49 protein-coding genes and 1 pseudogene (1 of these 50 running past the window's edge) are annotated in these 57,671 nt (G+C 67.3%); 31 read left to right on the top strand and 19 right to left on the bottom strand.

Annotated features, from left to right (window positions below; translation table 11 throughout):
* From ABIB25_RS21255 to ABIB25_RS21230, 6 genes are all read left to right on the top strand, one after another.
* On the top strand, positions 1-291 hold the 3' portion of the coding sequence (locus ABIB25_RS21255) for a nucleoside deaminase (RefSeq protein ID WP_354530517.1). Its footprint begins 306 nt before the window's first position; the window shows 291 of its 597 coding nt (coding positions 307-597); its start codon lies off the left edge, out of view; its stop codon occupies positions 289-291.
* A 5-nt stretch (positions 292-296) separates the two neighbouring features.
* Entirely contained in the window at positions 297-1,142 is an 846-nt protein-coding gene (locus ABIB25_RS21250) for an alpha/beta fold hydrolase (protein WP_354530516.1), read from the top strand.
* A gap of 326 nt (positions 1,143-1,468) precedes the next feature.
* Entirely contained in the window at positions 1,469-3,265 is a 1,797-nt protein-coding gene (gene leuA, locus ABIB25_RS21245) for a 2-isopropylmalate synthase (RefSeq protein WP_354530515.1), read from the top strand.
* 146 nt (positions 3,266-3,411) lie between these two features.
* A complete protein-coding gene (locus tag ABIB25_RS21240; RefSeq protein ID WP_354530514.1) occupies positions 3,412-4,047 on the top strand; it encodes an RNA polymerase sigma factor in 636 nt (211 codons plus the stop codon).
* Positions 4,044-5,261 (top strand): hypothetical protein, encoded by a 1,218-nt coding sequence (locus ABIB25_RS21235; RefSeq protein ID WP_354530513.1) that lies wholly within the window; start codon positions 4,044-4,046, stop codon positions 5,259-5,261. The genes ABIB25_RS21240 and ABIB25_RS21235 overlap by 4 nt, the downstream gene beginning before the upstream one ends.
* 98 nt (positions 5,262-5,359) lie before the next feature.
* Entirely contained in the window at positions 5,360-6,535 is a 1,176-nt protein-coding gene (locus ABIB25_RS21230; RefSeq protein ID WP_354530512.1) for a winged helix DNA-binding domain-containing protein, read from the top strand.
* A 44-nt stretch (positions 6,536-6,579) separates the two neighbouring features.
* Here the strand turns inward: ABIB25_RS21230 and ABIB25_RS21225 are convergent, their stop codons facing one another.
* Positions 6,580-7,395, bottom strand: coding sequence for an oxygenase MpaB family protein (locus tag ABIB25_RS21225; protein ID WP_354530511.1), 816 nt, complete (start codon positions 7,393-7,395; stop codon positions 6,580-6,582).
* Positions 7,396-7,480: 85 nt separating this feature from the next.
* On the opposite strand from ABIB25_RS21225, the gene ABIB25_RS21220 reads away from it, so the two are divergent.
* Complete coding sequence (locus ABIB25_RS21220; protein ID WP_354530510.1) at positions 7,481-8,518, top strand: PHP domain-containing protein; 1,038 nt, start codon at positions 7,481-7,483, stop codon at positions 8,516-8,518.
* Between the two features lie 5 nt (positions 8,519-8,523).
* Here the strand turns inward: ABIB25_RS21220 and ABIB25_RS21215 are convergent, their stop codons facing one another.
* Positions 8,524-9,813, bottom strand: coding sequence for an MFS transporter (locus tag ABIB25_RS21215; protein WP_354530509.1), 1,290 nt, complete (start codon positions 9,811-9,813; stop codon positions 8,524-8,526).
* A 93-nt stretch (positions 9,814-9,906) separates the two neighbouring features.
* On the opposite strand from ABIB25_RS21215, the gene ABIB25_RS21210 reads away from it, so the two are divergent.
* Both ABIB25_RS21210 and ABIB25_RS21205 read left to right on the top strand, forming a co-directional pair.
* Positions 9,907-10,446, top strand: a complete 540-nt coding sequence (locus ABIB25_RS21210; protein ID WP_354530508.1) for a TetR/AcrR family transcriptional regulator — start codon at positions 9,907-9,909, stop codon at positions 10,444-10,446.
* Positions 10,447-10,722: 276 nt separating this feature from the next.
* Positions 10,723-11,208, top strand: a complete 486-nt coding sequence (locus tag ABIB25_RS21205) for a DUF4262 domain-containing protein (protein ID WP_354530507.1) — start codon at positions 10,723-10,725, stop codon at positions 11,206-11,208.
* Between the two features lie 25 nt (positions 11,209-11,233).
* Here ABIB25_RS21205 and ABIB25_RS21200 read toward each other — a convergent pair whose 3' ends face one another.
* Positions 11,234-11,662, bottom strand: a complete 429-nt coding sequence (locus ABIB25_RS21200) for a hypothetical protein (RefSeq protein WP_354530506.1) — start codon at positions 11,660-11,662, stop codon at positions 11,234-11,236.
* 142 nt (positions 11,663-11,804) lie between these two features.
* On the opposite strand from ABIB25_RS21200, the gene ABIB25_RS21195 reads away from it, so the two are divergent.
* From ABIB25_RS21195 to ABIB25_RS21185, 3 genes are all read left to right on the top strand, one after another.
* A complete protein-coding gene (locus ABIB25_RS21195) occupies positions 11,805-12,218 on the top strand; it encodes a DUF6855 family protein (RefSeq protein ID WP_354530505.1) in 414 nt (137 codons plus the stop codon).
* 182 nt (positions 12,219-12,400) lie between these two features.
* Positions 12,401-14,056: an AMP-binding protein gene (locus ABIB25_RS21190; RefSeq protein WP_354530504.1), complete on the top strand. Its 1,656-nt coding sequence runs from the start codon at positions 12,401-12,403 to the stop codon at positions 14,054-14,056.
* A gap of 222 nt (positions 14,057-14,278) precedes the next feature.
* Positions 14,279-14,485, top strand: coding sequence for an RNA-binding S4 domain-containing protein (locus ABIB25_RS21185; protein WP_354530503.1), 207 nt, complete (start codon positions 14,279-14,281; stop codon positions 14,483-14,485).
* A 20-nt stretch (positions 14,486-14,505) separates the two neighbouring features.
* Here the strand turns inward: ABIB25_RS21185 and ABIB25_RS21180 are convergent, their stop codons facing one another.
* From ABIB25_RS21180 to ABIB25_RS21160, 5 genes are all read right to left on the bottom strand, one after another.
* Positions 14,506-15,573 (bottom strand): ABC transporter ATP-binding protein, encoded by a 1,068-nt coding sequence (locus ABIB25_RS21180; protein WP_354530571.1) that lies wholly within the window; start codon positions 15,571-15,573, stop codon positions 14,506-14,508.
* Positions 15,574-15,623: 50 nt separating this feature from the next.
* Positions 15,624-16,616: an ABC transporter ATP-binding protein gene (locus tag ABIB25_RS21175; RefSeq protein WP_354530570.1), complete on the bottom strand. Its 993-nt coding sequence runs from the start codon at positions 16,614-16,616 to the stop codon at positions 15,624-15,626.
* Positions 16,617-16,618: 2 nt separating this feature from the next.
* Complete coding sequence (locus tag ABIB25_RS21170) at positions 16,619-17,524, bottom strand: ABC transporter permease (RefSeq protein ID WP_354530569.1); 906 nt, start codon at positions 17,522-17,524, stop codon at positions 16,619-16,621.
* A gap of 88 nt (positions 17,525-17,612) precedes the next feature.
* Positions 17,613-18,623: an ABC transporter permease gene (locus ABIB25_RS21165; RefSeq protein ID WP_354530502.1), complete on the bottom strand. Its 1,011-nt coding sequence runs from the start codon at positions 18,621-18,623 to the stop codon at positions 17,613-17,615.
* A gap of 202 nt (positions 18,624-18,825) precedes the next feature.
* Positions 18,826-20,352 (bottom strand): ABC transporter substrate-binding protein, encoded by a 1,527-nt coding sequence (locus tag ABIB25_RS21160; RefSeq protein ID WP_354530501.1) that lies wholly within the window; start codon positions 20,350-20,352, stop codon positions 18,826-18,828.
* Between ABIB25_RS21160 and ABIB25_RS21155 the strand changes: the two genes are divergently transcribed.
* Complete coding sequence (locus ABIB25_RS21155; RefSeq protein WP_354530500.1) at positions 20,351-20,821, top strand: hypothetical protein; 471 nt, start codon at positions 20,351-20,353, stop codon at positions 20,819-20,821. The two genes, ABIB25_RS21160 and ABIB25_RS21155, sit on opposite strands and share 2 nt — an antisense overlap.
* A 190-nt stretch (positions 20,822-21,011) precedes the next feature.
* Here the strand turns inward: ABIB25_RS21155 and recR are convergent, their stop codons facing one another.
* Positions 21,012-21,614 carry a recombination mediator RecR gene (recR, locus tag ABIB25_RS21150; protein WP_354530499.1) on the bottom strand — a complete coding sequence of 201 codons (603 nt, stop codon included), beginning with the start codon at positions 21,612-21,614 and terminating at the stop codon, positions 21,012-21,014.
* Between the two features lie 147 nt (positions 21,615-21,761).
* Positions 21,762-22,112: pseudogene (locus tag ABIB25_RS21145) on the bottom strand (YbaB/EbfC family nucleoid-associated protein); the annotation flags it as partial.
* Positions 22,113-22,420: 308 nt separating this feature from the next.
* On the opposite strand from ABIB25_RS21145, the gene ABIB25_RS21140 reads away from it, so the two are divergent.
* The 3 genes from ABIB25_RS21140 (at position 22,421) to ABIB25_RS21130 (ending at position 25,229) form a co-directional block, all read left to right on the top strand.
* The gene (locus tag ABIB25_RS21140) at positions 22,421-22,762 is read left to right on the top strand and encodes a bifunctional 3-phenylpropionate/cinnamic acid dioxygenase ferredoxin subunit (RefSeq protein ID WP_354530498.1); all 342 of its coding nucleotides are present in this window, start codon (positions 22,421-22,423) and stop codon (positions 22,760-22,762) included.
* 8 nt (positions 22,763-22,770) lie between these two features.
* Positions 22,771-23,952 (top strand): NAD(P)/FAD-dependent oxidoreductase, encoded by a 1,182-nt coding sequence (locus tag ABIB25_RS21135; RefSeq protein WP_354530568.1) that lies wholly within the window; start codon positions 22,771-22,773, stop codon positions 23,950-23,952.
* Between the two features lie 155 nt (positions 23,953-24,107).
* Positions 24,108-25,229 carry an aromatic ring-hydroxylating oxygenase subunit alpha gene (locus ABIB25_RS21130; protein WP_354530497.1) on the top strand — a complete coding sequence of 374 codons (1,122 nt, stop codon included), beginning with the start codon at positions 24,108-24,110 and terminating at the stop codon, positions 25,227-25,229.
* 51 nt (positions 25,230-25,280) lie between these two features.
* Here ABIB25_RS21130 and ABIB25_RS21125 read toward each other — a convergent pair whose 3' ends face one another.
* Entirely contained in the window at positions 25,281-26,078 is a 798-nt protein-coding gene (locus tag ABIB25_RS21125; protein WP_354530496.1) for an IclR family transcriptional regulator, read from the bottom strand.
* 109 nt (positions 26,079-26,187) lie between these two features.
* Here ABIB25_RS21125 and betA point away from each other — a divergent pair, with 109 nt between their 5' ends.
* The 3 genes from betA to ABIB25_RS21110 all read left to right on the top strand — a co-directional run bounded on the left by betA (position 26,188) and on the right by ABIB25_RS21110 (position 30,234).
* Positions 26,188-27,864: a choline dehydrogenase gene (gene betA / locus ABIB25_RS21120; RefSeq protein ID WP_354530495.1), complete on the top strand. Its 1,677-nt coding sequence runs from the start codon at positions 26,188-26,190 to the stop codon at positions 27,862-27,864.
* A 213-nt stretch (positions 27,865-28,077) separates the two neighbouring features.
* A complete protein-coding gene (locus ABIB25_RS21115; RefSeq protein WP_354530494.1) occupies positions 28,078-28,815 on the top strand; it encodes a class I SAM-dependent methyltransferase in 738 nt (245 codons plus the stop codon).
* A gap of 33 nt (positions 28,816-28,848) precedes the next feature.
* Entirely contained in the window at positions 28,849-30,234 is a 1,386-nt protein-coding gene (locus ABIB25_RS21110; RefSeq protein WP_354530493.1) for an MFS transporter, read from the top strand.
* 37 nt (positions 30,235-30,271) lie between these two features.
* On the opposite strand, the gene ABIB25_RS21105 is transcribed toward ABIB25_RS21110, so the two are convergent.
* The 7 genes from ABIB25_RS21105 to ABIB25_RS21075 form a co-directional block, all read right to left on the bottom strand.
* Positions 30,272-30,829, bottom strand: coding sequence for a hypothetical protein (locus tag ABIB25_RS21105; RefSeq protein WP_354530492.1), 558 nt, complete (start codon positions 30,827-30,829; stop codon positions 30,272-30,274).
* 269 nt (positions 30,830-31,098) lie between these two features.
* The gene (groL, locus tag ABIB25_RS21100; protein WP_354530491.1) at positions 31,099-32,748 is read right to left on the bottom strand and encodes a chaperonin GroEL; all 1,650 of its coding nucleotides are present in this window, start codon (positions 32,746-32,748) and stop codon (positions 31,099-31,101) included.
* A 106-nt stretch (positions 32,749-32,854) separates the two neighbouring features.
* Entirely contained in the window at positions 32,855-33,178 is a 324-nt protein-coding gene (locus ABIB25_RS21095) for a hypothetical protein (RefSeq protein ID WP_354530490.1), read from the bottom strand.
* Positions 33,179-33,336: 158 nt separating this feature from the next.
* The gene (mimD, locus tag ABIB25_RS21090; RefSeq protein ID WP_187093467.1) at positions 33,337-33,699 is read right to left on the bottom strand and encodes a propane 2-monooxygenase effector subunit MimD; all 363 of its coding nucleotides are present in this window, start codon (positions 33,697-33,699) and stop codon (positions 33,337-33,339) included.
* Positions 33,696-34,802, bottom strand: coding sequence for an aromatic/alkene monooxygenase hydroxylase subunit beta (locus ABIB25_RS21085; RefSeq protein ID WP_354530489.1), 1,107 nt, complete (start codon positions 34,800-34,802; stop codon positions 33,696-33,698). Before ABIB25_RS21085 ends, mimD begins: the two co-directional genes overlap by 4 nt.
* Before the next feature lie 78 nt (positions 34,803-34,880).
* The gene (locus ABIB25_RS21080; RefSeq protein WP_354530488.1) at positions 34,881-35,924 is read right to left on the bottom strand and encodes an FAD-binding oxidoreductase; all 1,044 of its coding nucleotides are present in this window, start codon (positions 35,922-35,924) and stop codon (positions 34,881-34,883) included.
* A gap of 97 nt (positions 35,925-36,021) precedes the next feature.
* The gene (locus ABIB25_RS21075) at positions 36,022-37,689 is read right to left on the bottom strand and encodes a ferritin family protein (RefSeq protein WP_354530487.1); all 1,668 of its coding nucleotides are present in this window, start codon (positions 37,687-37,689) and stop codon (positions 36,022-36,024) included.
* A gap of 354 nt (positions 37,690-38,043) precedes the next feature.
* On the opposite strand from ABIB25_RS21075, the gene ABIB25_RS21070 reads away from it, so the two are divergent.
* Positions 38,044-39,894: a sigma-54-dependent Fis family transcriptional regulator gene (locus ABIB25_RS21070; RefSeq protein ID WP_354530486.1), complete on the top strand. Its 1,851-nt coding sequence runs from the start codon at positions 38,044-38,046 to the stop codon at positions 39,892-39,894.
* A gap of 102 nt (positions 39,895-39,996) precedes the next feature.
* On the opposite strand, the gene purU is transcribed toward ABIB25_RS21070, so the two are convergent.
* Entirely contained in the window at positions 39,997-40,878 is an 882-nt protein-coding gene (gene purU / locus ABIB25_RS21065; protein WP_354530567.1) for a formyltetrahydrofolate deformylase, read from the bottom strand.
* A 165-nt stretch (positions 40,879-41,043) separates the two neighbouring features.
* Here purU and ABIB25_RS21060 point away from each other — a divergent pair, with 165 nt between their 5' ends.
* From ABIB25_RS21060 to ABIB25_RS21010, 11 genes are all read left to right on the top strand, one after another.
* Positions 41,044-41,907 carry an IclR family transcriptional regulator gene (locus tag ABIB25_RS21060; protein ID WP_354530485.1) on the top strand — a complete coding sequence of 288 codons (864 nt, stop codon included), beginning with the start codon at positions 41,044-41,046 and terminating at the stop codon, positions 41,905-41,907.
* A 256-nt stretch (positions 41,908-42,163) separates the two neighbouring features.
* The gene (locus ABIB25_RS21055) at positions 42,164-43,699 is read left to right on the top strand and encodes an aldehyde dehydrogenase family protein (RefSeq protein ID WP_354530484.1); all 1,536 of its coding nucleotides are present in this window, start codon (positions 42,164-42,166) and stop codon (positions 43,697-43,699) included.
* Between the two features lie 121 nt (positions 43,700-43,820).
* Positions 43,821-44,921: a quaternary amine ABC transporter ATP-binding protein gene (locus ABIB25_RS21050; RefSeq protein ID WP_354530483.1), complete on the top strand. Its 1,101-nt coding sequence runs from the start codon at positions 43,821-43,823 to the stop codon at positions 44,919-44,921.
* On the top strand, positions 44,921-46,981 hold the full coding sequence (locus tag ABIB25_RS21045; protein ID WP_502919874.1) for an ABC transporter permease: 2,061 nt from the start codon (positions 44,921-44,923) through the stop codon (positions 46,979-46,981). Before ABIB25_RS21050 ends, ABIB25_RS21045 begins: the two co-directional genes overlap by 1 nt.
* A gap of 103 nt (positions 46,982-47,084) precedes the next feature.
* Entirely contained in the window at positions 47,085-48,158 is a 1,074-nt protein-coding gene (locus ABIB25_RS21040) for an ABC transporter substrate-binding protein (protein ID WP_354530482.1), read from the top strand.
* Between the two features lie 149 nt (positions 48,159-48,307).
* Entirely contained in the window at positions 48,308-50,878 is a 2,571-nt protein-coding gene (locus ABIB25_RS21035; protein WP_354530481.1) for a GcvT family protein, read from the top strand.
* A complete protein-coding gene (locus ABIB25_RS21030) occupies positions 50,872-51,027 on the top strand; it encodes a hypothetical protein (RefSeq protein ID WP_354530480.1) in 156 nt (51 codons plus the stop codon). The genes ABIB25_RS21035 and ABIB25_RS21030 overlap by 7 nt, the downstream gene beginning before the upstream one ends.
* Positions 51,024-52,394, top strand: a complete 1,371-nt coding sequence (glyA, locus tag ABIB25_RS21025; RefSeq protein WP_354530479.1) for a serine hydroxymethyltransferase — start codon at positions 51,024-51,026, stop codon at positions 52,392-52,394. Before ABIB25_RS21030 ends, glyA begins: the two co-directional genes overlap by 4 nt.
* Positions 52,395-52,418: 24 nt before the next feature.
* Positions 52,419-53,654 carry a sarcosine oxidase subunit beta family protein gene (locus ABIB25_RS21020; protein WP_354530478.1) on the top strand — a complete coding sequence of 412 codons (1,236 nt, stop codon included), beginning with the start codon at positions 52,419-52,421 and terminating at the stop codon, positions 53,652-53,654.
* A gap of 43 nt (positions 53,655-53,697) precedes the next feature.
* Complete coding sequence (locus ABIB25_RS21015; RefSeq protein WP_354530565.1) at positions 53,698-53,976, top strand: sarcosine oxidase subunit delta; 279 nt, start codon at positions 53,698-53,700, stop codon at positions 53,974-53,976.
* Positions 53,977-54,062: 86 nt separating this feature from the next.
* On the top strand, positions 54,063-57,530 hold the full coding sequence (locus ABIB25_RS21010; RefSeq protein ID WP_354530477.1) for a 2Fe-2S iron-sulfur cluster-binding protein: 3,468 nt from the start codon (positions 54,063-54,065) through the stop codon (positions 57,528-57,530).
* The last annotated feature ends 141 nt before the right edge of the window (positions 57,531-57,671 follow it).

Raw genomic sequence — 57,671 nt, 5'->3', positions numbered from 1 at the left:
CTGGCCGCCACCCGACCCGGTCTGGAACTGGTCGTCAACTGGCGGCCGTGCGCGATGTGTTTCGGGGCGGTCCTGTGGTCGGGGGTGCAGCGCCTGGTGGTGGCGGGTGACGGTCCGGACCTGGAGCGACTGACGGGCTTCGACGAGGGTCCGGTGGTTTCCGACTGGGCCGAGCAGTTGCATCGCCGCGGCATCGAGGTCGAGCAGGATGTATTGCGGGACGGCGCCATTGCGACGTATACGGCTTACGGCCAGAGTCGGGCCCTGGTCTACAACGCCCGCCGGTCGTGACGCCGATGGCGACGGACATCGTCGAGCACACCGTCGATTCCGGCGGCGTCCGGATCAACGTGGCGACAGCGGGCCAGGGCCGACCGGTGCTGCTGCTGCACGGGTTTCCCGATTCCTGGCACTTGTGGGAGTCCCAGATCCAGGCGCTGGCGCAGAGCGGTCACCGGGTGGTCGCGCCGGATCTTCGTGGTCATGGCGAGTCGGACCGACCGGAAGATGTTGCGGCGTATCGTATGCCACGGCTGATCGCCGACATCCTCGCGGTGCTCGCTGATCTCGGCATCGAGAAGACGGCGGTGGTCGGGCACGACTGGGGTGCCGCCCTGGCGTGGAGTTTCACGTTCCGTCATCCGGAGCGGGTCGAACGGCTGACCGTGTTGTCGGTCGGGCACCCAGGGGCGAGCATCTCCGCCGGCCTGGTGCAGCGGCAGCTGTCCTGGTACATGCTCTGGTTCCTGCACGTCGGGGTGGCTGAGTCCGTGCTGCCTGCCGGCGACTGGCAGGCCTTCCGCGAATGGGCGTGGCAAGGCGTCGACACCGACCCGCTGATGGACGGCCAGATCGCCGGCCTGTCGCGGCCCGGCGCGCTGGTGGCTGCGCTCAACCTCTACCGTGCGAACATCCGTCCCGAGACCTACTTCCTTTCGGATGTCCCGCAACTGCCCCGGGTGTCGTGTCCGGTGCTCGGGGTGTGGTCCAGTGGCGACCTGTTCCTCACCCGCGAGCAGATGGAGCGCTCGGGCGAGTGGATCGACGGACCCTGGCAGTTCGCGGAAGTGCCCGGCCCGCACTGGATCCCGGCACAGGCCCCCGCCGAGCTCAACGCTCTCCTGCTGGACTTCCTCGCCTGACTGTCCCATCCCGCGCTTATCAACATCGACGGCGCTCATCATCGTGCGCGTTTTGGGACGGGTGGGACGCAAATCGACGACTTCATGAGCGCGGACTTCGCCACCGACTCGGGTGGGTTACGCCCCGCCGTCGACCCGGGGGTATCGTGCTACCCGTGGTGCGCATCGCAGCGGCCGGCGTTCGCGCCGTGAACCTGCTCCTTAGCGGCCGCGACGGAGCCTGATCCCAGACTGGCTCCTCCGTCGCGGGTCTTTGTGCTGCTGGTCGAACCATCTCCCCGGACCGCCGTGGTCGGATCCGGGGCCCCCGTCAGAAGGATCACCTCATGAGCACACCCCCCGTTTCCCGACTGAGCCTGCCCGTCGGCGACGTCCCTGCCGACCAGCACGCCTACAACCGGCAGCGCGGCAGCCAGATGCCGTTCGCGCGCTACACACCGTTCACCCCGATCGACCTGTCCGACCGCACCTGGCCGTCGAAGGTGATCGACAAGGCGCCCCTGTGGTGCGCGGTCGACCTGCGTGATGGCAATCAGGCCCTGATCGACCCGATGACGCCGGCCCGCAAGCGCCGCATGTTCGACCTGCTGGTGGCCATGGGCTACAAGGAGATCGAGGTCGGCTTCCCGGCCGCGTCGCAGACCGATTTCGACTTCGTCCGCGAGATCATCGAGCAGGAAGCCATTCCCGAGGACGTCCGGATCCAGGTGCTGACCCAGGCCCGGCCGGAACTGATCGCCCGTACCTACGAGGCGGTCGAGGGCGCCCACTCGGCGATCGTCCATCTGTACAACTCCACCTCCACGCTGCAGCGGCGGGTCGTCTTCGGACAGGACCGCGCCGGCATCACCCGGATCGCCACCGACGGCGCCGAGGAGGTCGCCCGGTGGGCCGAGAAGTACCCGGACACCGACTGGCGCTTCGAGTACTCGCCGGAGAGCTACACCGGCACCGAGCTGGAGTACGCCGTCGAGGTGTGCAACTCGGTCTCCGCCGTCTGGCAGCCCACTCCGGACCGCCCGATGATCGTCAACCTGCCGGCCACCGTCGAGATGGCCACCCCCAACGTCTACGCCGACTCCATCGAATGGATGCACCGCAACCTGGCCCGACGGGACTCGCTGGTGCTGAGCCTGCACCCGCACAACGACCGCGGCACCGCCGTGGCGGCGGCCGAACTGGGCTACATGGCCGGGGCGGACCGCATCGAGGGTTGCCTGTTCGGCAACGGCGAGCGCACCGGCAACGTCTGCCTGGTCACCCTGGGCCTGAACATCTTCAGCCAGGGCGTCGATCCACAGATCGACTTCTCCGACATCGACGAGATCCGTCGCACCGTCGAGTACTGCAACCAGTTGGCCGTCCCCGAGCGGCACCCCTACGGTGGCGATCTGGTCTACACGGCGTTCTCCGGCTCGCACCAGGATGCGATCAAGAAGGGCTTCGACGCCTTGAACCGCGACGCGATCGTCGCCGGGATCCCGGTCGAGAAGGCGACCTGGCAGGTTCCTTACCTACCGATCGACCCGAAGGACGTCGGCCGTTCGTACGAGGCCGTCATCCGGGTCAACTCGCAGTCCGGCAAGGGCGGCGTCGCCTACATCATGAAGACCGAGCACGGTCTGGACCTACCGCGCCGGCTGCAGATCGAATTCTCGCGAGTAGTTCAGGCGCACACCGACTCCGAGGGTGGCGAGGTCAACGCCACAGCGATGTGGAAATACTTCGCCGACGAGTACCTGGAGCGCACCGCCCCGGTCGAGTTCCTCCGGGCCCGCATCGAGACGCCTGAGGACGCACCGGACGGGATCGACACGCTGGCCGCCCGGATCGTGGTGGACGGCACCGAACAGGTCCTGCGCGCGCAGGGCAACGGTCCGGTCGCTGCGTTCTGCAACATCCTGGGCGACGCCGGCCACGACGTCCGAGTCCTCGACTACGTGGAGCACGCCCTCTCGGCCGGCGGTGACGCGCGGGCGGCCGCGTATCTCGAGTGTGCGATCGACGGTCAGGTGATGTGGGGGGTCGGCATCGACTCGTCCATCACGCGCGCCTCCCTCAAGGCGATCGTCTCAGCCGTCAATCGCTCCGCTGCCGCCCACGCCGAGGACGACCGGCGCTGACCCATTCGACCGTCGCTTGCCCGTTCGACCGTCGCTTGCGTCCTGCACAGCGCTCGCTATAGCGATCACGGTGCAGGACGCAGCGGGGTTCTGGGCCGGATCGGCCCACACCTCAACCTTTCAGCCGAGCAGCTCGTCTGTGGTGCATGAAAAGACAGAACTTCGCCTCGGGCGGAGCGGGGGGCCTGGTGGCCTACCAGGCGGCCATCATCGGGAACGACCGATCGCGGGGGGCGATGTCGGAAGATCCGGAACCCGGCATCGCCCGACCCGCTGAACTCGGCGGGTCCACGAGCGCGGCCGCCTACGAAACGCTTTTCCGGCAGCACTTCTCGGGCATGGTCGCCCTCGCCGATCTGCTGGGGGCCGACGACGCCGAGAACATAGCGCAGGAGGCTTTCGTCCGCCTGCACGCCAAGCAGCGGATGCTTCGCGATCCCGCGGCGGCCCGGGCCTACCTGCGGACCACGGTCGTCAACCTGACCAGGTCGGGACACCGTCATCTCAGCGTCGTCCGGCGCCACACGCCGGCCGAGTCGGTCGGTCCGCGCGGTGTCGAGGACACCGTCGTGGCCTCCCTGGGGAATGTGGCCGTCCTGACGGCGTTGCGGACCCTCTCGCCCCGTCATCGCGAGGCACTCGTATTGCGGTACTGGGCCGAACTCAGCGAGCGGGAGATGGCCGACGCGATGAGGGTGTCGGTCGGCACCGTCAAATCACATGTGTCACGGGGACTTGTCGCCCTCGAAGCCGCACTGACCGGCATGGAGGTGTCGTCATGAATGATCTCGAGAACCGTTTGACCGCAGCACTGACGGAGCGCGCCGATGGACTGGCCCACTCACCGGAGGCCTGGGAGCATAATCAGGCCCGACTGGGTGGCGACCGGGTCCGGACGCCTGGCCCGTACCGGAAGTTCCGTGCTCCCTTGCTGATCGCCGCGGCGGTCCTGGCGATCACCGCCACCGTGGCGGTGGTCGGCATCGCCCAACGCCCGGAGCCGGTGGCCCCGCCGGTGGTGGACACGTCGGACTGCGGATTCGGGCACCACCTGCCCAACTCCTACGGATCTGCCTCCACCGCAGCGGCTTCCGGGGCTCTCATCGCGATCAGCGCCACAGCCGACGGTCGGGCCTGCTTCTTCAACGGTGTGGCCTGGCACGCCGGCATCCGCCTCGGCGACGGCTCGCCGCTCCTGACGGACGGAACGGCCGCCACTCCGGGCCACACCTGGTGGTGGGGGGTCCTTTCCGCCGAGGCCGCCAAGCTGGTCTTCGTGAACTCGGCCGGCGCAGTCCTCCCGGAGGACAACCGGTTGGACCTGGAGACCAGTGGCGGCGGCAAAGCCACCCTCACCTCCGTCGCCCGGGAACTGACCGGGTCCGGCACCGTTCGGGTGATGAGCAGGGACGGCAAGATCCTGACGGAGCTGCCCTACGACATGACCCGTACACCAACTGATGTCGGGCCGACGATCCTGGCTGCCCCCACTCCTGCCGCCCAGCCCGAACAGCCACTCGGGGGAGTCGGTCAGTCGCTCACCTGTCCTGTCGGCGCTGCCACCGCAACCGTGTCGCAGAAGGTATCCGATGGGACATCCATCACGATGGCCCTACACCAGGGCAGCGTGGCCGGCGAATCCGCTCTCTGTCTGGTGGCCAGTGCCGACTCGACCTCGAGAGCCGTTCCGGTAGGGGTGATCCCGGAACTCGAGCTTCCCGGTGGGCCGCTCGCCCTCGTCGTCTCCCCGACCGGGACACCCCTGCTCTGGGGAGCTGTCGGCCCGAAGGTCGGTCGGGTCGACATCATGGAAGGCACCAAGGTCACCCGCTTCGTCGCGACGGCGGCCCTGGCCGGCAGGACGGACGTGCTGATGAGCAGCGTCGGCAGCTACCACACCTTCGCCCTCCCGGCGCCGACCGCGAAGGTCGGCTACCAGATCACGACCTATGACGGGCAGGGCCACAAGCTGTACGGCTCCGGCTTCGGCGGGTGACCCAGCACCGTCGCTTGCGTCCTGCACAGGGTTCGCTATAGCGATCACTGTGCAGGACGCAGCGGGGTTTGTACACCGGGGTCAGCCATCATGGACCGATGATCGCCATCGACACCGCCGAGCGACGCCGCCGTCTGCAGGTCAGGCACCTGCTGACCGCGGCGACCCGCTCCCCTGACGTCGCCGCCGTCGCCGATGCGATCGTGGCCCTGCACGCCACCGACCCGGCCACGGTGTACCTGTCGGCGTGGGCACGGATGACAGCCGGATCCCAGACCGAGATCGCCGACGCCATCTACGGTCGGAAGCACCTGGTCCGGATGATGGCCATGCGGCGCACCATGTTCGTCACTGCCACCGACCTCGCCCCGGTCCTGCAGGCGTCCTCCGCACTGGGAGTTGCTGCGACCCAGTGCAAACGACTGCTCACCGAGCTCCGTCAGGCAGAGATCTCCGACGACGTCGAGCGGTGGCTCGACGAAGTGAGCGAGTCGGCGGTCGCCGCCCTGACCAGACGGGGCCGGGCTGTCGCCACCGACCTGGTGGCCGACGAACCCCGCCTCAATGCGATCCTGGATCTCGCCCCGGACAAGGCTTATGCCGCACCGCAGAAGGTCACCAGCCGGGTCCTGACGATACTGGCGTTGCAGGGCAGGATCATCCGCGGCGCACCCGTGGGCGGCTGGACGTCCAACCGGAACGAGTGGTGGCCGGCAACGGCCTGGATGCCCGGCGGTCTCGGCGATCTCGATCCGGCCGAGGCCCGCGTCACTCTCGCGCAGCAGTGGCTGGCACGGTTCGGACCGGCTCCACTTGCCGACCTCGTCTGGTGGACCGGCTGGACCGTCGGGCAGACGCGCACCGCCCTGAAGGACATCAACACCGTGGAGGTCGATCTGGACGGGACACCCGGCATTGCCCTGGCCGACGACCTCGACCCGACCGCCGAACCGGAACCGACTGCCGCGCTGCTCCCGGCCCTCGACCCGACCCCGATGGGCTGGGTCGAGCGCGGCTGGTACCTCGGCGAGCACCGGGAGCGACTCTTCGACCGGACGGGCAACATCGGTCCGACCATCTTCTGGCAGGGGCGGGTGGTCGGCGGATGGGCGCAACGTCGGAACGGCGAGATCCGCCTCGAGCTGCTCGAGGACATCGGCGCTTCGGGCGTGAACGCGGTCGAGCAGCGGGCCGCCGACCTGACGGACTGGCTCGGAGCGCTTCGCTTCATCCCGCGATTCCGCACGCCGCTCGAACGGGAGCTGACTGCATGAGCCCCCGCACAGACCCGCGAGAACTTTGAGCAGGGCAGCCGATCTCAGGCGATCTGGCGCGCCTTAGCCTCCTTGAGGGTCGGCCCCTCACGGAAGCGTTCCGGCACTGCGAGCGCCGTGGTCCGCAGGGCCCGGAGCGCGCTGGTGGAGGCCAGATCAGTGACGCCCAGCCCCGGAAGCCGGTACATCCGGCGGGCCCAGGTCGGCAGCAATCCGACCGACAACGCGGCCAGACCACCCCACGCGGGACGGGCCGGCGTCAGGAGGCGAACCCAGCCGGGCATCGGAGGGGTGAAGATGCCCCTCGCGCCCCGTCGGGCGGCCTTGGTCAGCTTCAACGCCGGCCGGACGGCACTGAAGTACTCCGCCAACTCGGCCTGCGTCGCCGGCACGGACGCGGCCGGCAGCCCGACGAGTTCGGCGGACCGGATCTGCTCCGCGACATAGGCATCGGCTTCGACGTCCGAGAGCTCCAACCCGCCGCGTAGTGCGGTGGACAGCAACGAGTCGATCTCGCAACAGTGCACCCAGAGCAGGAGATCGGGCCGGTCGAGGCGGAACTCCTCACCGGTGAACGGGTCCGTGCCACGCAATTTGCGATGGATCCCGCGAACCCTCGCCGAGGCCCGCAGTGCCTCGACCTCGGTCCCGAAGGTGATGGTGGCGATGTACTGCGAGGTCCTGGTCAGCCGCCCCCACGGATCGGCATCGAAGCCGCCGTTCTGCTCCACCGCAGCCATGGCCAGTGGGTGCAGCGCCTGCAGCAGCAGCCCGCGCAGACCACCGACGGCGTACGTCGGATCCGAATGCACCCGCCAGGTCACGCTGTCCGGCCCGAAAAGTCCTCGATCTTGATCCATATCCGACGGTACGTCGGCCCACTGCCGGCCGGACGCACGAAGTTACTCACCTACGCACTGCGCCGCCTGACTACGATGCTGATCCATGGACCCGGTCGCGGCGCTGCGGCGCATCGCATTTCTGCTCGAGCGCGGACAGGCGCCGACGTACCGGGTGAAAGCCTTCCGCACCGCGGCCACCGCCTTGGCGAAACTGCCCGAGGGAGATCTCGAGAAGCGCTCGGCAGCAGGCACTCTGACCAATCTGACCGGCATCGGGCCGAAGACCGGAACGGTGGCCGAGCAGGCATTGACCGGTGTCGTCCCCGACTACCTCGCCGATCTGGAGAAGGACGTCGGGCCGCTCGCGGTCGGCGGCGAGGACCTGCGCGCGGCCCTCCGCGGTGATCTGCACACGCACAGCGAGTGGAGTGACGGCGGCAGTCCGATCCAGGAGATGGCCGTCACGGGCATGGAGATCGGGCACGAGTACATGGTGCTCACCGACCATTCCCCCCGCCTGACGGTCGCCAACGGCCTCACCGCGGAGCGGCTGGAGAAGCAACTCGGGGTCGTCGCCGCCATCAACGGCGCCCTACCGGACTTCACCCTGCTGTCCGGGATCGAGTGCGACATCAACGAGGACGGCACCCTTGACCAGACCGACGAGATGCTGGGCAGGCTCGACGTCGTCGTGGCGTCCGTGCATTCGAAACTGCGTTCCGGCTCACGCGAGATGACGGCCAGGATGCTCGCCGCCGTCCGCAACCCGCATACGAATGTGCTGGGGCACTGCACCGGCCGGATGGTGGCGGCGGGTCCGAGCAGGGGGCGGCCGACGTCCCGTCCGGAGAGCACGTTCGATGCCCAGATGGTCTTCGACGGCTGCGCCGAGCACGGTGTCGCGGTCGAGATCAATTCCCGGCCGGAACGTCTCGATCCACCGAAGCGGCTCATCGACATGGCACTGCGGGCCGGCTGCCTGTTCAGCATCGACACCGATGCGCACGCGCCGGGCCAGCTGGACTGGCAGATGCTGGGGTGTACCCGAGCGGCGGAGGTGGGCGTTCCGGTGGACCGGATCGTCAACACCTGGCCGCTCGAGCGCCTCCTCGCCTGGGCCAGCACCCACCGCGACGGGTGAGCCTGCTACTTGGTCAGCAACTCGCGGGCGGGCGTGACCATGGCCGGCATCAACTCGCTGATGACACTCTGGCCCGCCGCCTCGTCGGCTTCGAGTTGCGTGACACCGGCGATCGAGCGGCGGAGCGAGCGGAGCACCAGGAGCGACACGACGAAGGCACCGACCGCGCAGCCCGACGTCACCCAGTAGGCGTCGGACGCACCGCTGTTGTCGATGACGATCCCGGCCAGTGGGGTGGCCATTGCGATACCGACCGCCATCCCGGAGCCGGTCCAGGACATCGTCTCGGTGAGACGGTGCGCCGGCACGATTCGCTCGATCAGGCTCATGCCCGAAATCAGGGCAGGTGAGCACGCGACGCCGGCCAGCATCAGACCGGCACCGACGAACCACACGTTCGGCAGGAACGGCATCGGCAGGGTGACGACGGCCAGCACCGCGATCGAGAAGCCGAACTGACGCAGCAACGACGCCTTGATCTTGGCCACGCCGAAGATCAGACCGGCGAGCAGCGAGCCGAACGCGTACAGCGCGAGCAGCAGACCGGCGATGCCGGAGTGTCCGGCCTCCTTTGCAAAGGCCACGGTCGTCACCTCGAAGGCGCCGAAGATGCCGCCCATCAGGGCGAAGATCGCCGTCACGCCGGCGACCCCGGGCAGCAGGATGGCCGGGCGGCCGCCGCGGGCCATCGAGCGGCCGGACGGAATCGGTTCCGTGCTGTGCTGGGTCAGTAGCAGCAGGGTACCGATGATCAGCAGGGAGGTGGCCAGGATCAGCGCAGCAGCCGGGAACAGCTGCAGCGCAAGCACAGTCGCCAGCGGCGGACCGATGATGAAGACGGCCTCGTCGATCAGCGACTCCCAGGCGAACGCCGTCCGGAGTGCCGGGTCGCCCTTCAACATGGTCGACCAGCGGGTCCGCACCAGCGGACCGATGATCGGCTGGGAGGCGCCCGCGACGAACGCGAGGACGAAGATCGGCCACGTCAGCTCGGTCGCCACGGCGACGAATACGATCGCAGCGATGGCCGGGACGTGCAGGAACAGTTGTTTGGGGACCACGGAACGCTGCCCGCGGATGTCGATCAGCCGCGAGATCTGCGGACTGATCGCAGCGCCGGACAGTGCATAGATGGAGGAGACGGTGCCGGCCACCGCGAACGAGCCGCGTTCGGCGGACAGCAACATGACGGCACCGAGGCCGGCCATGGACATCTGCATACGTGCGAGCATCCCGGCCGCGGAGAAGCGGGCAGCGCCGGGGCGCCGCAAGACCTGGATGTACGGGCCGAACACTGAAGATCACTCCCTCACTGGGTCCGCGCCGGTGACACGAACCTGACAATGCCAAAACAGACTGTTTACCGTCCAGCCGGTACAGTCTATCTGATGGCCACCGACACCCGCGAGCGAATTCTGCGGGCCCTTCGCGACATCCTGGCGCGCAGCGGCAACAGCTCGGTCACCCTCGAGGCCGTGGCCGCCGAAGCCGGTGTCTCGAAAGGCGGACTGCTCTACCACTTCCCATCCAAGTCCGCGATGTACCTCGGGCTGCTGGGCTCCGTGCGGGACTCGGTGACCGCCGAGATGTCCGACGCCGTCACCCGGTCCGGGGCGGCCCGTGGCTTTCTCGAATACTCCGAACCCACCGAGGACGACGAGGCCGGCTTCTTCACCTCGCTGATCGCGGCCGTCCGCACTGGCCAGAACGCGGAGACCGGGGAGTTCGACGCCGAGGCCGCCGCCCTGCTCGCGGATATCTTCCGAGCCTGGGAGGAGCCGATGCGTGCCGCCGTCATCGACCCCGTGCGGGCCGAGAACATTCGACTGGTCGGCTTCGGCCTCTACTTCGCGGCCCTGACCGGCCTGCCCCCGGTTGACCCGGCCGTCCTCGCCGCCCTCTTCGACCGGCTCGTCACCTTCGTCTGAGTCCCGCTGGGTTTTTGCCTGAGTCCCGCTGGGGTTGGCGGCCGGTCACCGGTCGAGCGGGGATCATAATTCCGATATTTCGGACACGAGTGAGACTTATGGTCCCCGCTCGATCGCGGATCGGCCACGCCGGGATTCAGGAAGCCGGAATCGGCGAATCCGCAGATCAGGGGCTGTCGGTGCCTCGGTGCATCATCATCTGCACCGGCCGGGAATCGCCGACGGACACACTTTCCAACCACTCCAGGGGGACACATGTGCACTATCTGCAACGGAATGACCGAGGAGCAAAGCCTGGCCAACGTCCGGGACCAGATCAGCCGCTTCGGCTGGTCGATCACCGCCGTCGAGGGCGCGGTCGACGACGAAGGCGTCTTCCCGGCATTCGCCTACTCGATCGGCTTCACCCGCCACCGACTGCCGGAGATCCTGATCAGCGGCCGCCCCACCGAGGAGGCCTATCAAGTGCTGAACCAACTGGGCAACGGGATCAAGCGAGGGCTACGACTCGTGCCCGAGGTTCGCCTGACGATCGCCGGGCTGAACCTCTTCTTCCTACCGATCGCGTCCCCGGCCAACGTCCTGCTGACGGCGGGAGCGGTCTACCAGAACCGACAAATTGAAGCACTGCAGGCGATCTGGGCCGACAGCGAGGGTCACTTCCCCTGGGAACAAGCGATTCCCGACGATCTGACCCAGCCCCTGTTCTGCCAACTGCCGAACCGGTGGCACTACTGCCAGGAGCACCAGCCACCCGAATGACCTGCGGCGCAGCTGAACCGGACGGTCACGGCCCGAGCTGCCGGATCCCGCGATCGACCAGGACCTTGAGCAGGGCGGTCCGGCCGTTCGGCGCACAGGCCAGCACCGCCTCGTGGGCGGGGTACACCAGGTGGACCAGGGTCCACCACTTGCTGAGGTCGCGTTCGTGCTTGAACTTGTTGGACACGGACGAAAAGCACAGGAGGTCCGTCCAGTCGATGTCGGTGTGGGTCATCTTGGAGCCGGACACCTTGGTGAAGACGATCGAGTCCGCTCGCAGGGTGACGTACCCGTTCGTCATCGCCATCGGCGTGCGTATGGCGCCGGGGCAGGTCACGGTGCCAGCACGCTCGAATTCGTCGAGGGTCTTCGCGGCCCGGCGGGCCCGTGAGCGCTCGCCTGCGCGACCTGGCAGCAGGGGGTCGAAACCCGCGTCGAAGATGACCTCCAGCATGGGCGACCTCCCGTCTCCACAGAGGCAACGGTACTCGGGACGCTCGTTCGTCCAGAGCCACCCAGCCTGCGCTGCTTGTGCCAGCACCGATGTGGGGCCACGATTGCTGCGACACGGCCCCGCCAAGCACGGAGGATCGAAGATGACGCCGATCGGCAGTGGTACCAAGGACGATCCGTGGCAGCTCCGCACGCCGCCCGGCACCGGTGAGTACACGATGTACCGGGACGAGGCGAACGATCCGCCCCGCCTCGTCTGCGTCGTCGGGTCCACCACCCTCTACTACGACCTGCGTAGCCTCGACGACCTGGCCGCCATGCTGACAGAAGCGGGCGACTGGATCCCGCTCGGCAGCGCGGACGAGAACAAGCCGGCCAAGGACGGCACCGTCGAGGCCTGGGGCCGATCGGAGTCGAATCCGGTGGGCGGCTGGTATGGCCTCCGCAAGGGTTACTGCGGCCGCTTCGGCATGTACCTGCCCCCCCTGATGGAAGCGCTCGGTCTGGCCGAGCTCGAACACCTGCCCCGTAACAACCGGATGCGCGCCGCCCGGTAGCCAGGCCTGTAAGACGGCTACCGACCCCGCACCCGGCCCCGCGAACAGACAGCGACACGTAGGCCGGCGCAGCGAATTTCACGCAGTCTGCATGCCGCCCGTTGCGGGGGCGGAAACACGCGTGTCAGGCTGGGGGCCCGCAGCGACGCTGCCGGTTCTTCCCGGGAGGAAAGGACGCCGCTATGACAGCGACGAGTCCAGTCGGCGCCGCCACCCTCGACCCGGGTGAGCACGGCGCTACCGCCCTCCTCCCTGATGGCCGTCCGGTCGTCCGCATTGCCGACATCCTGCGGGCGAACGCAGTGGCAACGCCGACGGCTCCGGCCATCATCGAGGCGGACCGGGTCACCAGCTTCGCCGAGTTGGACCGCCTCGCGAACCGGGTGGCGAACGCCCTCCTGCGTGACGGGGTCAGGGCCGGCGACCGGGTCGCCTTCATCGGGGCCAACTCACCCGCCTTCCTCGCGGTGCTCTACGGCGCGGCCAAGATGGGCGCGATCCCGACGGCCCTCAACAATCGGCTGGCCCCACCCGAGGTGGCCCAGATCCTGCAGGACGCGGAGCCGGCCGTCATCGTGATCGGTGCCGGCGACGAGCAGCACGTCCCGGTGGCGGTGACCATCACCGGGCTGCTCCGAGCTGTCACCGTCGGCGCAGCGGGTAGCGAAAACGGGGCCGCCGCCTGGGACGAGTGGCTGACGGACGCTGCGGACACCGATCCGGGCGCGCAACAGGACGTCGACGACACAGCGGTCATCTTCTACACCTCCGGAACGACCGGCCCGGCCAAGGGCATCGAGCTCACCGGCCGCAACATCGGCATCGCGCTGTCCCCCCTGCAGACGATCATCCGGCTCGACAACACCTCGGTCGCGACCGCGCCGATTCCGTTCTTCCACATCGCCGGCATCGGCCTGGCCCTGGTGGCGACCCTGAACGGCTCGGCGCTGCTGTTGGAGAGCGCCGCCTCCCTCCCCGGACTGATCGAACTGTGGCGGCGGCAACAGGTCTCGCACGCGGTCGTTGTCCCAGCCGTCCTGCAGGTGCTGATCAACGTTCCCGGTGTCGCCGACGCCGACTTCTCTGCGTTGAAATACCTGATCTACGGCGCTGCCCCGATTCCGGTGCCGGTGCTGATCCGGGCCACGGAGATCTTCGGGTGCTCGTTCGTGCAGAGCTACGGACTGACCGAATCCACTGGCGGAATCACCATTCTCACCCCGGAGGATCACCATCCGGCACCCGGTCTGGAGAAGCGCCTGCAGTCGGTGGGACGGCCCCTGAAGGGCAGCACGGTGAAGATCGTCGATCCGGCCACCTCGGAGGAACTGCCGATCGGCCAACGCGGCGAGGTGCTGATCGGCGGGGACCTGGTGATGAAGGGGTACTGGCGGCGGCCCGACGCGAACAGCGCGACGCTGCTGCCCGGCGGATGGCTCCGTACCGGCGACGGGGGCTCGGTCGACGAGGACGGCTATCTGTTCCTGCACGACCGGGTCAAGGACATGATCGTCTCCGGCGCGGAGAACGTCTATCCGGCCGAGGTCGAGAGTGTGCTGTCCGGGCACCCCGCCATTGCCGAGATCGCTGTCGTCGGGGTCTCCTCGGAGCGCTGGGGCGAGTCGCCCTACGCCGTGGTGGTGGCCAAGCCGGGTACCGAACCCAGCGAGCGGGAGATCATCGACTGGGCACGAGAGCGGCTGGCGCACTTCAAGTGTCCGATCGGAGTGCAGTTCGTCGACGCTCTGCCGCGCACGGCCAGCGGGAAGATCCGCAAGGCCGTGATCCGCGAGGACCTGGCCACCCGACCGCTCGGCGAGATGTCGGCCGAGGTCTGAACCCACCGGCCGATGCGACGTAGCGCTTGCGATGCGACGTGGCGATAGCGATGCGACGTGGCGATAGCGATGCGACGTGGCGATAGCGATGCGACGTGGCGATAGCGTCCTGCAAAGTGCTCGCTATAGCGAGCACTTCGCAGGACGCAAGCGTCGCCGGCTGGGGATCGGACCAGCGCTGGCCTGCAACCGGACCATCCGACCGTGCGGGATGATGGGCCGATGCACGACATCGGAATCACCGGCGACATGATCCGGCTCGGCCAACTGCTCAAGCTGGCCGGCGCGGTGGACAACGGCGCCGACGTCCGGCCCATCCTCGAGGACGGCCTGGTGACCGTCAACGACGAGGTCGAGATGCGCCGCGGCCGCCAGCTCCATCGAGGCGACGTCATCACGCTCGAGGGAATCAGCGTCCGGCTGGTCTGAGCCAATCAACGCACGAAAGCTCAGACGACGGCGGTCGACACCTCGTGCGGCTGGAGCTGGCCAGAGGCGATGTCGGCGACGTAATGGCAGGCCACGCGGTGCCCGGGGCTGAACTCGAGGAGTTCCGGGCGTTCGGTGTCGCACCGGGTCGGCTGCCGCCAGGGGCATCGCGTGTGGAACCGGCAGCCCGACGGCGGATTGGCCGGGGACGGCAGATCGCCCTTCAGCAGGATCCGCTCGCGGGTGTCCTCGACCACCGGGTCGGGCACCGGGACGGCAGAGAGCAGTGCGCGGCTGTACGGGTGCAGCGGGTTCTCGTAGAGCAGCTCGGAGTCGCTCTCCTCGACGAGTGAACCGAGGTACATCACGCCCACCCGATCGGAGATGTGCCGCACCACCGCAAGGTCGTGGGCGATGACGATGTACGTCAGCCCCATCTGCTCCTGCAGATCGGACAGCAGGTTGACCACCTGGGCCTGCACCGAGACGTCCAACGCAGACACCGGCTCGTCCGCGACGATCAGATCGGGGTTGACGGTCAGCGCCCGCGCCACCCCGATACGCTGCCGCTGCCCGCCCGAGAACTCGTGCGGGTACTTCCGCAGGGCACTGGTGGGCAGGCCGACCGCGGTGAGCAGTTCGCGCAGCCGCGCCCCGACCTGAGTGGCCGACGTCGCCAGCCCGTGCGCCTTCATCCCCTCCTCGAGGATCGAGCGGACGGACTGCCGCGGGTCGAGACTGGACAGCGGGTCCTGGAACACCATCTGCATCCGCCGTCGCGCCCGGCGGAGTTCCTGGGTGGCGAGGGTGGCGATGTCCTGGCCGTCGAAGAGAACCGAGCCCGACGTCAGGTCGACGAGCCGCAGGATGCCACGACCGAGAGTTGACTTGCCGCAACCGGATTCACCGACGAGACCGTAGGTCTGGCCGCGGTTCACCGTCAACGAGACACCGTCGACGGCGTAGACGTACCCGATGGTCCGGTCGAACAGCACGCCCCGCTTGATCGGGAAGTGGACCTTGAGATCCCTGACGTCCAGCAGGACCTCGCCCATCCCCGCCTTCGTCGTCGTCTCCCGGCCGGTCATCCTCGTCTTTCCGCTCGTTCCGGTGTTCGCGCTCGTCCCTGTCCTGCCGCTCATCCGGACACCACCTCCTGCCGCGACGGCTGGGCCACCGGGTGGTGGCAGCGCAGCAGGTGGTGGTCGGGACCGACCAGGTCGGGCGACACCTGACGGCAGGCGTCCACCGGCTGGGAGCACCGGGGCGCGAAGGCACAGCCGTCGGTCCACGGGATGTTGTCGGACACCGAACCGGGGATCGGGATCAGTCGCCCGCCGCCCGTGTCCAATCGGGGAATCGAGGCGAGCAGGCCGTTCGTGTACGGATGTCCCGGGGCCGCGAACAGTTCGTGCCGCCCGGAGCGCTCCACCACGCGCCCGGCGTAGAGGACGTTGACCTCGTCGCACAGCCCCGCGACCACCCCGAGATCGTGGGTGATCAGGATCATCGCGGTGCCGTGATCGGTCACCAGGGACTTCAGCAGCATCAGGATCTGGGCCTGGATCGTCACGTCGAGGGCGGTCGTCGGTTCGTCGGCGATGAGCAGCCGGGGCCGGCAGGCCAGCGCCATCGCGATCAAGGCGCGCTGACGCATGCCGCCGGACAACTGGTGCGGGTACTCGCCGATTCGCCGTCCCGGGTCGGGGATCCCGACCTGGTCGAGCAGCTCGACCGCCTCCCGCATGGCCGCACCGCGCTTCATGCCGCGGTGTCTCACCAGGACCTCGGCTACCTGCAGCCCGATGGAGATCACCGGATTCAGACTGGACAGCGGGTCCTGGAAGATCATCGCCAGATCGCGACCGCGGCGGTCCCGCATTGCCGAACGGCTCAGTTTCAGCAGGTCGGTGCCCTCGAACACCACATTGCCCGTCACCGTCGAACCGCGGGACGCCAGCAGTCGCATGATCGCCAGCGACGTGACCGACTTGCCGCAACCGGACTCGCCGACCAAACCGATCGTGCGACCGGGGCTCACCTCGAAACTGACCTTGTCGACCGCCTTGAACGGGGCGACGCCACGCCTGGTGAATTCGACACTCAGGTCCGACACCGTGAGCAGGGACATGGTCACCTCCGGTTCTTCGGGTCGATGGCCTCGCGGAGAGATTCCCCGAGCAACGTGAATCCGAGCGACACCACCACGATGGCACCGGCCGGCCAGAAGGCGAGGCCCGGATGGGAGTCGATGCGATCCTGCGCCTCCCCGAGCATCTGTCCCCATTCCGGGGTGCCGGCGTCCTGCGATCCCAGGCCGAGGAAGGACAGGGCAGCCGCATCGATGATGGAGGTGGCGACCACCAGCGTGGCCTGCACGATCACCGGCGAGATCGAGTTCGGCAGCATGTGCTTGAAGACGATGGGGGCGCGGCGGACGCCGAGGGATCGAGCCGCCAGCACGTGGTCGGAATCGCGTTGCGCCAGCATCTGGCCTCTCAGCAGGCGCGCGAAGACCGGGATCTGCACCACCGAGACCGCGATGATCACCGTGGTCAGGTTCGGGTTCGTGAACAGCACGGCGATCGAGATGGCCAGCAGCAGAGAGGGAATGGACAACATCACGTCGACGATCCGCATGACGACGGTGTCCACCCAGCCGCCGAAGGCACCGGCCAGCAAGCCCAGGATCAGCCCTCCGGTCAACCCGATGAGGGTGGCGAAGACGCCGACCAGCAGCGTTTGCCGGCTACCGAGAACCAAGCGGGAGAACAGGTCCCGACCGTAGGTGTCTCCCCCGAGCAGGAAACCTGGCTGGGCGGGGGCGATCTGGTTCCGGGCCCGGGACGTCTGCCCGATGAGCAGTTGCGCCGCCGGATCCTGCGGCGCGATCCACGGGGCGATGATGGCCAGGATCACGAAGAGTCCGATGATCACCGCACCGATCCAGAAGACCGGGGTGATCCGCAGGCGGCGCCAGGCGTCCTGCCAGAGCGAGACACCGCCGTCGTCGGCGGCAGACGCGGCCAGTCCGTCGATCCGGCCCTTGCGCCAGCCGCCCCAGCGGCGGGGTGGGCCGGCATCGCCGGTTTCGGTGGCAAGGATATCGCTGTTGGTCACGCGGATCTCACCTCGTCCTGATTCTCGGGTCGATCACGGCATAGCTCAGATCGACGAGCATGTTGACGATGACGTAGGTCGCGGCGGAGGCGAGGATCAGCACCTGCAACACCGGATAGTCCTTCTGCGTGAACGCAATGGCGGTGGCCTCCCCGAGACCCGGGTAGCCGAAGACCTTCTCGGTCAGCACGGCCCCGGCCAGCAGCGCACCGACCTGGAGACCGGTCACGGTCACCACCGGCAGCAACGCGTTGCGCAGGATGTGCCTACCCCGGATCACCCGGTTGGTCAGGCCTTTCGCCTCCGCGGTCCGGATGAAGTCCTCGTTCAACACCTCGAGGACGGAGGACCTGGTGATCCGGAAGATCACCGCAAACGGAATGGTGCCGAGCGTGATCGACGGCAGGATCAGGTGTTTGACCGCATCCCAGGACGCGTCGTACTCGCGCGTGAGCAGGCCGTCCAGGACGAAGAAGCCGGTCACCCTGGTGGCGTCGATGTTCACCGCCTGACGTCCGGTCGGCGGGAGCCAGCCGAGTTTGACGGCGAAGATGAACTTGAGCAGGAAGGCCAGGAAGAACACCGGAACCGCGATGCCGAGCAGCGACGTGACCATGCCGGCGTTGTCCAGCCATCCGCCGCGCCGGCGGGCGGCGATGTAACCGAGCGGAATGCCGAAGACGAGCGCGAAGAGCATGGCGCCGAACGCGAGTTCTACCGTAGCCGGGAAACGGTCGCCGAACACCTGCAGCGCTGTCGATCCGGGAGAGACGGCTGTGGAGGAACCGAAATTGCCGTGCAGGACCCGCCCCAGGAACTTGACGTACTGCACGACGACCGGCTGGTCCAGCCCGAGCACGGCATTCAGTTCGGCGCGTTTGGCCGGCGTGGCCCGCTCGCCGAGGATGGCGGACACGGTCCCACCGGGCAGGCTGCGGAGCCAGATGAACAACAGGAACGACAGGACCAGCATGACCAGCACCAGTTGCAGCAGTCGCCGGACCGTGTATCTCAACATGCGCCAGCCCTCAACATGCGCTGTGTCTCAACATGCGTCGTGCCTCACCGTGTGCTGAAGCTCAAGAGAGTCATCTCCCGACATGTGCCAAATCCCCGATCGTCGACTCCGGCTACGCACGGGCACAGCCGGCCAATGGCCCCCGGTGGCAGCCGCCCAACGAGAAGGACGGCTGCCACCGGATTCTGGACAACGAAGACGATCAGCCCTTGTAGACCGAGGCGAACCTCTCGTCGGTCAGCGGGCTCGGGATCAGACCCTTGACGTCGCTGGCGATGACCAGCGCCGGCGGCGAGTGCGAGATCGGGATCGCCGGGAGGTAGTCGGACATGATCTTCTTGTTCAGCGCGACATACATGGCGTCACGCTTGGCCTTGTCCGGCTCCGAGTCGGCAGTTGCCAATTCGGTGGAGAACGTGGTTCCCCAGGACGAGGCCGCGGTGTAGAAGCGGTTCTTCGAGTCGGAGAAGAACGACCCGAGGAAGTTGTCCGGGGTGTTGTAGTCGCCGGTCCAGCCGAGCAGGAACAGATCTGGCTTGGTGGCGTCGACACCGTCGAGGTATCCACCGTTCCACGGCTTCGAGGTCTCGGTGATCTTGATGCCCACCGCTTCCAGGTCCGCCTTGAAGGCCGTGAAGACGCTCTTGGGGTCTGGCATGTACGGCCGCGAGACCTCCGTCGGCCACCAGAAATTGAGCGTCAGGTTGGAGGCGCCGGCCTCGGCCAGCAGGGCCTTCGCCTTGGCCGGGTCGTAGTCGTACTTCTGCACGGCGTCGGTCCAGCCGTCAACGGTCTTCGGGTAGAAGTTGAGCGCGACCTCGGCCCCTGCGGGAAGCTGGGAGTCGACGAACTGCTTGCGGTTCAAGGCGTAGGCGATCGCCTGACGGACCTTCAGATCGGCCAGCTTGGGATTGTTCTTCTGGTCGATACCCAGGTACAGCACGTTGAACGCCGGGCGGACCGCGACATTGAAGCCGGCCTTCGTCAGGGCATCCCAGTCGGCCGGGTTCGGCAGGTCGTAGCCGTCGATGGTGCCGGCCTGCAGCGCCTGCTTCCGCGCGGTCTCGTCCGGAATGATCTGGAAGATCAGCTTGGCGACCTTCGCCTTGGCACCCCAGTAGCCGTCGTTGCGGACGAGTTCGACCGTGTTGTTGGTCTTGTCGTACTTCGAGAACTTGAACGGACCGGTCCCGGTCGGGTGCGACAGGGCGTAGGCCGGGTAGATGAAGCTGTCGCCGTCGGCCTTGACCGAATCGGCGCTGTACTGCTTCAACGCGGCCGGCGACTGGATCGAGAAGGACGGCAGACCCAGGATGGCCGGGAACTTCGAGGTCGACCTGGAGATGGTCACCACCGCTGAGGCGGCGTCCTTGGCCACGCAGGACTTGTAGAGGCTGGGGATGACCTTGCCGGCGTCGTCCTTCTGCCCCTTGAAGCCACCGAAGTTGTCCGACCAGTACTGCGCAAGCGTTGCACCGGCGCCGGTCTGGGAGAACATGCGATCGTAGTTGTAGCAGACGGCCGCGGCGTCCAGAGCGGTCCCGTCGGTGAACTTCACTCCCTGACGGATCTTGAACGTCCACACCAGACCGTCGGACGACTGCGTCCAGGAATCGGACAGCGCCGGTTCGACGTCAGCGGTTCCTGGCTTGAACTGGATCAGGCCCTCCGTCATCTGCCGGGTGACGCGGAACGTCTCACCGTCGGTGGCGTAGAGGGGATCGAACATGCTGGGGGCACCGGCCGCACCGAACACGAAGGTTCCGTTCGGATCGGTGGGTCCGCCGCCGGCGCCACCGCTCACGGGCGCGCTGCTGGCGGCTCCACCACTGCTGACGGCACCACCACTGCTGGGAGCGGCGGTCGCGGGCACACTGCTCGCCGCTCCGCCGCCGCTGCTGGTCGGGGGCGTCGTCGGGGCGGTGGTGGTGGCCCCACGGTTCGAGCTGGCACAACTGGCCAGCGTCACTGCTGCGGTGAGGGCCAACCCCAGCCCGATCAAATTGGATCGTCTCACGCTTGCCAACCTCCAGGTGATGGATTGGCCCGCTGCCTGTGCAGCCGACCTGATGTCGAAAATGATCGATGCTGCCGATCCGACGGTGCCGGACTCCCTGTCTTGGCGCCAGAGCCGTTTCGAGGACAGCCCTCAACCAGTAGCCGCGGCGGCTCGATTGATCTGCGAACCGTATGCGTGATGCTGTGACACTCCTAGCGCCGTGATTGCATCGTTACATTCGATACACAATGGAAACCGGCAAAAGCCCAGCTATGCCGCAAGGTTCGTCGCGAGCACAAGCCTGGCGGCCTGACGACTGGACGGCAGGAGAATGTCCGCTTCGGCTGGCTGTCGGCGGCAAGACTTGCTGGTCTGCTCGGCGGCCGGGCTCAGGCGTCGACGGACCGACGACCGGAGAAGGCTCGCCCGAGGGTGACCTCGTCGGCGTATTCGAGGTCACCACCGACGGGTAGACCGCTCGCCAGCCGGGTGACGGACAGATCGGGAAAGGTGCGCAGCAACCTGATCAGGTAGGTCGCGGTGGCTTCACCCTCGAGGTTCGGGTCGGTCGCCAGGATGACCTCGCTGACGCCCGGCTCGGCGATCCGCCGGAGCAGCGGGGCGATGCGCAGTTGGTCGGGACCGATGCCGTCGATCGGTGAGATGGCGCCACCGAGGACGTGATAGCGGCCGCGAAACTCACGGGTGCGCTCGATGGCGGGCACGTCCTTCGGCTCCTCGACCACGCAGATGAGGCCGATGTCGCGACGCGGGTCGCTGCAGATCCGACACAGGTCGCCTTCGGCGACGTTCCCGCACTCGGTGCAGAACCGGACCTCGTCCTTCACCCGCTGCAGAGCCGTCTGCAGTCGGGTGATGTCCGAGCCATCCGCCGTGAGCAGGTGGAACGCCAATCGCTGGGCGGACTTCGGACCGATGCCGGGCAGCCGGCCCAACTCGTCGATCAGGTCCTGGACGGGGCCTTCGTACACCGATCAGACCCCTGCTGGAGGCAGGGTTCGGGGCGGACCGTCCTGCACGTCGTCGTCGACCACATCGTCATCGTCATCGTCAGCGGCTTCGTCATCCGGGTCGTAGTCCTCGTCGTCGGCCAGCCCCTCCAGCGCGGGCAGGCCGAACGCGGACAGATCGAACCCACCGGGACCGTCGAAGGCACCCGGGCCGGACATCGCGCCGGCGACGGTGCCCATCTTCTGCTCGGCAAGCTCCGCGGCCGAGCGGCTCGCGTCACGGACGGCCGCCACGATCAGATCCGCCAACGTCTCGACATCGGTCGGGTCGACGACGGACGGATCGATCGTCAGGGTCTTGAGCTGGCCGTCACCGGTCACCGTGGCGGCCACCAGACCGCCGCCGGCGTGGCCGGTTACCTCGGACAGCTGGAGATCGGCCTGCGCCTGGGCCATGTCGGCCTGCATCTGCTGGGCCTGCCGCAGGAGGGCCTGCAGATCGGGCATACCGGGCATCATGGCGATTCCTCTTCTCAGCTTCGCGCGCTTCGGTCCTGGTCGGTGCAGAGGCCGGCGGTACTGAAGGGGCCAGTACTTCGGGCAGCAGACCTACAGTACGGGCGGGCCCCGACAGGAACTGCTCGCCAGGCTCTGCGGGCGGAGATTTCGGCCAGATTGCGTGCGTCGAAACAATTCGTGGCCGACACGCTCAGATCCCCGCGGCGGAGTCGGTCGAACGCCCGCGGCCGTCTTGACACTGCCCCGCCGCTGCTCGAAGCTGTTGCGTAGTACGAATTGAGTTGTGTCTAGCGCAAAAGAGGAAGCCCGTGCTGCGCATCTGCCCGCTCGCCGAACTACCCGCCGGCGAAGCCCTCCGGGTCGATGAGGTGTCGCCGCCGATCGCGGTGTTCCACACCGATGACGGCGAGGTGTTCGCCATCGACGACACCTGTACCCATCAGGATGCCTCGCTGGCCGACGGGTGGTTGGACGGCTGCGAGATCGAGTGCCCGCTGCACGCCTCCAAATTCGACCTGCGGACCGGCGAGGTGGACGCCCCGCCGGCCAAGCAGGGGGTCCGGACGCACGCCGTCACGATCACCGACGGCGACATCTACGTCACGCTGTCCGACCAGACGCCGAACCTCCCGCCCGGCGTCACCGCCTGATGCCCGACCTGACGTCGGTCACCGTCGTCGGCGCCAGCCTGGCCGGGCACGCGACTGCGAAAGCCCTGCGGCGAATGGGTTTCACCGGAGTGATCACGATGATCGGCGACGAGGACGTCCGTCCGTACGATCGCCCGCCGTTGTCGAAGGAGTTCCTCTCCGGCGGTACCACCGAGGTCGACCTGGCACTCGAACTGGACGACGAGGCCCTGGACGCGGAGTGGATCCTGGGCGTCCGAGCGATCGCCCTCGACCCGAAGACGCACACCGTGCGGCTCGCGGACGGCCGGACCGTCACCGCGGACGCCGTGGTCGTCGCCACGGGCTCGACAGCCCGGCGAATGCCAGGGGCTCCGGCCGGGGTCCACACGGTCCGCACCCTGGCCGATGCGGTTGCACTCAAGGCCGAACTGCAGGCCGGCGTCCGACTCGCGGTGATCGGAGCCGGCTTCATCGGCGCCGAGATCGCTTCCACCGCCAAAGCTCTCGGCATCGACGTCACGGTCATCGAGGCTGCCCCCACACCGCTGGCCGGCCCCCTCGGGCCCGAGATGGGACTCGTCGTCGCCGGACTGCACGCCCGGAACGGAGTCCGACTGCTGTGCGGGGTGGCGGTCGCGGGACTACTCGGCGCCGACCGCGTGACGGGAGTACTGCTGGCCGACGGCACCGAGGTCCCGGCCGACGTGGTGGTGGCCGGCATCGGCGCCCTCCCGGCCATCGATTGGCTGGCCGGTTCCGGGCTGGACCTGTCCGCACCGAACCCGGGCGGCGGCGTGGTCTGCGACGCGGTCGGCGCCACCTCGGCTCCCGGTGTCTACGCGGTGGGCGACTGCTCGGCGTGGTTCGACGACGTACGGGGCCGGCACCACCGCATCGAGCACTGGACCGACTCGCGCGACCGTCCGGCGGTGATGGTCGCCTCGATGCTGGGACTGCCTCCTTCGCCGACTCCCCTACGTCCGCCCTACTTCTGGTCAGATCAATACGGGGTCAAGATCCAGTTCACCGGCCGCCGGGAGGGTGACGAGGAGGTCACCATCGAGGCCGGAAGCGCCGAGACGGACGATTTGCTGGTCGTCTACCGACGGGACGGCATCCCGGTGGCAGTCCTCGGGATGAACCAGCCGAAGCTGTTCACCAGATGGCGGAAACAGCTCTCCTCACCGGCCAGGGCGACAACACCTTGACAGTTCGCCCGGACCGGCAGGAAACTGAGGCTGTTGCATCCTGTAGAACGCGTTGCGCCCAGCGCAACCTTTCAGTGCAGTCAACACCTTGATGCAGCAACCGCCGTTGTGCAGTACCCGCCGTGCATGCCCGCCGCGACGCGAAGGTGAATTCCATGACCACCACCGAACTGCCCGAGTCGCTGATCTCGACTCTGCCCGGGCACTTCTACACGGACCCGCAGATCTTCGCCCTCGAGCAGGCGAAGATCTTCGAGGACATGTGGTTCTGCGCGATCCGCGCCTCTGACGTCCCCACACCCGGCACGTTCCGGACGGTGCAGGTCGGTACCGAGTCGATCATCATCTCGCGGAGCCGCAGAGGCGAGGTGCGGGCGTTCTTCAACATCTGCCGTCACCGCGGGATCAGGTTGTGCATGGAGGACGCCGGCGACGTCGGCCGGGCATTCCAGTGCCCGTACCACGCCTGGACCTACGACCTCGACGGAAAGCTCATCGCCGCACCGAATCTCACCAGGATGCCGGACGTGGACCGCGACGAATACGGCCTGAAGAAGGTGCATCTGCGCGAATGGCTCGGGTACGTCTGGGTCAGCCTGGCGGACGAACCTCCGTCGTTCGAGGCGACCGTCCTGCAGGAGGTAGTGGACCGGTTGGGTGAACTGACCAATCTCGATCACTACGAGGTCCAGAAGCTCGCGATCGGACGGCGGATCGTCTACGACGTGAAGGCGAACTGGAAGCTGATCGTCGAGAACTTCATGGAGTGCTACCACTGCGCGACCATCCACCCCGAACTGACCGAGGTGCTCCCGGAGTTCGCCGACGGCCTGGCGGCGCAGTTCTTCGTCAACCACGGAGCCGCGTTCGGTGACGACATCAAGGGTTTCACCATCGACGGCTCCGAGGGCCTCGACGAGATTCCCTCGATCGACCCCGATCAGGAGCGCAAGTACTACGCGATCACCATCAAGCCGCAGGTCTTCGTCAACATGGTGCCGGACCACATCATCTTCCACCGCATGTACCCGATGGCGGCCGACCGGACGATCGTCGAGTGCGACTGGCTCTACCTGCCCAGCGTGGTCGAGCAGGGCAAGGACGTCACCAAGTCGGTGGAATTGTTCGATCGGGTGAACCGTCAGGACTTCGATGCCTGCGAACGTTGCCAGCCGGCCATGTCCTCGCGGGTGTACCGCGACGGCGGGGTGCTGGTCCCCAGCGAGCACCACATCGGCCTCTTCCACGAGTGGCTCCAGAGCAAGATCCAGGCCTGAGAGGTGGCCATCTGCCGCCGAAGTCGACGACCGCGCCTGGTGGGGCGACGCTCAGCCGAGGTGACCCATCCGTTCGCTGATCCGGGCCGAGGCGGCCACCACAGCCTTCGCCGTACCGGCGAGCTCGGCCGCGGGCAGTCGGTAGGCCGGGCCCGACACGGAAACGGCGGCGATGACCGACGCGGTCCCGAAAACCGGCGCCGCGACAGCATTCAGGCCCGTTTCGAACTCGCCGGCCGTGACGGCGTAACCGTCGACGTGCACCAGGCCGAGCTGTCGCCGCAGGGCGCGCCCGTCAGTGACGGTGGCCGGTGTGAACCGGGTCAGCCCGGAGTCGATCAGCCTGTCCTGCAACGATTTCGCCAGGTAGGCCAGCAGTACCTTGCCGGACGAGGTCGCGTGCAGTGGCGTCGGCCGGCCGACCCAGTTGTTGACCGAGATAGCCCCTCCACCGTGGGCCTGGTAGACGTTGATGACCGAATCACCCTGCAGCACAGCGATGTTGACCGTCTCGCCCAGCTCCTGCGCGAGTTCCTCGCAGACCTCTCGGCCCTGGCTGGTGACATCAAGGCGACCGCCCATCGCGCCGGCCAGCCGGAGAATCCCGTAGCCGAGCCGGTAACGGCCTCGGTCGCCGGCGATCTCGATCAGACCGCGGCTCTGCAGCGCACCGAGCAGCCGGGAGGCGGTCGACTTGTGCACGCCGATGGCCGCTGCCACCTCGGACACCCCGGCTTCGCCCCGTCGGGCCAGGAATTCCAACGCCGTGATCGCCCGGTCGACCGACTGCACCGCGCTGGCCGGCCCGGTGACCGTCGGCTCACCCGGACCCGACTCGATGTTGCCCATGACGCAACCCTAGGCGCTGGACGCACCCACGTCAGTACTTTCTGCATCCTGACCTGCTTTCCGGCATCCTGACTTTCCTGCATCCTGACCACGAGGAGCCCTGCACACCGTGACCTCTTCCAGCAACACCTACGACTACGTCATCGTCGGCGGCGGCAGCGCGGGATCGGTGCTGGCCGACCGACTCTCGGCCGACGGCAACTCCACCGTCCTGGTCCTGGAGGCGGGCCGGAGCGACTACCCGTGGGACCTCTTCATCCAGATGCCGGCCGCTCTGACATTTCCCAGCGGCAGCCGCTTCTACGACTGGCGGTACGAGTCCGAGCCAGAACCCCACATGAACGGCCGTCGGATCGCGCATGCGCGGGGCAAGGTGCTCGGTGGGTCCAGCTCGATCAACGGGATGATCTTCCAGCGCGGCAACCCGCTCGACTACGAGCGCTGGGGCGCCGACGCGGGTATGTCCGAATGGGACTGGGCACACTGCCTGCCGTACTTCCGGCGGATGGAAAATTGTCTGGCCGCCGACCGGGACGACGTCCAGCGCGGTCGCGGCGGCCCCCTTGTCCTGGAGCGCGGGCCGGCCACCAATCCACTGTTCGGTGCGTTCTTCGATGCCGCGGTCCAGGCCGGTTACCCGCTGACTGACGACGTGAACGGCTTCCGTCAGGAGGGTTTCGCGCCCTTCGACCGGAATGTGCACAAGGGGCGCCGACTCTCGGCGTCCCGCGCCTATCTGCGGCCCGCGATGGGCCGCAAGAACCTGACCGTCCTGACGAGGGCCCTTGCCACCGGGATCACCTTCTCCGGCACCCGCGCCACCGGCGTTGAATATCGGCGGAACGGCCGGAACCACACGGCGACGGCCGGCGAGGTGATCCTCTGCGGCGGAGCGATCAATTCCCCGCAGCTGCTGCAGCTCTCGGGCATCGGCAACGCTGAGGAGCTGCGGCAGTTGGGGATCCGGAGCGTGGTCGACCTGCCCGGCGTCGGCGCGAACCTGCAGGATCACCTCGAGGTCTACATCCAGTACGCCTGCACGGAACCCGTGACCATGCAGCCCTATCTCGACAAATGGCGCCAGCCGTTCATCGGGCTGGAGTGGATCCTGGCCCGGAAGGGCCCGGCGGCCACCAACCACTTCGAGGGCGGAGGTTTCGTCCGGTCGAACGACGAGGTCGCCTACCCCAACCTGATGTTCCACTTCCTGCCGATCGCCGTGCGGTACGACGGTTCGGTGTCGTCCGAGGTGAAGCGCACCGGACACGGCTACCAGGTGCACGTCGGCCCGATGTACTCCGATGCGCGCGGGACCTTGAAGATCACCTCGACCGATCCGCGCAAGCACCCGGCGCTGCGGTTCAACTACCTGTCCACCGACCAGGACCGCCGGGAGTGGGTGGAATCCATCCGTGTCGCCCGCGACATCCTGGGCCAGAGTGCGATGGCCCCGTTCAATGGCGGTGAAACCTCGCCCGGCCCCTCGGTTTCCACCGACGAGGAGATCCTGGAATGGGTGGCCGCCGACGCCGAGACCGCGCTCCACCCGTCCTGCACGGCGAAGTTGGGACCCGAATCCGACCCGTTCGCCGTTGTCGATCCGGCTACTCTGCGCGTGCACGGCACCCAGGGTCTGCGGGTCGTCGACGCATCCGTCATGCCGTACGTGACCAACGGCAACATCTACGCGCCCGTGATGATGCTGGCCGAGAAGGCCGCGGACCTGATCCTCGGCCGCGCACCCCTCGCCCCTTCCGACGCGCCCTTCTATCGGCACACCAAGTAGCTTGGCCGGTTTTCGACCGCCCAGCCTGCAAGATGCGTTCTATCGGCATACCAAGTAGCTGAGAACCTCTCGAACGCCCAGCCTGCGCGGACCGACCACCTCGCAAGGCTTGCTGCTACCTCGCAAGGCCGAGGCCGTTGCCAGGACCAGGCCGACCTTGCCAAGACGGTCCTGGTCCCGCTGGCTGCTCGCGGCTTCGGGCAGACTGACATCGTGGACGAGAAGCTACAGGAGAACGCAGCCTCCTTCGGCCGGGCTGCGGAGGCCTACGAGCGGGGTCGTCCGTCCTATCCGGCCGAGGCCGTCGACTGGCTCCTACCCGAGAATGCCCGTCAAGTGGTCGATCTCGGTGCCGGTACCGGCAAGCTGACCCGGCGGCTCCTCGAGCGGGGTCTCGACGTGACTGCCGTCGAACCGTCCGAGAACATGCTCGCCCAACTCGTCCTGGCGCTGCCCGGCGTCCCGGCCCACCTCGGCACAGCCGAGGACCTGCCGCTGGCCGACAGCAGCGCAGACTGCATCCTGGTCGCGCAGGCCTGGCACTGGGTGCAACCGGAGCGAGCCCTGCCCGAGGTGGCACGGGTCCTGCGGCCGGGCGGCCGCCTCGGTCTGGTGTGGAACCTCCGGGACGAGCGGGTCGGCTGGGTCGAGGAGCTGGGCCGGGTGCTGCGTCCGGCGGGCGGCACGTCGGAATCGATGGGCATCAAGGAGCTGGGCGACCTGTTCGGCCCCGTCGAGCGCTTCGAGGTGTGCTGGCAGCACCGGATGACAGGGCAGGATCTGCTCGACATGGTTGCTTCCCGGAGCTACGTGATCACCGCGACGGATCAGGAACGGGCCGCCCTTCTGGACGGCGTCCGCGATCTGGTCACCACCCATCCCGACCTGGCCGGCCACGAGTCCATCGAGATGCCCTACCTCACCGAAAGCTTCCGCGCCGAACGGCTTTGACCTGAAGTGCACTTCAACTCGTAACGTGCAGGAATGATGACCACAACCACGACTCCCGAGGTGGGGATCTTCTCCCCTGGCCTCCGCACGGTGACGATCGCCGCCGTCACCCTGGTCGCGGTCCAGGCGTTCGAGGCCGTGGCGGTGTCGACGGCGATGCCGACGGTGGCGAAGGCCCTCGGCGGCTTGAGCAGCTACGCCCTGGCGTTCGGAGTTCCGGCCGCCACCGCCATCGTCGGGATGGTGACCGCCGGCAGCTGGAGCGATCGGCGCGGCCCGGTCGGTGCACTTGCCCTCGGCTGGCTGCTGTTCGTGGCCGGCCTGCTCGTCGCCGGGACCGCCCCCACCATGCCCATGCTCATCGGTGGTCGGGCGCTGCAGGGCCTCGGCACCGGGTTGACGTCGGTGGCCATCTACGTGGTCGTCGCCCGAACCTACCCGGAGAAAACCCGACCGAGAATCTTCTCCGCCTTCGCTGCCGCGTGGATCCTCCCTGCCCTGCTCGGCCCAGCCGTCGCCGGGTTCCTGGTCGTGCACGCCGGCTGGCGGTGGGTCTTCCTGAGCGTGCCGTTCATCGCGGTCGCCGCCGCGGTCGTCGGGTGGGGGCCGTGCCGGCGCCTCCTCGCTGACCGGACCCACACCGCGGACCCGTCGACGACGGTTCGCGAGGGGGTCACCAAGGGCCTGTTCGCGGCCGTGGCCGGGTTGGCCGCCTGCCTGCTCTCCGTCGCCGGCCAGACCAAGGTCGCGGTGGCCGTTCCGATGACGATCGTCTCGCTCGTCCTGCTGGTCGTCTCGGTCCCCCGCCTGCTGCCGCGACGGACCTATCGGAGCGGACGCGGCCTCCCCACGGTGATCCTGTTGCGGGGCTTGACCTCTGCTGCGTTCACCGGTGCCGAGGTCTTCCTGCCGCTCCTGCTCTCGCGCGAGCGCGGACTGTCGCCGGCCGGCGCCGGGATCGTGCTGACGGTCGGTGCTCTCGGCTGGTCAGCAGGTTCCGCCCTGCAGGGCCGGGTCAGCTCGGCGGCGCGCCGGGCCCCGATGCTGAGGATCGGATTGATCCTGCTCGCCGTCGGCATCACCATGGCCTCCGCCGTCGTCTGGAGCGCGGTCCCGCTGTTCACCGTCTACGGCTCGTGGGTGATCGCCGGTGTCGGCATCGGGATCGCCTACCCGACCATGTCGGTGCTGACGCTCGAACTCTCCGCACCTGACGAGGAGGGCCGCAACAGCTCCGCGCTACAGGTGAACGACGCCCTGCTGCAGTCGATCACGTTGGCGGTCTCGGGCAGCGTCTTCGCCGCTCTCGTCGACCGATCGCACTCGGCGCCCTACCTGGCCGGGTTCGCGATCGCCGCAGCCGCCGCTGCGACCGGAGCGGTCCTGGCGTCGAGAGTTCGAGTGCCGCAGTCTGATTGACCGGTTCGACGGGTGACCGGGGGGCTCGATCGCCCGGTCAGGCCTGGCTGGGCGCCTCGGCCCGCCAGGGCAGGGTGAAACCGCCCGACATCAGATCGTTCCAACCGTCGAAGGACGCCATGATGCCGATCATCAGGTTCTGGTCGAGGTCGCCACTGCGCCCGCCGGCGAGCACCAGGATGCAGTAGCAGTAGATCCAGTACAGCTGGCTGGCCGGGTCGCCGGTCCTGCGGTCGAGTTCGCTGATCACCGCCGGCATCAGCGTGATGACAAAGGTACTCAGAGCGGTTGCCGTGCCGGAGATCTCGTGGATGCCCTCGAGGACACGCTCCCGCATGTCGGTGATCGCCGGCGACAGGACCGGTACAAGTTCGGGCTTGAACTTCGAGGCACCCTGCACCGCCTCGAGCACTCGCGTCACCACCGCGCCACCGTGTTCGCCGGTGTAGTCCTTGCCGGGGTTGTCCGGCGAGAAGATCCAGCTTGCGATCCCGTCGATGACGAGGATCTCCATGCTGGGCATGTCCGCCATCGTCAACTCGGCGAATCCGGCCCGTCCGGGGACCTGTTCGTCACGGGTGGGGAGCAGTGCCATCGTGGGACCTCCGGATGCGGTGATGTGGGCTCGCGCTCATGAACGTGCGGGTTTTGGGACGCAAGGGGCAGAAATCGACCCGATCATGAGCGCCGTCTGTCAACGCCTGCGGGGCACAGCAGGGCACCTCTCGCCGCGACACGAGAGGCACCCGACTGCTCAGGTGGAGCCCGGGCTCCATCGTCGTGGGGCGGGGCCGCACGATCCGGCCCCGCCGGAACCAACACGGCCGGGATCATCTCAGCCGATTCGTCGTTCCTGCGCCCGGGTCAGTAGATGTTGGACGGACGGACCATGCCCTCGGCCAGATCCCCGAAGCCGGGGGCCATGATCGCGCCCGGGTTGACGAGAACCTCTTCGACGATCGCCGTTTCGGTGGTGATCAACAGCGCTGCGATGGAAGCGGCGCTCTGCAGCGCGGACCTGGTCACCTTCAGCGGGTCGATGACGCCGAAGTCGAACATGTCGCCGTACTCGCCCGTCATCGCGTTGAACCCATGGCCGAGCGGCAACTCGCTGACGATCTTGACCACCTCGTCCCCGGAGTAGCCGGCGTTGATGGCGATCCAACGCAGCGGCTCGTCCAGCGCGCGTCGGACGATCTCTTTACCCTGCAACGCATCTCCGGTGAGTTCCAGCCCGTCCAGCGCCGTCCTGGCGTGGACCAGGGAGGAACCGCCACCAGCGACGATGCCCTCCTCGAGGGCAGCCTTCGTCGCCGACAGTGCGTCCTCGACGCGGTGCTGCTTCTCCCGGAGCTCGACGCTGGTCGCGGCACCGACGTGGATGACGGCCACCCGCCCGGACAGCCGGGCGATGCGCAGCTGCAGGTTGTCCTGGTCGTGCTCGTTCTCGGTCCGCTCCAACTCGCGACGCAGATGCCCTACCCTGGCCTCGATGTCGGCAGCCGCGCCGGCACCGCCGATGATGGTCGTCCCGTTCTCGGTCACCGTGACCTTGTGGCACTGCCCGAAGTGATCGACCTGGAGCTGGTTCATGGTCAACCCGGACTCCGGGCTCACCACCCGGCCGCCCATCAGCGCGGCGAGGTCCTCGAGCTCGGCGATCCGGCGGTGTCCGAATCCGGGTGCGCGGACGACGACGGACCGGAAGGTGTTGTGCACATTGTTGGTGACCAGCATGTTCAGCGCCGGACCGTCCACGTCCTCCGCCAGGATCACCAGGCCCTTGTTGGACTTCCGGGCCTGTTCGAGCACCGGCATCAGGTCCTGGACAGAGGAGATCTTCTGGTTGGTCAGTAGCACGTAGGGGTTCTCGAACACCGCTTCCATGCGATCGCGATCGGTCACCATGTACGGCGAGATGTAGCCGTGGTCGAACTCGACGCCGTCGATGAAGGTCAGGTCGAGACCGAGCCGGTTCGACTCCTCGACGGTGACCACACCGGTGGTGCCGACACGGTCCATGGCCGCCGCGATCACATCACCGATGGCGCGGTCGTCGCTCGCGGAGAGGCTGGCCACATGGGCCAGGTCGTCGATGCCCTTCACCTGGCTGGCCCGGTCGACCAGCGTCGCGACGACCGCCTCGACCGCAGTCTCGATCCCACGCCGCAACTGCATCGGGTTGGCACCGGCATCCACCGCCCGCAGACCTTCGCGGACCAGGGCCTGGGCGAGAACCGTTGCCGTGGTGGTGCCGTCGCCGGCCACCCCGTTGGTCTTCATCGCGACTTCCTTGACCAGCTGTGCACCCATGTTGGCGAACGGGTCCCGGAGTTGGATCTCCTTGGCGATGGTCACGCCGTCGTTGGTGATCGTCGGTGCTCCGGTGAGCTTCTCGATGATGGCGTTGCGGCCTTTGGGCCCGAGCGTCACCTTCACCGCATCGGCCAGGGCATTGACGCCTGACTCCAGGAGCCTTCTCGCTTCGACGTTGAAACGCAGATCCTTTGCCATGCTGGACAACCTTTCTCATTGGAACGCACTGTCGCGGGAGTGGTGGAGCGCCGACCCCGGTGCGGAAGAACGGCGGGGTCGGATCGAACCGAACAGTCGTGGCGGGTCAGGCGTACTCGGGGAAAGAGATCCGCGCCCCGAGCGGAGTGCACATCAGGTAGGCATCAGGATCGGTCGGGAAGCCGAGGGCGTCGCGCACCTGCATCAACGACGACTTCTCCGGCCCGCTGGGCAGGTCGAACAGCTGCGCCCAGTAGAGCTCGCCGGTGTCCCAGCCGCGGGCCAGGAGCAGACCGCAGGCCCGCTCGAGGCACCTCCCGTAACCGGTGCCGGCGACACCGAGATCAGCTGCTTCTAAGGCGATCTCGCCGACGGGCCTCGGAGCGGCGCAGTCGACGTGAAACGTGGTGTCGAAGGCATATGCTGTCACTCCTTGCTCCCTTGCTCGATCGAATTGCTGGGTGTGGACGACTCGTAGGACGGTCGACCCGCCCGTCTGACACTCGAGTGTCAGACGAGCGAGCGGCCGGTCATACGTGCGGGGGCCCCGTCATACCAGTGGGTTCGCGCCGGTCGGGCTCGGTTCAGTCAGTTGACGACAGGTAGATCGAAGTCGATGTACTCGGCGGCGTCCTCGGGATTGGCGAAGAGCATCGTCTTGTCGTCGAAGTGGACCATCCGGCCGTAGTGGGTGGACATGATCTCCTCGAAGTCCGACTGGTCGAACTCCGACCCCAGTGCCTCGGTGATCTCGGCGAAGTCGAAGGTGATCGAGCCGCTGCCGTCCACCCTGATCATCGACGGGAACTCCGAGATGACGACACCCGGCTTGTGGCCCATGATCTCCGCGACGACGTAGCCGTTCTGGTTGTTCATCAGCGTCACACCGCACATGTTGGACGAGGTGCGGTTGATGGCACCGAATGCGGTGGACTGCACGGTTTCTGTCATGCGGAGAGCTCCTTGGGTTCGGTGAGACCGAGATCGGTGAGCGTGGCCACGAGGCCAGCCTTGGACGCATCCAACGACGACTGGAAGGTGATGATCCTCTCCAGCGGCTGCGACCAGATCGGCTGCAGCGCACGGGCTGCCGCGAGACTCTGCGGCACCCACTTGGACAGCCAGCCCTGCATGACGGCCTTGTTCGCCTCGCCGTGCGTCGCGTCGTTCGCCAGCATGGAGAACAGCGTCCGGCTGTAACCCAGGTCACGGGAGTAGTCGTTCTCGCCGGCGCCGACGATGGTCGGAGTGACGTAATCGCCGTTGCGGGCTGCGATCTGCATCACCAGATGGCTGCGGAAGAGCACCCCCACCAGCGATTCGTAGACGATGTTGGCGGCGAAGACCGCCTCGGCCCAGTCACCGATCGCGGTCAGGCGCTCGACGTTCTCGCGGACACCCTGCCAGACCGGGTCGTTCTGCCAGACGTCGCGGTGCACCGCGCCGTCGAAGCCGATGCCGGCCTCGGACAGATCGAGGTTGTACAGCGCGAGATCCTGGGCGAAACGCAGCTTGTGGATGCTGTTGACGCAGACCGCGTTGTTCAGCATGTTGGTCGGCGCGGACCGCTGGGCGGCGACGAAGACATGCATGCCCAGACCGTGCTCGGCGTGCATCCAGGCCCCGATGTTGCGCTCGAGGAATTTCACCCAGGTCGGCGAGAAGCCTTCGAAGGCGTTGGCGCCACGGGCATTGGCCAGGTTCTGCTGGACCTGCCGGACGATGTTGGCGTTGTTCCGGAAGATCGTCTGTTCCCACTCCTCGTTGGGATCCCGGAACAGGTGCCAGTCACTGGACTTCAGAGTGGTCCAGTCCTTCGGGTAGCCCCCCTCGGAGTTGGCGAACCCGTAGAGCCACCCCTGGGCCAGATGACGGTCCGGGTCGGGCTGGACATCGACCGTGACGTCCTCGTACGTGGTCGCCCGCAGCTTCGTGGGCTTGAAGTAGTTGTAGGTGCGGCTCTTCGAACTCGGGAAGTCAAGGGCGCCGGCCTCGGCATCGGTGAATTCCTGCTTCGGGAAGCTGCGCACGGGCGTCGCGGCGGTTTGTGTCATGTTGTCCAGCTCTCTCTCGTTTTTCTCTGGCCAATTGAAAGATCAGGTGACGACGGACATCCAGAGGGCCCCCAGAATTCAGATGACGGAGGTGGTGAATTTGTCGAAGTAGATCCGTTCGGTGGGAACGCCTCTGGCCTCCAGGATCGGGATGGCGGCATCGACCATCGGCGGCGGACCGCAGAGGTACAGGTCGGCGTCGGTCAGATCCTTCTCCCGGCGATCGACGACGTCGGTGACGAAACCGGTGTCGCCTTCGACCCCGATCGCAGACCAGTCCTCCGGCCAGGTCTCGGACAGCGCCGGCACGAAGGTGAAGTCCACCAGTCGATCTGCCAGGGCCAGGATGTCCTGGACGTAGAACAGATCGGCAGGGTTCCGGGCGCCGTAGTAGAAGGTGACCGGACGTCGGTTCTCCGTCTCCGCCATGTGCCGGAGCAGGCTCAGGATCGGCGCCATCCCCGCTCCGCCGCCGATGCAGACGATGCGGCGGTCCGACTTCGCCCGGAGCGTGAAAGTGCCGTAGGGCCCCGTCACGTCCAGCTGATCGCCGACCTCGATGCCACCGTCGAGCAGACCGGAGAAGTGGCCGCCCGGGTACTTCTTGATGATGAACTCGAGTTCGCCGCCCGACGTGGTGGTGGTCGCCATCGAGAACGACCGGTGTTCTGTCGTGTTCGGGATGGAGATGTCGCTGTACTGGCCGGGTTTGAAGTCGAAGCTCTTGCCGTCGTTCAGGGTGAGGCCGAGGGAGACGATGTCGTGCGTCAACGGCGTCAGGTGCCGCACGGTCGTGGTCACCTTCTGCAGCGGTACCGCGTCGCGGAGTACCTCCTCGTCGTAGTTGATCAGCTCGATCTCGGCGTCGCTGTACACGTGCGTCTTGCACAGCAGGATGTAGCCCTCTTCGCTCTCGTAGTCGGCCAGGGCGAAGGTCGAGTAGCGGTCCATCTGCACGTCGCCCTCGATGAGGAACGACTTGCAGGCCGAGCACTGACCTTCGCGACAGCCGTGCATGAGGGTGATGCCCTGGCGAAAAGCCGCGTCCAGCACGGTTTCCGACTCCTCGACCTCCATCTCGAGGTCAACCGGTTCGAACTTGACGCGGTGGGTTTCCCCCATGACGTTCGCTCCTGATCGGATGTGGATTGCCTGAGGCAGGCGGTACGGGTGGAGCAGCCGGCCCGGCGGTCATTCGACCACCGGGCCGGCCCGTTCGTCAGGCGCCGGCGAAAGCCGCTGCCTGGGCGGAGGTCCGGCCGCCGGGGCCACCCGCCTTGTAGTCGGCGATGTGCGCTTCGCGGTCGGCGTCGGACATCTGGTTCAGCAGGATGTTCGGGCTGGCGAAGTTGATGCCGCGCATGTCGTCGAGCGTCCACAACTTCTTCGGATCGTCCAGGTGCAGGTGCGGCTGCGGGATGAGCGTCTTGCCATCGTCGCGGACGTAGCCCAGATCCTGGATGATGTCGGCGAGATCCCGATTGTGGTGCAGGGTCTCCCATTCCCGATGACCGGTGAGCCGGCCCATGTTCGGGGTGGCGCGACCTTCGTACTCGGGACGGAACGCCACCATGTCGGTCCAGGCGCAGGTCTCGGAGCAGTAGGTCTTCCACGTGCCGTCGACCTTCTCGGTCACCATGTCCTCACGGATGAGGCAGGGGACCATGCAGGTCCAGCAGCGGTGCGGGTACTGGTAGCCGACGTCCTCGAACGCGATCGGCTTGTTCAGACCCGGGTAGGCAAGGCGGTTGTAGTTCTCCCACCACTTCCCGTACTTGCTGTACCAACCTGGGTACTTGTACTCGAACCACTCGAAGTCGACGTCGGTCATGGCGTCGATCCGCCAGTAGTTGACCGGCCAGCCCGTCGCGAAGAACTGTGCCGTCTCGTGCACGTAGCCCTTGTTGATGATCCGGTTCCAGGCCTCTTCGACCAGGTCGTGCGGGATCTTCAGGCCGTACTTCTCGAGCGGGATCAGGTAGCTGCGGTAGTAGTCGTCATAGATCCACCGACGCCACATCTCCGCGTAGCTGTCGCGCTCCTTGCGGCGGTCCTTGGTGCCGTACTCGATGAACGTGCCGATCGCGGCGTCCACCACGCAGTGGTTGTTCCACCATGCGTAGCGCAGGTCGCGCTCGAGCAGCTGGCGGTTGTCCTCGTCCGCCAGCGCCATCAGCAGGATGGAGTAGCCGTTGCTGATGTGGCGGGACTCGTCGGACTGCACCGAGTGGAACACCGTCGGCAGCAGGTAGTCGCCGTTGGCAGCGGCTTCGGACGGCATGGCCACGAAAAGCGTGTTGGTGAAGGCGGTCTCCGCGACGACCGTCAGGTAGATGTTCGCGGCGGTGATGGCGTCACCGGTGATGAATCCTTCGCCGAACTGGCGGCCGATGGTGCCGGCGTAGTTGTTCGAGAAGGCCTTCTCGGTGATGTCGAAGCCGGCCGGGTCGATGTAGTGGTTCATGTAGAGACGCTTGAGGTTCATCTGGATCGTCGAGTGGCGGACCTCGTCGATCATCTGCACGGCGAGCCCGTTGTGGATCTCCGGGTTCGGGACGGCGTCGATCGCCAGCGGCATCGCGCGGGCCGCGGAGATCTCCGGGAACGGGATGATCGACAGGAACAGCTTCTGCCACTCCATCCAACGCTCCTGCACCTGACGGAACATGTTGCCGCGGATGGCTCCGTCCATGGCGCCGAAGACGCGGTTGTCCTTCTCCTCCTCCATGGGGAAGTAGGACCGCAGGATCTGCTTCAGCGGATCTTTCTTCGGCGACTTGTCGAACTTGTAGTCCGTACCGAACCTGGTCGCCGGAGTCGCGAAGGTCGGCTCCCACGACAGCTCCGTGATCTTCTTGTGCGCCTTGCTCAGACTTTGTCTGCTCACTGCTCGTCCTCCTGTGTCTTCGTGCCTTGCGGCTGCGCATTCGGGATCGAATGGGACGACCGGGGAGAACCTGGGTTCGGTGCCGGATCGCTTCCGAGGAGGCTTGCGTCTCGGGTTGTTCCGAACCCGGCCGCGGGGCGCCAGGGTCAAGTCGTCGTGGTTGGAATCACACCCCGGGGCCATCGACGTGGCCGTCTCAATCTGAGATGGCTTGCCCTGCCCTTGTGCCACCCCCCTAGAGTGGAGTCACGACCTGCGATCCTGACGTTTGCGCCACCCGCCGCCGGTGGCCACGCGACACACCGACGGATCTTGTGGGAAAGCTCTGATTTCGCTCCACGAAGGACGATGGCAATGACGCCACTACCTCGCGCGCGAACGACCCCCCAGCCGCGACCCCTGCGACTCGCGGTGGCCCGGGAGAACTTCCTGACCGCCGGCCCGGTTGACGAGTTATCGGTTCGCGCCCCGATCCTGACGTCATGGCAGCGATCCCGCGCCTTCCGGGTGCTGGCCGATCGGCCCGATCTGCGGTATGTCAAGGATCCGAATCCGCACTCGCCGCTGATGCTGAGCTCCGAACCCATCCTGCGGCAGTTGCACGAGCAACTCACCGATTCTGCGGTGAGCATCGTGCTGACCGATGCCAACGGTCTGGTGCTGGACCGACGGTCCTCCCGCGGGCAGCTCTCCCGGCATCTCGATCAGGTGAACCTGGCCCCCGGCTTCAGTTATGCCGAGAACCTGGTCGGTACCAACGGCGTCGGCACGACTCTGGAATCAGGAACCCCGACTCTGGTCAGCGGCCACGAGCACTACGCGGAGAACCTCGAGCGGCTGACCTGCGCCGGCGCTCCGATCCACCATCCGGTGAGCGGCGCCCTGCTCGGTGCGATCGACCTGACGACCTGGGCGAAGGAGCCCGGTTCACTCCTGATGACGTTGGCCGTCACCACCGCCAGCAGCATCGAACGGAACATGCTCACCCAGGCCAGCCAGGGCGAGATGGCCCTGTTCCGGGACTACATGAGCGCCTGTCAACATGCCGGCGGAGTCGTGGTGGCCATCAGCGACGAGCTGGTGATGATGAACGACCAGGCTCGGCAGACGCTCAACTCGTCCGATCAAGCGGCACTGCTCGCCCGCGCGGCCGACGCGCGCGGGCTTGACCGGGCCATCACCCTGGTGGCCGAACTTCCCAGTGGTCTGACGTCCCGGATGCACTACCAGCCGGCCTTCCTGGACGACCGACTGGTCGGTGGCGTGCTGCGGGTGCAGTTCAGCTCGACCTCGGCTGCCCCCGACAGCTCTGACCACAATCTGGTGGCCCTCTCGCTGGCGCTCCCCGGCCTGGTCGGGCATTCGGCCAGCTGGTCGCGCTGCTGCCGGTCGATCGACAACTGGTACCGCCACCGCGAGTGGGTGGCGGTCGAGGGCGAGGCGGGCGTCGGCAAGCTGGCGCTGGCCAGGGCAGTGCACCAGCAGCACCACCCGACCGGGCGCATCACCGTGCTCGACGCGGCCGACAGCGCCGACATCGAGGGCTGGCTCGACGAGGTGTCCGACGCACTGTCCGAGGAGGACGGCGGTGCGGTGATCCTGCGGCACGTCGACCAGTTGGGCCCCGCCGGCCTGATGGGTCTGACCGATCTGCTGGCCGCGGCGGCTGCGCTCGCGGACCAGCCGGGACACCCGTGGGTGGCGATCACCATGGCGGCCGATCGGGTCGGCACCGAGGTCGATGCCCAGTTGCTCCCGCACTTCCCGCACTCGCTGCAACTCCCGCCGTTACGACACCGGCTCGACGACCTGCACCTGCTGATCCCGCACCTGCTGAACCGGATCACCGGGCTGCAGAAGAGCCTGAGCTGCTCGCCGGAGGCGATGCGTCAGCTGGGCAAGTTGCCGTGGCTGGGCAATGTCGCGGAGTTGCGCGAGGTGCTCCAGAAGGTGGTGAAGCTGCGCCGATCCGGCAGCATCACCGTCGAGGATCTCCCGGCGCAGTGCCGGTCCGGGAGCCGGCGCCAGCTCAGCCCGCTGGAGAACCTGGAGCGCGATGCGATCGTCGCCAGCCTGATCGCGAACAACGGCAACAAGGAACGCGCCGCCCAGGAGGTCGGCATGTCCCGGGCCTCGATCTACCGCAAGATCCGCGACTACGGCATCCACGTCCAGCTCTCTCCCCGCGACGCCTCCCGCTCCTGACAGTGTCCCGCGCGGATCAACTGGGGCTGCGCGGATCAACCAGCCCCGAATGGGACCGGTGGGACAGGAGTCGACGAGTTCATCCGCGCGGGGCGGTAGAAGCTAGCGGAAGACGACGGTCCGGGAGCCGTTGGGCATCACGCGGCGTTCGCAGTGCCACTTCACGGCGCGCGAGAGGACCTGGGTCTCGACATCACGACCGGCGGCGACAAGATCGTCGGGACCGGAGTTGTGGTCGACCCGCGCAACGTCCTGCTCGATGATCGGGCCCTCGTCGAGATCGTCGTTGATGTAGTGCGCGGTGGCGCCGATCAGCTTGACGCCGCGATCGTGGGCCTGGTGGTAGGGCTTCGCACCCTTGAAGCTGGGCAGGAACGAGTGGTGGATGTTGATGGCCTTGCCGGACAGTGCACGGCTGGTGGATTCCGAGATCACCTGCATGTAGCGGGCCAGCACGACCAGATCGATCCGGTGTTCCGCGATGAGCTCGAGCATCCGAGATTCGGCCTGAGCCTTGGTGTCCGGCGCCACGGGCAGGTGCACGTACGGAATCTCGTAGGACGCGGCCAGCGCGGCGAAGTCGTTGTGGTTGGAGATGATCACCGGGATCTCGATGTTCAGCGTGCCGATCCGGTAGCGGTACAGCAGGTCGTTGAGACAGTGGCCGAACTTCGACACCATGATCAGCGTGCGGGTCGGGGTGGCGGCATCCACCAACTCGTACTGCATCGCATGCGCCTGCGACACGCCGTCGAACCCGGCCCGCAACTCGAGCAGATCCGCCATAGCCGCAGCCTTGTCATCGAGGGTGAAGTGCACGCGCATGAAGAATCGTCCCGTCAGCCGGTCGTCGAACTGCTGACTGGCCAGGATGTTGGCGCCGAACCGCACCAGGTACCCGGTCACCGCATACACCAGCCCGGGGCCGTCCTGGCAGGACAACGTCAGGATGAACTCACGGCCGGCGGCGGGACGGGGCGACAACGGACCTCCAAGTTGTTGCGTCTTCAGCAACACGCTTCTCCATGTGCAACACCAGCATGTTGCCTGACCGTCGTCAGGTCAAGAGGTAGTTCGGCCGGCCATGCAGAGGCGCACGGGCGGACCGGTCACACACACCCTCGGCGCGGGACGGTTAGGCTCCGGACCATGCCTGACGCCCTGCGGTCGCATCCGGCGTCGTCGACCGCCGAGGCCACGACCGGTTCCGTGCAGTCCGTCGACCGCGCCCTGACGATCCTCAAGCTGTTGGCCGCGGACGGTGAACTCGGCGTCACCGAGATCGCCGGCCTGCTCGGCGTGCACAAGTCGACCGCGTCCCGACTGCTCGGCACCCTGGAAGCGCACGGCCTGGCCGAACAGCTGCCCGACCGCGGCCGCTACCAGCTCGGGGTCGGCGTCCTACGCCTGGCCGGGGCGACCAGATCCCGGCTCGACATCGTCCGGGAGAGCCGGCCCGTGACGGTGCCGCTGGCCGCAGAGGTCGGCGAGACGGTGAACGTCGTCATCCTCTCCGGAACCGAGACGCTCTACCTGGACCAGGTGGCCGGAACCTCGGCGCTGCAGATCCACAACTGGATCGGACGACGGAACCCGGTGCACGCCACCGCCAACGGACGGGTGCTGCTGGCCCATGCCTCAGCGGCAGAGGCGGAGGCGATCCTCGGCGCAGCCGCCACCACCTCCGGCCGGTTGCGCGCACTGACCAGCAATACCATCACCGATCGCGCGGAGCTGGCCTCCTCGCTCGCGGCCGTCCGCCTCGAGGGCTATTCGGTGGCGGTCGACGAACTCGAGATCGGCCTGACGGCGGTGGCCGCTCCGGTGCGGGGCCTCGACGGATCCGTCATCGCGTCGCTGTCGGTGTCGGGGCCCAGCTTCCGTCTCGAACCGGACCGTGTGCCCGCTGTCATCGTCGCGGTCAAGGCTGCGGCGGCGGCGGTGTCGGAACGCATGGGCTACCTGGCCCCGAACAACGCCGCCGGCCGCCGGGCCTGGTCGGCTCGTTCCTGAAGCCCCTTCCTACGAAGGACAAGCCTCGGGAGTCCCGGCAGGTGCAGTGTCGTCAGATGACGAACATGTGTCATCGACGGGCAGCCCGCGCGCCCGTGTCACAGCGGCGTTAATCTTGCCCCGCTGTACCCGTCCGATCAGGCTTCTACTCTTGACACCCCCCTCATGCCGTTCCATGCTGTTGCTCAGGAAGCGCGCCGATGCGTAATGCGCAACACGGGCTGGCCCAAGCGAGATCGATTCGGAAGAGGTGACGATGAGCGCAGGTCTGGCCCCGTCCGCCGCAACTCTGCCGTCCGCCGAATCCGAAACGACGCCGGCACTCAAGGGCCTGTACGTCGGCGGTTCGTGGCACCTCTCCGACGGCGGCGGCACCCGGACCATCCATTGCCCGGCAGATCTGCGCGAAGTGACCACCGTCGTCGAATCCTCGGCGACTGACGCCGGTAGGGCCATCGCGGCCGCCCGCACCGCCTTCGACGAGGGCTCGTGGGCCGCGCTCCCGGAGAAGCGACGCGGCGAGATGCTGCTGCACACCGCCGATCTGCTGATCCGCGACAAGGCGATCTACGCGCGGGCCGAAGCCTTGGACACGGGAAAGCGGTTGGTGGAGGCCGAATACGACATCGACGATATTGTCTCCTGCTTCCGCTACTACGGCGGAATCGCCGGCACCGACGCCGGTCGGGTGGTCGACACCGGCAATCCGGACGCGATCAGTCGCATCGTCTACGCGCCGGTCGGGGTCTGCAGCCTGATCACCCCGTGGAACTACCCGCTGCTGCAGGTCTCCTGGAAGGTCGCACCGGCTTTGCTGGCCGGCAACACGCTTGTGCTGAAACCCAGTGAGCTGACGCCGTCCACGGCGATCCTGTTGATGGACACCCTGACCGAAGCGGGCGTTCCGGCCGGTGTCGCCAACCTCGTCACCGGATCCGGACCGGAGGTCGGGAGTGTGCTGACGAGCGACAAGCGTGTCGACATGGTCTCTTTCACCGGCGGACTGGCCACCGGCAAAGCCATCATGGTGGCCGGCGCCGCGACCGTGAAGAAGGTCGCCCTTGAACTGGGCGGCAAGAATCCCAACATCATCTTCGCCGACGCCGACATCGAGGCGGCGATCGACTACTCGCTCACGGCGGTGTTCCTGCACTCCGGCCAGGTCTGCTCGGCCGGCGCCCGGCTGATCGTCGCGGCAGAGCTGCACGACCGGGTCGTCGACGAGATCGTCTCGCGCGCAGCGCAGATCCGTCTCGGTGGTCCGTTCGACGACAACGCCGAGACCGGACCACTGATCTCCGCGGCCCACCGCGACAAGGTGCACGCCTACGTCATGGCCGGAGCTGCCGAGGGCGCGATCCTTCGTACCGGCGGCAAGATCCCGACGGAAGCTCCTCTGGCGCAGGGCTTCTACTACCCACCTACCGTGCTGGACGGCTGCACCCGCGAGATGAGCGTCGTCCAGCAGGAGTCGTTCGGACCGGTGATGACGGTCGAGACGTTCACCACCGAGGCCGAAGCCATCACGATTGCGAACGACACCGACTACGGGCTGGCCGGCGCCGTCTGGACGAGCGACGCGTCCCGCGCCCAGCGGGTGGCGAGCGCTCTGCGGCACGGCACCGTCTGGATCAACGACTACCACCCCTATGTGCCACAAGCAGAGTGGGGTGGATTCGGTCAGTCCGGCAACGGCCGGGAGCTCGGGCCGACCGGGCTTTCCGAGTACCGCGAGATCAAGCACATCTGGCAGAACACCGCACCTGCACCGCAGTACTGGTTCTCCCGCTGATCCTCGCCGCGGGTGGTGGCGGCCGGCAACACGGTCACCGCCGCAAGCGACGGACTCGAAGTGAAAGTGAAAGCCCGGCACGCGTTGTCCCCGCTCTGTGATCCCAAGCTCAGGAGATGTGATGACTGCATCCGCGACACCCACTCCCGATTTCTCGATCCGCAACCTGTGGAAGGTCTTCGGGCACAGGGCGGACAAGATCCCGACCGACCCGGCGATGGCCACCCTGACCGGGCCGGAGATCCTCGAGCGGACCGGATGCGTGCCCGCCGTGCGGGACATGAACTTCGACGTCGCCCGGGGCGAGGTCTTCGTGGTGATGGGACTTTCCGGGTCCGGCAAGTCCACCCTGGTGCGCTGTCTCACCCGGCTGATCGAACCGACCGCCGGGCAGGTGCTGCTGGAGGGTCAGGACATCATGAAGGCCTCGCAGTCCGCGCTCCGGGACATCCGCCGCAAGAAGATCTCCATGGTCTTCCAGCACTTCGGACTGCTGCCGCACCGGAGCGTCATCGACAACGTGTCCTACGGACTGCAGGTGCGGGGGACGGGCAAGAGCGACCGGTACAAGCGGGCGCAGGAGGTCATCGAACTGGTCGGCCTGCACGGCTACGAGAAGCGTTTCCCGGACCAGCTTTCCGGCGGCATGCAGCAGCGGGTCGGACTGGCCAGGGCGCTGGCCGGAGACCCGGACGTGCTGCTCTTCGACGAGCCGTTCTCGGCACTGGACCCGCTGATCCGTCGCGACATGCAGGCCGAGGTGATCCGCCTGCACCGCGACATGGGCAAGACGATGGTCTTCATCACCCACGACCTGTCCGAAGCACTCAAGCTCGGCGACCGGATCCTGATCATGCGACACGGAGAGCTGGTCCAGATCGGCACCGGGGACGAACTTGTCGGTGCACCGGCGGACGACTACGTCGCGGATTTCGTCTCCGAGGTACCCCGCGCCGACGTGCTCACCCTGCGATGGATCGCCCAGCCCGGTGAGGCCTCGCCGACCGGACCGGTGCTGCCGGTCGGCACCGTCATCCGTGACGCGATCCCGACCGTGCTCGGGACCGCCGGTCCCGTCGGCGTCGTGGACGGTGACAAGCTGATCGGCGTCGTGACGCGCGACGACATCCTCGGCATCATCAACAAGTCCCACGCCGTCGGCGATGTCGATCCGACCCCGATCACCGATTCGCGGCTTCTCGAGCCGGCCGTCCTCGCCTGATGGCCACCGCCCAGATGGAGCGGCCGGCCGCGGCGGCGCCCCCGCCGCCACCGGTGGCGCCGCGCAAGCCGATGCTGTCGCTCGGAACGATGATCCTGCTCGGCACCCTGGTGCTGTGGCTGATCCTGCGTCAGGTGTTCGCGAACAAGTGGAATCTGCCGCTGGCCAAGGCGGATCTGACGTCGCTGCACACCGATCTGAACACTTTCAACGACTGGGTCGGCAACAACCGCAACACCAACCCGATCTTCGTCTACTTCTTCAACGAGATCCGGTTGGTGGTGGACAACACCAGCACCTTCGTCACCCACCTGATCTCCAAGACCGATGTGGGCCTTGGTATTCCGCAGATTGGCTGGCTGGGTACCTTCTGCATCCTGACGTTCGTCGCGTTCGCGGTGTCGAACTGGAAGATGGCGCTGCTGACGGCGGTCGTCTTCTTCTTCATCGGTCTGCAGGGCCTGTGGCCTGCGACCATGGACACCCTCAGCCTGGTCTTCACCTCGGTGCTGTTCGCCCTGATCATCGGTATCCCTCTTGGCATCTGGGCCGGCACGAGCGATCGCGTCAACAAGATCATCACCCCGGTGCTCGACTTCGCGCAGATCCTGCCGAGCTTCGCCTACCTCGCGCCGCTGGTGTTGATCTTTCTCATCGGTCCGGCCCCGGCGGTGATCGCGACCATCATCTTCGCCACCCCACCCGCCATCCGCATCACCGCGCATGGCATCCGCCAGGTTCCCGTCACCACCAGGGAGGCCGTCGACTCGCTCGGCGTCCGCCGGGGGCAACGCCTACGCAACGTGCTGCTGCCGATGGCCAAGCGCACCATCGTCATCGGCATCAACCAGACCGTGATGGCCGCGCTGTCCATGGTCGTCATCGCGTCGCTGATCGGCGCGGAAGGACTCGGCCTGAGCGTCAGCCAGGCCCTGCAGAGTCTGGACGTCGGAACAGCGTTCAACGCCGGGCTGGCCATCGTGCTCATCGCCATCACCCTCGACCGGGTGACCACCGCGGCCAGCATTCGGGCGGAGGTGGCCGCCCGTGCCGGGAGCGACCGCCGGCGGCTGCGGCTGATCGTCATCGGCGTCGCCCTGGTGATCACCGTGGTGGCCATCTACCTGTCCCGCATCTACCTCTGGGCGGCTCAATTCCCGCAGGCGAGCCTGCCCGACCTCGGGACGTCGATCAGCAACGGTGCCAACAACGTGACGAATTGGGTCACCACCAACATGTCCGGCTTCACGACGGGGTTCAAGAACGACTTCACCAACCACGTCCTCAATCCATTCGAGTCGCTGCTGACCGGGAGTCCGTTCTTCGTGGTCGGCCTGGTGCTCCTGGTGATCGGCGCCCTGGTCGGCGGCTGGCGGGTCGCCGTCACGGTACTGATCTGCCTGGCCGCGATGGTCTACCTGGGCGTCTGGGCCGATGCGATGTCGACTTTGGCCGCGACCATCGTGGCGACCATCGTGGTGATGATCCTCGGGCTGGTGTTCGGAGTCTGGATGGGCCGGTCGAAGATGGCCGACCGGATCCTCCGGCCGATCCTCGATGCGGGACAGACCCTGCCGGCCTTCGTCTACCTCGTGCCATTCCTGGCGCTGTTCCAAGCCAGCAGGCTCACCGCCATCGTCGCGGCGGTCGTCTACGCCGCGCCCGCCTCCATCAAGATCATCGCCGACGGCATCTCCCAGGTATCGACCAACACGATCGAGGCGGCCACCGCCAGCGGCTCGACGAGGTGGCAGATCATCACCAAGGTGCAGCTGCCGATGTCGGCGAAAGCCCTGGCGCTGGCGACGAATCAGGGCTTGATCTACGTACTCTCGATGGTGGTGATCGGCGGCCTGGTCGGCGCCGGCGCCCTTGGCTACGACGTCGTCTCGGGGCTGGCGCAGGGTGATCTATTCGGCAAGGGCCTCGCCGCCGGCCTGACCCTCGTCATGATGGGCATCATCCTCGACCGGATCACCCAGGCCGCCGCGAATCGTTCGCTCGGCTCGAGCATCTCCCCCGCCATTGCGCGTCGTCAGTCGGCGACCGTCGGCAACTGATTTCCACCGAGGCATCGCTTCACCGCTTCATCGCTTCGCCGCAGCATCTCTTCACCGCAGTCCCGTTGCACCGCAGGTCTTCCCATCCGTCACAGGAGGTTCGATGTCAGTGTTCAACACCAGATCCGGGATCATCAAGGGATCAGTGGCCAATCGGCGGTCCGGATCGGCGTCCCGATCCGGCCGACGGATCGGGGTGGGGACGGCGATCGCCGCGCTCCTGCTGAGCGCCTGCGGCGGCGCCACCGTCAACGGCGCCACCAGCGCCGCCCCGGCCGCCGGATCCTCCACCAGCGCAGCAGTTTCCGGTTCGAGTGCACCCGCCGCTGCGGCGTGCGGGACCGTCAACCTGGCCATGAACGACTGGGTCGGGTACACCGCCGATGCAGCGGTGTACACCTACATCGCCGAGAACTCCCTTGGCTGCAAGGTGAACCAGAAGGCCCTGAAGGAGGAGATCGCCTGGCAGGGATTCCCGACCGGCCAGATCGACGTCATCATGGAGAACTGGGGCCATGACGACCTGATCAAGAAGTACATCACCGAGCAGAAGGTCGCCCAGGACGCCGGCTACATCGGCAACGTCGGACAGATCGGCTGGTACGTCCCGCCGTGGATGGCGACCAAGTACCCGGACATCCTCGACTACAAGAGCCTCAACAAGTACGCGGACATGTTCAAGACGTCGGAGTCGGGCGGCGTCGGCCAGTTCCTCGACGGTGACCCGTCCTTCGTCACCAACGACGAGGCCCTGGTGACCAACCTGAAGCTCAACTACAAGGTGGTCTACGCCGGGTCCGAGGCGGCACTGATCCAGTCGTTCCGGACGGCGGAGGCGAACAAGACCCCGCTGATCGGCTACTTCTACGCGCCGCAGTGGTTCCTGTCGGAGGTCAAGCTCGCCAGGGTGACCCTGCCCGCCTACACCACCGGTTGTGACGCGGTGGCAGCCAAGATCGCCTGCGACTACCCGGAGGACAAGCTCAACAAGATCATCGGCACGAAGTTCGCCACCTCGGGATCGCCGGCCGTCAGCCTGATCAAGAAGTTCAACTGGACCAACGACGACCAGAACACCGTCGCCGCTTACATCACCGCCGACAAGATGACCCCAGCGGCGGCGGCGAAGAAGTGGGTCGACGCCAACCAGGTCAAGGTCAAGGCCTGGCTCAAGTAGGCCCCTGCTCGTTCCACACCCGAACCGGGCGCCGCGTCCCACACGGACGCTCGGTTCGGGGTTCGGCAGGCTCTTGACAGGCGCCCCACGCTCGACCAAAGTTGTTGCATACAGCGCAGTGCGTTGCGTATTACGGAACCGGAGGACAGATGACGTCACCATCCGCTCTACCGTCGGTCGTCATCATCGGCGGCGGCATCGTCGGTGCGAGCCTGGCCGACGAGATCACCGAGCGCGGCTGGACCAACGTCACCGTGGTCGACGGCGGCCCGCTCCCCGTCTCCGGCGGATCCACCTCCCACGCGCCCGGTGTGGTCTTCCAGACCAACGGCACCAAGGTGATGACGGACTTCGCGCAGTACACCGTCGACAAGTTCTCTCGCCTGACCTACCAGGGCGATCCCTGCTACCTCGCGGTCGGCGGTCTGGAGATCGCTACGACCCCGGAACGCGCCGTGGAGTTGCAGCGGCGACTCGGCTACGCCCACTCGTGGGGCGTCGAGGGCGCCCGCCTGATGGACCCCGAAGAAGTCGTCAGGACCTGGGACCTGTTGGAGTCCAGCACGATCCATGGTGGACTCTTCGTCCCCAACGACGGGATCGCCAAGGCCGTCCGTGCGGTCGGCGCGCAGCTGGACCGGGCTGTATCCAGGGGCGCAACGGTTCTGGCCCGCCACGAGGTGCTCGACATCCTGACGTCCGGCAACAAGGTGACCGGCGTGCGGACCGACCAGGGTGACCTGCCGGCCGACATCGTGGTCTGCTGCGCCGGCATCTGGGGCCCGAAGGTCGCGGCCATGGTCGGACAGACGCTGGGCCTGACTCCCCTTGCGCACCAGTTCGTCTGGACCGACACGGTCCGGGATCTGGCGGGTCGCACCACCGAGTCGATCCGTCCCGTCCTACGGCACCAGGACGCCGATCTGTACTACCGCGAGAACGGGACCGGGCTGGGCATCGGCTCCTACCGGCACCGCCCGATGCCGGTGGAGGCGACCGATCTCGCCTCCTGGCGGGACGCGGAGTCTGCCGGCGGCCAGCCGTCGGTGCTGGACTTCACCCCGGAGGACTTCGAATTCCCGCTGGCCGAGACCGCCCGCATCATGCCCACTCTCGGCGAGCTCGACCTGAAGACCGCGTTCAACGGTGTCTTCTCGTTCACCACCGACAACATGCCGCTGATGGGCCCGCATGCCACCCTCGACGGGTTCTGGACCGCCGAGGCGGTCTGGGTCACCCACTCGGCCGGTGTCGCAAAAGCCATGGCGGAGTGGATCATCGATGGCTACTCGTCGTCGTTCGACCTGCATGCCTGCGACGTCAACCGGTTCGAACGGCACCAGCTCGCACCGAAGTACATCGAGGCCAAGGACTGCCAGAACTTCGTCGAGGTCTACGACATCCTGCATCCGCTGGAGCCGATGAACCATTCCCGGCCGTTGCGCACCTCGCCGTTCTACCCGCGGCAGGTCTCGTTGGGTGGGGAATTCCTCGAGGCGAGCGGCTGGGAGCGCCCGCACTGGTACGCGGCGAACGACAGCCTCGTCACCAGCGACCGGAACAGCGGCTGGCACATCCCCGAGCCGGGCGACTGGGCCGGGAAGTTCTGGTCGCCGACGATCGCAGCCGAGGCTGCCATCACCCGCACCGACGTCGCGCTCTACGACATGACCGCTTTGAAGCGCATCGAGGTGACCGGTGCCGGGGCCACGGAGTTCCTGCAGAGCCTGGTCACCGGCAAGATGGCCAAGTCGATCGGCTCGGTCACCTACTGCCTGATGCTCGACGTCGACGGCGGTATCCGCTCCGACGTCACCGTGGCCCGCCTCGGCGCCGAGCACTACCAGGTCGGCGCCAACGGCGCGATCGACCTCGACTGGATGCGCCGTCATCTGCCTGCGGCGTCGTCCGTCCAGGTCCGTGACATCACGGCCGGCACGTGCTGCATCGGCATCTGGGGGCCGCGCGCCCGTGACGTCGTCCAGCCGCTGACCGACGCCGACTTCTCGAACACCGGCTTCAAGTACTTCCGCGCGCAGACCTGCTTCCTGGGCACCGTCGAGGTCACCGCGATGCGGTTGTCCTACGTCGGCGAGCTGGGCTGGGAGCTGTACACGACCGCGGATCAGGGCCTTGTACTCTGGGACCTGCTGATGAAGGCCGGAGCCGAGCACGGGATCATCGCCGCCGGCCGCGGGGCGTTCAATGCGTTGCGCATCGAGAAGGGCTACCGCAGCTTCGGCGGCGACATGACCAACGAGCACACCCCGATCCAGGCGGGCGTCGACTTCGCCGTGAAGCTGGACCAGGAGTTCCTCGGCAAATCGGCTCTGGTGGCTCGGGAGGACGACGGCAAGCGCCTCTGCCTGCTGACCATCGAAGGCCCGAACGACATCGTCCTCGGCTCCGAGCCCGTCTTCCCCGCCCCCCCCACCCCCGCGCTTATCAACTTCGACGGCGCTCATGAAGTTGGCCCAAATGTGACGGGTGGGGCAGGAATCGACCCGATGATGAGCGCGGTCGATTCAAGAGCGGTCGGGTACGTGACGTCGGCGGCGTACTCGTACACGCTGGGCGTGCCGCTGGCCTACGCCTGGCTGCCGGCGGAGTTGACCGCGCCGGGGACGGCGGTCGAGATCGGCTACTTCGGCGAGCGGTACCGCGCGGTGGTCACCGCCGAGCCCGCGTTCGACCCGGAGATGAAGAAGATCCGATGCTGAGCGAGCACTGCCACACCCGCTCCGGCTGGGGATTCGGCGCCGACCTCACTACCCTTGACGACGGGTGCGGGAGTTCTGCATCCGCCGCCGCAGAGCGCGCCGCCGACCTGCTGTTCCGGGGCGCACGGATCAGGGAGACTGCTCGATGACGACCACCGAAATTTTGACCGTGACGACCGGGACGACCGGGACGAAGACGGCTGACCTGCCCACGCGGTCCGCCTCCACCAGGCCGGGGCTCTTCACCTCGCTCGCCGAGGCCGACCCGGAGATCGCCGCCCAGATCGCCAACGAGCTACACCGCCAGCAGAGCACCCTCGAGATGATCGCAAGCGAGAACTTCGCCTCGGTTGCCGCCATGGAGGCCCAGGGCAGCGTCCTGACGAACAAGTACGCCGAGGGCTACCCAGGACGCCGTTACTACGGCGGCTGCGAGTTCGTCGACGTCATCGAGCAGCTGGCCATCGACCGGCTGAAGTCACTCTTCGGAGCCGGCTTCGCCAACGTGCAGCCGCACTCCGGCGCGCAGGCCAACGCCGCGGCGATGCAGGCCCTGATCAAGCCGGGCGACACGATTCTCGGCCTGTCCCTCGCCCACGGCGGTCACCTGACCCACGGCATGCGCATCAACTTCTCCGGGCTGCTCTACCACGTGGCGGCCTACGAGGTGTCCAAGGAGGACCACCGCGTCGACATGGACGAGGTCGCGCGGTTGGCGCGCGAGCACCAGCCGAAGCTGATCATCGCCGGCTGGTCGGCGTACCCCCGTCAGCTCGATTTCGCCCGGTTCCGGGAGATCGCCGACGAGGTCGGCGCCTACCTGATGGTCGACATGGCCCACTTCGCCGGTCTGGTCGCCGCCGGTCTGCACCCGTCACCCATTCCGCATGCCCACGTCACCACGTCCACGACGCACAAGACCCTCGGCGGTCCCCGCGGCGGCGTGATCATGACCAACGATCCGGCCCTGGCCAAGAAGATCAACTCGGCCGTCTTCCCCGGCCAGCAGGGTGGTCCGCTCGAGCACGTCATCGCGGCGAAGGCGGTCGCCTTCAAGATGGCCGCGACGCCGGAGTTCAACGAGCGCGCCGGCCGCACCCTGCGCGGTGCGGCCCTGCTCGCCGAGCGTCTGGTCGCCGATGACGTCACCGCCGCCGGGATCAGCGTGCTGACCGGTGGCACCGAGGTGCACCTCGTCCTGGTCGACCTGCGCAACTCCGACCTCGACGGCCAGTCGGCCGAGGACCGGCTGCACTCGGTCGGCATCACCGTCAACCGCAACGCCGTGCCGTTCGATCCGCGCCCGCCGATGGTCACCTCCGGGCTGCGCATCGGTACCCCGGCGCTGGCCACCCGCGGTTTCGACGAGGTCGACTTCGCCGAGGTGGCCGACATCATCGCGGTGGCGCTCATCGCGCCCGTCGGAGAACTCGACGGCAAGTTGGCCGACTCCCTGCGCACCCGCGTCGCCGCGCTCACCGACAAGCACCCGCTCTACTCCGACCTCAGTTACTGACCTCCACAGACAAAAGGCAAAGATGTGACCACGCAACAGGTTCCGCCCGGCGCCGAACTCCCGCACCACCCGGAGTTCCTGTGGCACAACCCGGAGCCCAAGCGTCACTACCAGGTGGTGATCATCGGGGGCGGCGGCCATGGTCTGGCCACCGCCCACTACCTGGCGAAGCTCGGCATCACCGACGTCGCCGTCCTGGAGAAGGGCTGGCTCGCGGGCGGCAACATGGCCCGCAACACCACCATCATCCGGTCGAACTACCTGTGGGACGCCAGCGCCGGGATCTACGAGCATGCGCTGAAGCTCTGGGAGACACTGGATGTCGATCTGGACTACCCGATCCTGTTCTCCCAGCGCGGGGTGCTGAACCTCGACCACTCGCTGACCGACATTCGCGACTCGCGTCGCCGGGTGGCCGCGAACCGGCTCAACGGCATCGACGCCGAGTGGGTAGATGCCAAGGGTGCCAAGGAGATCTGCCCGATCCTCAACATCAACGACAACATCCGCTATCCGGTGCTGGGCGGGACGTATCAGCCGCGCGGTGGCATCGCCAAGCACGACTACGTCGCCTGGGGCTTCGCCCGGTCGGCCGACGCAGCCGGGATCGACTTGGTGCAGAACTGCGAGGTCACCGGGATCGACGTGACCGCCGGCAAGGTCACCGGGGTGCAGACCTCCCGCGGGCCGATCACCGCCGACGCGGTGGCGATGATCGGCGCCGGGCACTCCTCGGTGCTCGCCGCCATGGCGGGCTTCCGCCTGCCGATCCAGTCACATCCGTTGCAGGCACTGGTGTCCGAGCTGCTGGAGACCGTCCACCCGACGGTCGTCATGTCGAACGCGGTGCACGTCTACGTCTCCCAGGCGCACAAGGGCGAACTCGTCATGGGCGCAGGGGTCGACTCCTACAACGGCTACGGCCAACGCGGCGCCTTCCACGTCATCGAACGCCAGATGTCCGCCGCCGTCGAACTCTTCCCGATCTTCGCGCGGGCGCACGTGTTGCGCACCTGGGGCGGGATCGTGGACACCACCCCGGACGCCTCGGCCATCATGGGGCTGACGCCGGTGGAGAACCTCTACGTCACCTGCGGTTGGGGCACCGGCGGTTTCAAGGCGACACCGGGTGTCGGACACCAGATGGCCGAGCTCATCGCCACCGGCAAGGTCCCGGACCTGATGGGCGAGTTCTCCCTCGAGCGTTTCACCACCGGCCGACTGGTCGACGAGCACGGCGCCGCCGCCGTCGCGCACTGACCCTTTCCTCCCCAGCCTTTCTCCGACGGAGCTGTTGAAGACCATGATGCTGATCGACTGCCCGGAGTGCGGGCCCCGCAACGAGAACGAGTTCCACTACGGCGGCCAGGCGCACGTCCCCTATCCCGAGGACGGCGGCGCACACTGCACCGACGAGGAGTGGGCGCAGTTCCTCTTCTACCGCGACAACCCGAAGGGCCCGTTCGCCGAGCGCTGGTTGCACTCGGCCGGTTGCCGCAGATGGTTCAACGCCGTCCGGGACACCGCCACCTACGAGTTCCTGGCGATCTACCGGGCCGGCGAACCCCGGCCGGTGTTGTAACGCCTTCAGCCCGCTGAGAAGTCCCACAACGTGACGACAATACTGTCCCCCGAACAGCTTTCCGACCGATTGGCAGAGGCCACCGCATGACCAGCAGCAGACTTGCCTCCGGCGGGCGCATCGACCGCACGCGCACCCTCGACGTGACGTTCGACGGGAAGGCCCTCGACGCCCACCCCGGCGACACGCTGGCCTCGGCGCTCCTGGCCTCGGGCATCAGGGTGACCGGGCACTCGGTGATGCTCGGCCGCCCGCGGGGAATCATGGCCGCCGGCGCCGAGGAACCGACCGGCGTCATCCAGATCGAGAAGCCCTTCCCGGAACCGATGCTGACGGCGACCACCGTCGAGGTCGTCGACAAGATGGCCGCCCGGAGCATCTACGGCCAGGGCCGGTTGGCCGACATGGAGCTGTGGCCGGACGGTGACCCGCACACGTACGACGCGATCCACCACCACTGCGAGGTAGCCATTGTCGGCTCCGGACCGGCCGGACTGTCTGCCGCTCTCACCGCCGGCCGCAGCGGCGAGCGCGTGCTCCTGATCGACGAACGCGCCCAGCCCGGCGGCGCTTTGCTCACCCGCAACGAGATCTCCTGGGCTGCTGATCTTGTCACCGAACTCAGGACCATGCCGAATGTCGTGCACCTGCAACGGACCACCGTCACCGGCTACTACGACGACAACTATCTCATCGCAGTGCAACGGCTGACCTCCCACGATGGCGCCGACGACGCCCCGGATGCCGTGCGCGAACGCATCTGGCGGATCCGGGCGGGCCGGGTGGTGCTCGCCACGGGCGCCCACGAACGTCCGATCGTGTTCCGCGGCAACGATGTTCCCGGCGTGATGCTGGCGGAATCCGTCCGCGTCTACCTCCAAAGGTACGGGGTGCTGGCCGGCGATCAGGTGGTCCTGTTCACCGCCCACGACGACGCCTACCGGGTGGCCGGCGAGCTGATGGCCGTCGGCGCTTCGGTGATCATCGTCGACCCGCGCCTGCCGACCGATCAGGTGCCCGACCCGACCCCCGAGCTCAGCACCGGGACGGTGTTGATCGGCAGCGTCGTCACCGGGACGGAAACGTCTGACGACGGCGCTCTCACCGCGGTGCTGGTGACCCTGCCGGACGGCGACATCATCCGCGTCCCAGCGGATCTGCTCGCCGTTTCTGGCGGCTGGAACCCCGCCGTCCACCTGTATTCGCAAGCCGGCGGCAAACTGGTCTTCGACGCCGGCGTCGGTTCCTTCGTCCCAGCCGGTGCTCGTCAGCGGGTGACGGTGGTCGGCGCGGCCCGAGGCCTGCGGACCACCGCCGAGGCAGTGGCCGACGGCGGCGCGGCGGGCGGTGACACCGGGCTCACCGGCAACGCCGTCATCCTGCCTCCGACCGACGACCTGCTGGAGCTGTCCATGCCGGCCGCGGCACTCTACCTGGTCACCAGCGACGGCGCCGATCCCGCCGGCATGACGGACCACTTCGTCGACGTGCAAAGGGATGTCACCGTCGCTGACGTCCTGCGGGCCACCGGCGCCGGCCTCGCGTCGGTCGAGCACGTCAAGCGCTACACCACCGCCGGAACGGCGCACGACCAGGGCAAGACCTCCGGCGTGCTGGCCACCGCGGTGGTCGCGCACGTCCTGGGCGTCGAGCCAGGCGAGCTGGGCACCACCACCTATCGCCCGCCCTACACGCCGATCTCGTTCGCGTCGCTGGCCGGCCGGGAGCGTGGGGACCTCTACGACCCGGTGCGGACGACCGGTGCGCACCAGTGGCACGTGGAGCACGGCGCGGAGTTCGAGAACGTCGGGCAGTGGAAGCGGCCGTGGTTCTACCCGGCGCCCGGCGAAGACCTGCACGCCGCCGTGGCACGCGAATGTACCGCCGCCCGAGCCAATGTCGCGTTCATGGACGGTTCAACACTGGGCAAGATCGACGTCCAGGGGCCGGATGCGGCGCAGTTCCTCGACATGCTCTACACAAACCTGATGTCGAACCTCAAGGTCGGCATGATCCGCTACGGCGTGATGTGCGGACCCGACGGCATGGCCATCGACGACGGCACCGTTTTCCGCCTGTCGCCGGAGCGCTACCTCGTCACCACCACGACGGGCAATGCTGCGAAGATCCTCGACTGGATGGAGGAGTGGCTGCAGACGGAGTGGCCGAACTTGCAGGTCTGGTGCGCGTCCGTCACGGAGCAGTGGGCCACGATGGCGCTCGTCGGGCCGAGATCCCGCGGGCTGCTGGCGGCCCTCGCACCGGAGCTGGCGACGGGCAACGACGAGTTCCCGTTCATGGCCTGGCGCGACACCACCGTGGCCGGCCTCTCGGCCCGGGTCGCCCGGATCTCGTTCTCCGGTGAGCTCGCCTACGAGATCAACGTGGCCTGGCACGAGGCCGCCGCCCTATGGCGTGCGGTGTGGCGCATCGGCTCCCCGATCGGACTGACCCCCTACGGAACCGAGGCGATGCACGTCCTGCGAGCGGAGAAGGGTTATCCCATCATCGGTCAGGACACCGACGGCACCATCACTCCGCAGGATCTGGGGATGAGCTGGGTGGTGTCGAAGAAGAAGGCTGACTTCATCGGCAAGCGGTCGTTCGCGCGCGAGGAGAATTCCCGCCCCGACCGCAAGCATCTGATCGGCCTGCTGCCGCAGGACAAGACCCTGCTCCTGCCCGAAGGCGCCCAGATCGTCGCCCTGTCGGAGCTGCCGGAACCGCCGGTGCCGATGCTCGGCCACGTCACCTCGTCCTACCCGTCGGCGGCGTTGGAGCGTACTTTCGCGCTCGCGCTGCTCAAGGGTGGCCGGGACCGCATCGGGAGCACGGTCTACGTCGTCGTCGACGACATCCCGCAGCCGGTCACGGTGACCGGTCCGGTCCTCGTCGATCCGGATGGCCTGCGCCGCGACGGGGATCCGGACGGTGACGGTGCCCCGCTGCCGTCGGCAGGGATCACCGCCGCACTGCCGGTCTCACCGCTGGCTGCCTACTGCGACGCCTTCGCCACGGCGTCCCAGACCGCCGGAGCAGGCGTCCGGATCGCCGAATCACCCCTGACCACACAGGTTCTGGTCAGGGTGACTCGCGGATCCGCCGGCGCGGCGGCGGTCACTGCTGTACTCGGGACCGACCTACCCCACCGGACCGGCGAGGTCACCTACTCCGGGAGCGACGCCGTGCTGGCGCTGGGACCGGACGAGTTCCTGGTGCTGGCCGGCCCTGGCCACGGCGCCGATCTGGAGCTGAGGTTGCGTGCGGCGCTCGGCGCGGAACCCGCTGCGGTGACGGATGTGTCGGCCACCCGGACGATGATCAGAGTGTCCGGTCGCAACGCCCGCCGGGTACTGGCCCATGGTCTGGCCATCGACCTGCACCAGCTGCCGGAGAGCTCCTGCGCCCAGACATTGCTCGCGCAGTGCGCGGTCGTGGTGTTCAGCGACGGACCGGCCTGGACCGACGACGACCTGGTGAAGGTGTTGGTGCGCAGCTCCTTTGCCGCGCACCTGGCCCAGTGGCTGCTGCTCACCGCCCCCGAGTACGTCTGACGCCGAAACCCCGGGCTTGCGTCCTGCAAAGTGCTCGCTATAGCGAGCACTTTGCAGGACGCGAGCGGGGGTTTGGGGGGGGCGCGGGGGGGCGGGGGGGGAGGAGCCGCGGCGCTTGTGGGGCCTGTCCATGCGGGCCCC

Source organism: Nakamurella sp. UYEF19 (genome assembly GCF_040546275.1).
GTDB lineage: Bacteria > Actinomycetota > Actinomycetes > Mycobacteriales > Nakamurellaceae > Nakamurella.
This window is presented reverse-complemented; position numbering and strand designations above follow the sequence as displayed.

What these genes read in the sequence shown, in the direction of transcription:
- ABIB25_RS21200 (WP_354530506.1), bottom strand. Translation starts at nt 11,662, where the DNA reads ATGCTGGAGGTCATCTTCGACGCGGGTTTCGACCCCCTGCTGCCAGGT.
- ABIB25_RS21125 (WP_354530496.1), bottom strand. Translation starts at nt 26,078, where the DNA reads ATGGGCAACATCGAGTCGGGTCCGGGTGAGCCGACGGTCACCGGGCCG.
- ABIB25_RS21040 (WP_354530482.1), top strand. Translation starts at nt 47,085, where the DNA reads ATGTCAGTGTTCAACACCAGATCCGGGATCATCAAGGGATCAGTGGCC.
- ABIB25_RS21070 (WP_354530486.1), top strand. Translation starts at nt 38,044, where the DNA reads ATGACGCCACTACCTCGCGCGCGAACGACCCCCCAGCCGCGACCCCTG.
- ABIB25_RS21060 (WP_354530485.1), top strand. Translation starts at nt 41,044, where the DNA reads ATGCCTGACGCCCTGCGGTCGCATCCGGCGTCGTCGACCGCCGAGGCC.
- ABIB25_RS21030 (WP_354530480.1), top strand. Translation starts at nt 50,872, where the DNA reads ATGCTGAGCGAGCACTGCCACACCCGCTCCGGCTGGGGATTCGGCGCC.
- ABIB25_RS21110 (WP_354530493.1), top strand. Translation starts at nt 28,849, where the DNA reads ATGATGACCACAACCACGACTCCCGAGGTGGGGATCTTCTCCCCTGGC.
- ABIB25_RS21035 (WP_354530481.1), top strand. Translation starts at nt 48,308, where the DNA reads ATGACGTCACCATCCGCTCTACCGTCGGTCGTCATCATCGGCGGCGGC.
- ABIB25_RS21235 (WP_354530513.1), top strand. Translation starts at nt 4,044, where the DNA reads ATGAATGATCTCGAGAACCGTTTGACCGCAGCACTGACGGAGCGCGCC.
- ABIB25_RS21250 (WP_354530516.1), top strand. Translation starts at nt 297, where the DNA reads ATGGCGACGGACATCGTCGAGCACACCGTCGATTCCGGCGGCGTCCGG.
- ABIB25_RS21130 (WP_354530497.1), top strand. Translation starts at nt 24,108, where the DNA reads ATGACCACCACCGAACTGCCCGAGTCGCTGATCTCGACTCTGCCCGGG.
- mimD (WP_187093467.1), bottom strand. Translation starts at nt 33,699, where the DNA reads ATGACAGAAACCGTGCAGTCCACCGCATTCGGTGCCATCAACCGCACC.
- ABIB25_RS21050 (WP_354530483.1), top strand. Translation starts at nt 43,821, where the DNA reads ATGACTGCATCCGCGACACCCACTCCCGATTTCTCGATCCGCAACCTG.
- ABIB25_RS21225 (WP_354530511.1), bottom strand. Translation starts at nt 7,395, where the DNA reads ATGGATCAAGATCGAGGACTTTTCGGGCCGGACAGCGTGACCTGGCGG.
- ABIB25_RS21165 (WP_354530502.1), bottom strand. Translation starts at nt 18,623, where the DNA reads ATGTTGAGATACACGGTCCGGCGACTGCTGCAACTGGTGCTGGTCATG.
- ABIB25_RS21010 (WP_354530477.1), top strand. Translation starts at nt 54,063, where the DNA reads ATGACCAGCAGCAGACTTGCCTCCGGCGGGCGCATCGACCGCACGCGC.
- ABIB25_RS21185 (WP_354530503.1), top strand. Translation starts at nt 14,279, where the DNA reads ATGCACGACATCGGAATCACCGGCGACATGATCCGGCTCGGCCAACTG.
- ABIB25_RS21045 (WP_502919874.1), top strand. Translation starts at nt 44,921, where the DNA reads ATGGCCACCGCCCAGATGGAGCGGCCGGCCGCGGCGGCGCCCCCGCCG.
- ABIB25_RS21015 (WP_354530565.1), top strand. Translation starts at nt 53,698, where the DNA reads ATGATGCTGATCGACTGCCCGGAGTGCGGGCCCCGCAACGAGAACGAG.
- ABIB25_RS21195 (WP_354530505.1), top strand. Translation starts at nt 11,805, where the DNA reads ATGACGCCGATCGGCAGTGGTACCAAGGACGATCCGTGGCAGCTCCGC.
- ABIB25_RS21205 (WP_354530507.1), top strand. Translation starts at nt 10,723, where the DNA reads ATGACCGAGGAGCAAAGCCTGGCCAACGTCCGGGACCAGATCAGCCGC.
- leuA (WP_354530515.1), top strand. Translation starts at nt 1,469, where the DNA reads ATGAGCACACCCCCCGTTTCCCGACTGAGCCTGCCCGTCGGCGACGTC.
- ABIB25_RS21105 (WP_354530492.1), bottom strand. Translation starts at nt 30,829, where the DNA reads ATGGCACTGCTCCCCACCCGTGACGAACAGGTCCCCGGACGGGCCGGA.
- groL (WP_354530491.1), bottom strand. Translation starts at nt 32,748, where the DNA reads ATGGCAAAGGATCTGCGTTTCAACGTCGAAGCGAGAAGGCTCCTGGAG.
- glyA (WP_354530479.1), top strand. Translation starts at nt 51,024, where the DNA reads ATGACGACCACCGAAATTTTGACCGTGACGACCGGGACGACCGGGACG.
- ABIB25_RS21230 (WP_354530512.1), top strand. Translation starts at nt 5,360, where the DNA reads ATGATCGCCATCGACACCGCCGAGCGACGCCGCCGTCTGCAGGTCAGG.
- ABIB25_RS21055 (WP_354530484.1), top strand. Translation starts at nt 42,164, where the DNA reads ATGAGCGCAGGTCTGGCCCCGTCCGCCGCAACTCTGCCGTCCGCCGAA.
- ABIB25_RS21220 (WP_354530510.1), top strand. Translation starts at nt 7,481, where the DNA reads ATGGACCCGGTCGCGGCGCTGCGGCGCATCGCATTTCTGCTCGAGCGC.
- ABIB25_RS21190 (WP_354530504.1), top strand. Translation starts at nt 12,401, where the DNA reads ATGACAGCGACGAGTCCAGTCGGCGCCGCCACCCTCGACCCGGGTGAG.
- ABIB25_RS21085 (WP_354530489.1), bottom strand. Translation starts at nt 34,802, where the DNA reads ATGACACAAACCGCCGCGACGCCCGTGCGCAGCTTCCCGAAGCAGGAA.
- ABIB25_RS21160 (WP_354530501.1), bottom strand. Translation starts at nt 20,352, where the DNA reads ATGTTCGATCCCCTCTACGCCACCGACGGTGAGACGTTCCGCGTCACC.
- ABIB25_RS21210 (WP_354530508.1), top strand. Translation starts at nt 9,907, where the DNA reads ATGGCCACCGACACCCGCGAGCGAATTCTGCGGGCCCTTCGCGACATC.
- ABIB25_RS21080 (WP_354530488.1), bottom strand. Translation starts at nt 35,924, where the DNA reads ATGGGGGAAACCCACCGCGTCAAGTTCGAACCGGTTGACCTCGAGATG.
- ABIB25_RS21155 (WP_354530500.1), top strand. Translation starts at nt 20,351, where the DNA reads ATGCTGGGGGCACCGGCCGCACCGAACACGAAGGTTCCGTTCGGATCG.
- ABIB25_RS21180 (WP_354530571.1), bottom strand. Translation starts at nt 15,573, where the DNA reads ATGACCGGCCGGGAGACGACGACGAAGGCGGGGATGGGCGAGGTCCTG.
- ABIB25_RS21240 (WP_354530514.1), top strand. Translation starts at nt 3,412, where the DNA reads ATGAAAAGACAGAACTTCGCCTCGGGCGGAGCGGGGGGCCTGGTGGCC.
- ABIB25_RS21175 (WP_354530570.1), bottom strand. Translation starts at nt 16,616, where the DNA reads ATGTCCCTGCTCACGGTGTCGGACCTGAGTGTCGAATTCACCAGGCGT.